Here is a 56085-nt window from a genome sequence, read left to right on the forward strand (position 1 = left end):
GCTCATGCACCCACAGCAGCGCGGCTGCCAGGGCCGAGATCGCCTTGTCCCAGAGGCCGGTCTGCTGCTCGGCCAGCCAGTCCTGCACATGCGGTTTCGGCTTGGGCGCGACGAAATATTCCCACGGCAGGGTGTAGCGGCCGCGGAAGTCGATGCCCTGCTGCGACAGCTCCAGCCCCAGAACCTGGCTCATGAAGCAGCTGCGGCGGTCATAGCAGGCGGCAATAGTGGGCTTGTCCGGATCGAGTTCGGCAATGCGGTCCATCAGGTCCGCGGTGGTCATCTTGCGGATCGGGATGTTGACGGCACCGGGCAGGTGGCCCGCCTCAAAATCGCCGGGATAGCGGGTGTCGACGATTTGCAGATCCTCTGTGGTCAGCAGCGCCTCAAAATCAGCGGTGCTGAGCAGCACGTCCTTGCCCGGGTATTCGGGAATGGCGCGCAGGTCGGAGAGGGACTGCACGTCCTTGTCGGAGAAGTCGCGGCCCTCGACGATCCATTTCTCGATGCCGCCCGCGATGAAGCTGCAGTCGATGCCCATCGCAGCCAGCTTGGCGCAAGTTTCCGAGGAGCGGTTGCCGTTGTGGCAGAACAGAACGACCTTCTGGCCCGGCTGCACCGGGCGGGTTTCCAGGAAGTCCGGGAAGCGGATATGGGTGGCGCCGGGCAGGGTGCCCATGGCGTTCTCGCCGGTTTCGCGGATGTCGTAGAACAGGGTGGAACCGTCCTCCAGCGCCGCTGCCGCGTCTGTCGTGCTCATCGCCAGCGGATGGTCCTCCTGTTTGGAGAAGCTGGTTTCCTTGAGCGACGCGTCCTTAATGCTGGTGCCGTCAAACTGCGCCGGCCGGGTCAACGTGGCCTGCAGTCTTGCCAGCTCGGCCTGCGCATGCGAGGAATACTGCCAGTAGTTCCCAGCCGCCAGTGCCATGGCCGCCAGGACCAGCACGGAGATCAGCTTGACCGGGTAGCGGCGCGGCGGGTTGCCCGGCTTGGGGGTAAAACCCAGTTTTGCCGCAATGACAGCGCCGAGACCGGAAACCATGGCAATACCCACGGCCAGCACCTGCGATAATGACGAAACCGAACCAATGACGAGTTCTGGAGATGGAATGGCCAGCGCTGCGACCGGGAGGACCGCAAAAAGCGGCGTGAGCACAAAGAGTTGTGCTGAGCGGCGGAGAGACCGGGCGGTCCTGGTGAGCAATAGCGATTTCTTCACGGTGGTTCCTGTCGAGCCAACTGAGTGTTTGTCTTAAATTATGGCGAATTCGCCTAAAAGATTACGAAAACCTTACAGAAGGGTTAACATAGACCCCGGAGAATAAAAGAACCGCAAAATTTTTCAGAGAATTGCAAGTGCGTTAACATTGTATTCTCAACTCTCTGCCATGTAACGAAAAGACGCGGCTTGTGAGCTGTGCCTGCCGAAGTCAGTCAGGAGGCTAGACTCGTGAAACTGTTTGAGTGCACCGTTGGTATCATTGATTTTTTCCGGCAGCGGCGAAGGCCGTCTGTCACCGGTGCCCTGCTGGCTGCCTGGTTTGCGGCAGTGTTTCCCGGAGCCGTTACGGCCGGAACAGAACTGGTTTTCGGAACTTATGCGGCGGATAAACCAACCGCAACGGTCAAACAGTACCAGCCGTTCCTCTCCTTCTTGTCCGGACGGATGAGCGAGGAGATGGGCGAGCCGGTGACGATCCGCCTTAAGATCGCCAAGGAATACGGTGAAGGCATCCGCCAGCTGGCCCGCGGCGAGGTGGATTTCGCCCGTTTCGGCCCGGCGTCCTACGTCCATGTTATGAAAGAAAACCCGGACATCCGGATCATCGCAATGGAATCCAAAAACGGCCAGAAGCGGTTCAAGGGGGTCATTGTTGTTCATGCCGACAGCAGCGTGCAGTCGGTTGAGGATCTGGCAGGGCTGAGCTTTGCCTTCGGGGATGAGCTGTCGACAATCGGACGCTACCTGGCGCAGGAATATCTGCTGGATGCCGGCATCAGCAGCGCGGACCTGCTGGAGTTTTCTTATCTCGGCCGCCACGACCTGGTGGGCGAAGCGGTGGGCGCCGGGCGCTATACCGCTGGCGCGCTGAAGGAAAGCACCTACAAGAAACTGGTTGCCAAGGGGGTGCCGATCCGGGTGCTGGCGTCCTTTGACAATGTCACCAAACCCTGGCTGGCTTCTGCAGACATGCCGCAGGACGTGCTGGATGCGATGCGCAAGGTGATGCTGTCCTCCGAACACGAGGAGATTGTGCGCAGGATTTCAAGGAACGGCTTCCTGCTGGGGGAAGACCAGGATTATGACATCATCCGCCGGGCGATGGAGCGCAGCCTGGCCTTCTGAGGCGCCGCGTAACACCATGAAACGTTCAAGCATCCTGTTCCAGATTGTGCTGTCGCTTCTGCTGGCGGCCTCTGCGGTCGGTTTCGCGGTTGGCGATCTGGCGCAGCGCCAGGAAGTGCAGCGGCTGGAGGAACAGCTGGCCGAGCAGGCCGACCTGACGGTGTCGCTGCTCAGCGGGCTGATGCTGGAATCGATCATCGTCGAAGATGTGCCGGTGCTGGAAACCGGCCTGATTGAGGCGGTGACGCGCAAGCCGCAGATCGTGTCGATCAAGATCCGCACCCCGGCGGGAAAACTGCTGGCGTCGGCGCAGGCGCCGGAGGCGCAGCCGGACAGCGGCCGGGTGATGTATGAGCGGCCTATCGAACTGGAGGGCGCGGTGTTCGGCACCATGGTGGTGGAGTGGTCGACCCGCGACGGCGAGGTGATGGTGGCCGCCAAGGTGCGCCAGATCATTATCTGGACGGTGGTGCCGGTGCTGGCGCTGTCGTTGCTGGTGCTGTTGCTTGTGCATGTGCTGGCGCTGCGTCCGCTGCAGATGATCCACAAGCGGATGTCGGATGCGATCGCCGGGCTGCGCAGCCCGGCGCAACGGCTGCCCTGGTATGCCTCGCGTGAATTCCGGGCGCTGGATTTTTCGGTCGGGGTGCTCGAGGAAACCTTTGCCGAGCGCGATGAGCGCGAGTTTGCGATGGAGCAGGCGCGGGAGACAGCGGATATCGCCAACCGGGCGAAGTCGGAGTTCCTCGCCAATATGAGCCACGAGATCCGCACCCCGATGAACGGGGTGATCGGCATGGCGGAGCTGCTGCAGGACACCGAACTGGATGACGACCAGAAGATGTATGCGGAAACTATCGCCAAATCCGGCTCGGCGCTGCTGACCATCATCAACGACATCCTGAACTTCTCCAAGATCGAGGCCGGCAAGGTCGAGTTCAGCATCGCCCCGTTCAATCTCCAGACTGCGGTTGAAGACGTGGTGACGCTGCTGTCGCCAAAAGCGGCGGAGAAGGGGGTCGAGATCACCATGCGCTATGACCCGGCCCTGCCGGAAGTGTTCGAGGGCGATGCCGGCCGGATCCGCCAGGTGATCACCAATGTGGCCGGCAACGCAGTCAAGTTTACCCGCGAGGGGTATGTCTATATCGAAGTGACCGGAGAGCGTCTGGACGCCGGCAGCCATCTTCTTCGGCTGCGGGTGCGCGATACCGGGGTCGGTATCGCAAAGGACCGGGTCGGCAAGATCTTCCGCGCCTTCGAACAGGCCGACAATGCTGCCACCCGCAACTTTGAGGGCACGGGCCTGGGGCTGGCGATCACGTCGCGGCTGCTGTCCCTGATGGGCGGATCCGTGCAGGTGGAGTCGGAGCCGGGCAATGGTTCGGTCTTCACCATAGAAATTCCGCTGCAGGCGGGCGGGCCGGTGGCGTCGCAGTCGGCTGGCGGCCGGCATAATTTCGACGGGATGAACGGGCTGCTGGTGGACGACCTGGAGCTGAACCGCGTGATCCTGTCGGAGCGGCTGAGCTCCTGGGGGGTGTCCTGCACCCTGGCGGCCTCGGCGCATGAGGGGCTGGAGATCCTGGCGGATGCGCAGCTGGACGGCCGCAAATTCGACTTTCTCATCCTCGACTTCCAGATGCCGGTTATGGACGGGCGCACCTTGGCCGGGCGCGTCCGGGCGATGCCCGGCTTCGAAACCGTGCCGCTGATCATCCTGTCGTCGGTGGAGCAGGCGCTGAGCCGGGCGGATTGCGAGGCGATCGGCGTTTGCGAATTCGCGCTCAAGCCGGTGCGGGCGGCCCAGCTGCGGCAGGTGCTTGGCCGGGTGCTGAGCCAGCCTGGATCAACGGCAGTGTCCGGGGATCGTGGCGAGGACAGCCCCCGTTCGCCGGACCGGCTGATGCACGTGCTTCTGGCCGAGGACAACCGCACCAACCAGCTGGTGGTCACCAAGATGCTGAAGGACGCGCCGCTGGAAATCAGCATCGCCAAGAATGGGCTTGAGGCGGTGGCACAGTTCCAGTCGGCCCGGCCGGATATCGTGCTGATGGACATGATGATGCCGGAGATGGACGGCATAGAGGCCACTGCCGAAATGCGCCGCATCGAGGCAGAGAGCGGCAGCCCTAAAACACCGATCGTGGCGCTGACTGCCAACGCGCTGCAAACCCACCGTGAGAAATGCCTTCAGGCCGGGATGGATGATTTCCTGAGCAAGCCGATCAACAAGAAAGCGCTGACCGAGGCGATCAGCAAGTGGACGGGTTCCGCGGATCTGCAGCGCACCGGCAGCTGACGGGTGTGCTCTGGCCCGGCAGCCCGCGCCCGCGGGCGGCGGTCAGCCGCCGCGCCGCTGGACCAGCAGCCCGGTCAGGCTGGAGGCGGCAAACAGCGCCGCTGCCAGGCAGACAATGCTGGGGCCTGCGGGTGTATCCAGTGCAAAGGCCAGCTGCAGGCCGCCAACGGCCGCGAGCATGCCCAGCAGCGCTGCGATTACGGCCATCCGCTCCGGGGTGGCGGCAAAGGGGCGGGCGGCAGCGGCCGGGATCAGCAGCATTGCAGCAATCAGCAGCACCCCCACCACCTTGATCGCCACTGCCACCACCAGCGCCAGCGCCACGGTCAGCACCATCTGCTCGCGCCGGGGATCGATGCCTGCGGCATGCGCCAGGTCCGGGTTCAGGGTGGCGGTCAGCAGTGCTGACCAGCGCCACCACAGCAGGGCCAGCACCAAAGCCGCACCGCCCCAGATCACCGCCAAATCCGCCCGGCCCACCGCCAGGATGTCACCGAACAGATAGGCCATCAGGTCGATCCGCACCCCCTGCAGAAAGGAAACCGCAACCAGGCCGAAGGCGAGCGAGGAATGCGCCAGCACCCCCAGGAGCGTGTCCATGGCATAGCCGCGCCCTGCAAGAGCCGATACCGTGGTGGCCATCGTCAGCGCGGTGGCCAGAACGCCGGCAAAGACCGAGACATCAAAGCTGAGCGCCAGCGCCACACCGAGGATCGAGGCATGCGCAGTGGCGTCACCGAAATAGGCCATCCGGCGCCAGACCACGAAACAGCCCAAAGGCGCGGCAGCCAGCGCCACGCCGATGCCCGCCAGCGCGGCCCGGATCAGGAAATCGTCAAGCAGGGTCATTCTGCGGCCTCGTGATGGTGCCCGGTCCCGTGATTGCGGGCGCAGTCGTGGTCGTGGCTGTGGTTGTGTTCATGCCGGTAAAGCGCCAGAGCGCCTTGCGTGCCGGTGCCGAACAGCGCCCGGTATTCCGGGGCAGAGGCGACGTGTTCCGGCGCGCCTTCGCAGCAGACATGGCCGTTGAGGCAGATCACCCGGTCGGAGGCCGCCATAACCACATGCAGCTCGTGGCTGACCATCAGCACCGCGCAGCCCAGCTCCTGGCGCACCTTCTCGATGCGCTGATAAAAGGCGGCAGAGCCGGGCTGATCGAGGCCTTGGGTGGCTTCGTCCAGGATCAGCAGCTGCGGATTGCACAGAAGGGCGCGGGCCAGCAGCACCCGCTGGAACTGGCCGCCGGACAGGCTGGACATCTGCCGCGCCGCCAGATCGCCGGCGCCGGCCTGCTCCAGCGCCTCAGCGGCGCGGGTGTCTGGCACCCGCTCTGGCAGGCTGAGGAAACGGCGCACCGTCAGCGGCAGGGTGGGATCGATGTGCAGCTTCTGCGGCACATAGCCGATCCGCAGCCCCGGCGCCCGGGTAACCGTTCCGCGCGCGGGCTTCTGCGCGCCGATCACGCTGCGCAACAGGGTGGATTTGCCAGAGCCGTTGGGGCCGACCACTGTGACAATCTCGCCGGGGGCGATCGACAGGCTGACGCCGGACAAAACCGTGTTGCCGCCGTGCGCCACAGTAAGGCCGTCCATGGAAATCAGGCTGGTCATGCGGCGGGCTTTCCCTGGCATTTGGGACACAGGCCCTCGGCCTCGATCACCGCGCGCTCTATCATGAAACCGGCGTCGCGGGCGGCCTGGCCAAGCTGGCCCTGGGTGGGTTCGCGCTGCGCCTCCGCCACGGCGTCGCAGGCGCGGCAGATCAGGAAGACCGGCGCGTGGCTCTCGCCCGGATGGGTGCAGGCGATAAAGGCATTGAGCCGCTCGATCTTATGCGCAAAGCCGTTTTTCACCAGGAAATCCAGGGCCCGGTAGGCGACTGGCGGCTGCGAGCCGAGACCCTCCTCGCGCAGGCGGTCGAGGATCTCATAGGCCCCCAGCGCGCGGTGCTCCTGCAGGAGGATTTCCAGCACCCGGCGCCGGACGGGGGTGAATTGCAGGCCTTCTGCCCGGCACTGGGCGTCCACGGCGGCGATGCCGTCCTGAATGCAGCTGCTGTGGTCGTGCGGGGCAAAGCCGATGGAGTCCATGTGCGGGGTCCTTCTGCGCGGCGGCGGATTTGCCTCTTGATATGTTATGTTATGACGTTTATCAAGCGGCGTGATGTTATAAGATTACATGGAGCGTGTCATGCGGAAAACGGGAATGTGGGCAGGCAGCGCAGCGGCGGCTTTGCTGGCAGGCGGTGCCTGGGCGGAGGTGCCGCGAGTGGCGGCGGATATCGCACCGGTGCACGGTCTTGTGGCACGGGTGATGCAGGGGCTGGGCGCGCCGTCGCTGGTGGTGCCGCCGGGTGCGTCGCCGCATGGCTATGCGATGCGCCCGTCGGAGGCGCGGGCGCTGGATCAGGCGGATCTGGTGTTCTGGCTGGGCGCGCCGCTGACCCCCTGGCTGGCAGGCCCGTTGGAGGAGCTGGCGGGCGGCGCGCACCGGATCGAGCTGCTGGAAACCGAGGGAACCACGGTGCTGCCGTTCCGCGAGGGGGCCCGGTTTGAGGCACATGCGCATGAAGATGAACACGGCGGTCACGAGGATCATGATGATCACGGCGGCCATGAAGATCATGCGGATCATGACGGCCACGGTCATGATGAGGCGGCTGAAGCCCACGATGACCATGCGGACCACGATGGCCATGAAGGGCATGATCATGACGAGCATGCGGAGGAAAAAGGCCATGATGATCACGGCGATGCTCATGCCGGCCACGATCACGATGGCGCTGATCCGCACGCCTGGCTGCTGCCCGCCAATGCCCAGGCCTGGCTGGACGTGATTGCTGCAGAATTGGCGGAGCATGACCCGGACAACGCGGCGGCCTACCGGGCCAATGCGGAGGCGGGCAAGCAGGAAATCGCGGAAACTGTGGCCAGCGTCTCGGCAGCGCTGGAGCCGTTCCGGGCCAAGCCGTTCATCGTGTTCCATGATGCCTATCAGTATTTCGAGCAGGGCTTCGGGCTGAGTGCTGCCGGGGCGATCTCGCTAAGCGATGCGGTGAAGCCCAGCCCGGCGCGGATTGCCGAGGTGCGGGATGTGGTGGCCGATCTGAATGTGGCCTGCGTGTTTTCGGAGCCGCAGTTCAATCCCGGCCTGGTTGCCACCGTTCTGGAAGGCACCGGCGCGGGCACTGCGGTGCTGGATCCGCTGGGTGCCAAGCTGGAACCGGGAGCGGGCTTTTATCCGGCGTTGCTGCAGGACATCGGCGCGGCGATTGCCGGCTGCTGATCAATCCGGGCGGGCCATTTGGCCCGCCTTTTTCATCTGTCGCTAATCAGATGAGTCAGGGTGGCACCGGTTTCATAATAGGTGCTGCGCAGGCCTGCAAAAGGCAGGCTGTGGCCCTGGGCAGGCGGCACCGGCAGGCAAGTGCTGTCACCGGTCAGCAGCGCCTCGGCCATGGCGGCGCCAAACAGGGTTCCGGGGCCGATGCCGCGGCCGGAGTAGCCGAAACAGGCATAGCCGCCTTGCAGGTCCAGGATCTTGGGCAGGTGTTCCGTGGTCATGGCGATGCGGCCGTGCCAGTGGCTGTGCAGTCTCGCATCTTTCAGCTCCGGGTACAGTGCTGCCAGCTTGCGGGGCAGCCAGCTGCGGTGCAGGGCGCTGCCGAAATGGTTGAGCGCGCCCATGCCGCCGATCACCAGCCGCCCGGCCTGATCCAGCCGCCATGACGACATTATCAGGGCGGTGTCCCAGCAGCCTTCTTTGTTTGGCAGGATCCTTTCCAGCAGGGCGACGGGCAGCGGATTGGTGGCGGCCTGGAAGTAATGCACCGGGATCACTTGCGGTGCGGTGTAGCCGGCGATGTCCCGGGTATAGGCGTTGGTGGCCATGATCAGATGCCTGGCGCGGATACTGCCCTTGGCAGTGGTGACATGCCAGATGCTGCCTTCGCGGGTGATGGAGGCGGCGGCGGAATAGCTGTGAAGCGCGGCACCGGCCGCAGCGGCGGCGCGGGCAAGGCCGCGCACATAGGCCAGCGGCTGGATGGTGCCTGCACGCGGATCGAACAGGGCGCCATGCACGGCTTCTGATCCGGTGCGCCGGATGGCTTCTGTGCGGGAGAGCAGTTTCACTGGTGCGCCAATGGCGGTCAGTTGGGTGTGGCGGCGCTGCAGGTCGTCCAATCCGCCGGGCGCATGGGCACAGTGCAGGGTGCCGCTGCGCTCCGGTTCGCACTGGATGGCGTGTTTTTTGATCAGCGCAAACACCATTTCCGGTGCGCCTGCCAGCAGGTCTGACAGGCGGCTTCCAGTTTCCGTGCCCAATTTGGCGTTGATGTCCTCGGGCGGCAGCCAGAGGCCGGCGTTGGCCAGCCCCACGTTGCGGCCGGAGCCGCCGCTGCCGATCTCCTCCGCCTCTATGAGGCGGACCGAGGCGCCCAGTTCGGCGGCCTTCAGCGCCGCAGCGCAGCCGGTGTAGCCGCCGCCGATCACAACAAGATCGGCCTCTGCCTCCCCGGAGAATTCCGGGAAGGCTGGGTTTTCCTGGCAGGTGTGGTGCCAGAGGCAGGACGCCAGATCAGATGTCAAACTTGATCCCCTGAGCAAGCGGCAGCTCGCGTGAGTAGTTCACGGTGTTGGTCTGCCGGCGCATGTACCCTTTCCAGGCGTCGGAGCCGCTTTCGCGGCCGCCGCCCGTCTCCTTCTCGCCCCCGAAAGCACCGCCGATTTCAGCGCCGGAGGGGCCGATGTTCACGTTGGCAATACCGCAGTCGGAGCCCGCTGCCGAGAGGAAATATTCACATTCGCGCACGTCGGTAGAGAAGATACAGGACGACAGGCCTTGGGGCACTTCGTTCTGCATATCAATGGCTTGGTCCAGATCGGAGTATTTCACCGCATAGAGGATCGGCGCGAAGGTTTCGGTGTGCATGATGGCGGTCTGACCGGGCATCTCGGCGATGGCCGGATGCACATAGGCGGCGTCTGCGTGGCTGTCCGCCAGCGCCCGGGCCCCGCCATGAACGGTGCCGCCCTCGGATTGCGCGGTCTCCAGCGCCCGCAGCATGGCGTCCATCGCGTGGCGGTCGATCAGCGGGCCAACCAGGGTGCCTTCGGCCAGCGGGTCGCCGATGGGGAGGCCCTCGTAAGCTTTGATCAGGCGCGGGATCAGCGCGTCATAAATGTCCTCATGCACGATCAGGCGGCGCAGGGAGGTGCAGCGCTGGCCGGCGGTGCCGACGGCGGAGAAGACGATGGCGCGCAGGGCCATTTCCAGATCGGCGGAGGGGGCCACGATCATCGCGTTGTTGCCGCCCAGCTCCAGAATGGTGCGGCCCAGGCGTTTTGACATGTCGGCAGATACCGCCTTGCCCATCGGCACGGATCCGGTGGCGGAAATGATGGCGACGTCCTTGGAGGCGGTCAGTGCCTCGCCCAAGTCACGCTCGCCGATCAGAACCTGGATGAGGCCCTCGGGGGCGTCCTCGCCGAATGCTGCCATGGCGCGCTCGCAGATCTTCTGAACTGCCAGCGCAGTGAGCGGGGTTTTCTCCGACGGTTTCCAGATCACCGGATCGCCGCAGACCAGCGCCAGCGCCGCGTTCCAGCACCAGGGCGCGACGGGGAAGTTGAAGGCGGTGATGATGCCGCAGGTGCCCATCGGGTGCCAGCTCTCGCGCATGGCGTGGCCGGGGCGTTCGGAGGCAATGGTGAGACCGTAAAGCTGGCGCGACAGGCCCACCGCAAAGTCGCAGATGTCGATCATCTCCTGCACTTCGCCTAAGCCCTCCTGGTAGATCTTGCCGCATTCCAGGGTGACGAGGCGGCCCAGGTTTTCCTTTTCGCGGCGCAGTTCCTCACCCAGCAGGCGCACCAGTTCGCCGCGGCGCGGGGCAGGCACCAGGCGCCAGGATTTGAAGGCGGATTTGGCCGCGGCGATCTGCGCGTCGGCTTCCGCCGCGGTGTGGGTTTTCAGGCGGGCAATTTCGCTGCCGTCTACGGGCGTAGTTACAGAGAGGCTGCCGCCGGTCAGTTCGGCCTGAGTGAGGCCGGCTGCGGCGAGAATATCGGAATGGGGCATATTGGCGTCCTTTTGATGCGAGGGCGGGTCATGAGCAAAACTTTAGGGTGGATTGTGGAAATGCCCCGCCGGGCGTCGGTTTGATATAAAAATTGCACTGTCGGGTGCGGATTGCTATTGAAACTAAATCCTGAAGATATGAGCAAAGATCATATGATTGCCCCGCGCCGCTTTCTGCCCTCAATCCCGTCTCTGCTGGCGCTGGAAGCTGTGGACCGGCTGGGCAGCGCCTCTGCCGCGGCAGAAGATCTGTCGCTGACGCAAAGCGCCATCAGCCGCCAGTTGAAGCAGCTGGAGGAGCAGATGGGCGTGGATCTGATTGCCCGCGACCAGATGCGGATGCAGCTGACGACGGCGGGCGCGGGATTTGCCAAGGAAGCACGCGCGATCCTGACCCGGCTGGCGCAGGCCTCGGTCAAGCTGCGGGCGAACCCGGATGGCGGCAGTTTCACCCTGTCGATCCTGCCGTCCTTTGGCCTGCATTGGCTGGCGCCGCGGCTGAAGGGGTTTGCGGCGTCGCATCCCGGCATCACGGTGAATTTGCACACCCACAATCTGCCGTTCAGTTTTGATACCGGCACGGCGCAAGCGGCGATCCATTACGGCATCCGGGACTGGCCGGGGGTGGAATATTTGCCCTTGATGCCGAAACATGTGCTGCCGGTCTGCGCGCCGGGGCTGATGGCGGGGCCGGTAGGCAGACCGGCGGAGCTTTTGAACTATCCGCTCTTGCATCTGGAGACGCATCCGGACTGCTGGGAGCAGTGGTTTCACTTGCATGACGTGCCGGCGGCCAAGCTTCGGGGGATGCTGTTTGACCAGTCCTCAGCCATGACGCAGGGGGCGGTGCATGGGCTGGGGGTGGCGTTGCTGCCGGATTTCCTGGCGGAGAACGAGATTGCGCAAGGCAGGCTGGCGCTGGCGACGGAGGGCGGCGCGGTGAGCCTGGGTGAGTATTTTCTGGTGTGGCCCGCAGATCAGACGGAGGAGTATCCGCTGATCAAGTTCCGCGAGTGGCTGTTGTTGCAGCTGGAGGAGACCTGACATGCGGCTGCCGAGTCTGACCCATCTGCGCTGCTTTGAGAGCGCTGCACGGCATCAAAGCTTCACCGCTGCGGGGGAGGAGCTGGGGCTGACGCAAAGTGCGGTCAGCAAGAAGGTAAAGGAGCTGGAGGCGGATCTGGGGTTCGATCTGTTCCAGCGGGCGGGCCGGGGCGTGGTGCTAACGCCGGCCGGACAGGGGCTTGCGGCTGATTTGGAGCTGGATCTGGCGGGGCTGCGGGCGACCTTGCAAAAGGCGGCGGCGGCCGGGGCCGGGCGGTCGGCCCTGCGCATTGCAGTGCTGCCGGCATTTGCCAACCTCTGGCTGATCCCGCGGCTGCCGGATTTCTTTGAGCGTCACCCGGAGGTGGAGCTGAGCTTCTCCACCCGGCTGGAGCCGTTTGATTTTGCCCGCGAGAATTTCGACCTGGCGGTGCATTACGGGCTGGATAACTGGCCCGGCACGCATATGGCCCCCCTGTTCGGCGAGGAAATGGTGCCAGTCTGCGCGCCGGGGTTTCATGCCACGCACCATCTGGAGCAGACGGGCAGTCTGGCGCAGGCGCCGTTGTTGCATCTGGAAAGCCGGGCGGGCTCCTGGGCGGAGTGGTTTGAGCGCGCAGGCCTTGCGGGGGCGCCGCGGCAGGACGGGCGCTACTTCGACCAGCATTCGATGGTGATCGCGGCGGCCTTGGCGGGCCTGGGTGCGGCAATCGTGCCTTATGACATGGTGGCGCGCGAGATCGCGGCGGGGGATTTGCTGCGGATCCCGGGACCGGCGCTGGCGTCGCGCAAGCGCTATTACCTGGTGCGCCCCCATGGAGTTGTGCCGGAGGCGGTGCGGAAGCTGGAAGCCTGGATGCGCAAGCAGTTGAAGGCCGGGCTGGATTGACATGTTCCGCCCGGCGGCACCGCCGGGCCGAGTCCGTCCCGTCCCTCCGCCGGGGCGGGTGCAGCCCTTGGCGATAGATGCCAATCCGGAATGTGTTGTGTCGCAAAGCGCTGGTTTTCCGAAGCGCGGCTTTCGTTTCATGCTGGCGGAGTCATTCATCCAGCAGGGAGCCTTCGTCATGGCCCAATTCCGCCGCGCCGCCCGTCTTGACCCGATTGAGGTCTCGGAAATCCTGACCATCGGTGCCAAGGCGGCAAAGATGAAGCGGCAGGGCGCGCCGGTGATCATCCTGGGCGCGGGGGAGCCGGACTTTGACACGCCGGACCACGTCAAGGACGCTGCCGCCGCCGCGATGCGGGCGGGGGAGACCAAATACACTCCTTTGGGTGGCACGCTGGCGCTGCGGCAGGCGGTACAGGCAAAGTTTAAGCGCGACAACGGGCTGGACTATGCGCTGGATGAAATCATTGCAGGCACCGGCGCCAAGGAAATCCTGTTCGATGCCTTCATGGCCAGCCTCAACCCCGGTGATGAGGTGATCGTGCCAACACCCTATTGGACCTCCTATTCCGACATCATTCGCATCGCTGGCGGGGAGCCGGTGCTGGTGCCTTGCGGTGATGATACCGGCTTCCGGCTGACGGCGGAGAAGCTGGCGGCGGCGATCACCCCGCGCACCCGCTGGCTGCTGCTGAACTCACCCTCGAACCCGGCAGGCGCGGGCTACAGCGCCGCGGATTACCGGCCGTTGCTGGAGGTGCTGCTGCGGCACCCGGATGTCTGGCTGATGGCCGATGATATGTATGAGCACATCACCTATGGCGGCTTTGAGTTTGCCACGCCCGCGCAGGTGGAGCCGCGGCTGAAGGACCGGGTGCTGACGGTGAACGGCGTCTCCAAGGCCTATGCGATGACCGGCTGGCGGCTGGGCTATGCCGGCGGGCCGAAGGCGCTGATTGATGCGATGAAGGTGGTGCAGTCGCAATCGACCTCGCATCCGTCCTCAATCTCGCAGGCGGCAGCGGCGGCGGCGCTGAACGGCCCGCAGGAGGTGCTGGCAGAGCGGCGGGCCAGTTTCCAGGCGCGGCGCGATCTGGTGGTGGAGGCGCTGAACGCCATGGAGGGGATCAGCTGCCCGGTGCCGGAAGGGGCGTTTTACACTTTTGCCAATTGCGCAGGGCTTTTGGGCAAGCGCGCGCCCGGGGGCGCGGTGCTGGAGACAGATGCGGATTTCTGCGCCTATCTGCTGGATCACCACCATGTGGCGGTGGTGCCGGGCCGCGCCTTTGGCATCTCACCTTATTTCCGGATTTCCTATGCCACGTCTGAGGCCGAGTTGCGCGCGGCGCTGAGCCGGATTGGCCAAGCGGTGGCAGCGCTCAGCTAGGCTTCGGCCATGGCGGGCTGGCGGCGGCTGCGCGCGTTGGACCAGGCCTGCACCAGTTGGCGTTGAAGCGCGGCAGCAGCAAGGCCAAGGGCGATACCGCCGAAGATTGCCAGCGCATCGTTCAGCGGGCTGCGGCCCTCCAGTCCGATCATCGGCATCAGCAGTTCCGGCACAAAGCGGTGCAGCAGGTAGATGGGGAAGGCCGCCTGCGCCAGCCGCATCACAGGGCGGGCGGCGAACCGCGGCACCGGCAGGCGGGTAACGAACAGCAGCCCGGCAATCAGTGCCAGAAGCCACATGTATTTAATCCAGCCGCCGTACCAGTTACCGCCGAGATAGGCCGCCGACGGCATGATCACGCAGGCCGCCCCCAGAACCAGCAGCCGCTGCTGCAGCGTGCCGGCGGCGGTGATACACCAGCCAAGGGCAAACAGGTAGAAGACCCACGGCACGGTGAACTGCGCCCGGCCGCCAATCTGCCAGATTTCCGGCGCGGCCAGGCGGATGGCAACGGCAAATGCCAGAAAGCAGAGCCCGGTGCGGAAGGCGCCCTGCTGCACCAGCCAGCGCCGGACGGGCGGCAGCGCAAACGGCAGCGCCGCCAGCAGGGTCATCTGCAGATAGGCCTCGATGAACCAGTAGAGATAGGGCAGCATCAAATGGGTCTCGGGGGTGGTCAGGGCAAAATTCCCCGCCAGGAAGACCGAGGCCCAGGGCACCTGCTCCCACGCCGCGGCGTAGCCCGCCAGGATCAGGTAATAGGGGATCAGCACCGCCGCCACCGGTTTGAAAAAGCTGCGCATGCTGCCGGATTTCAGCGCGTCCCAGCGGAAGCCTGCAACGCTCATCCCCATCAGGATCACCATTGCTGCGGCACCACCGTAGACCGGCCAGAACGTCTGGTGCGCGGTGACCACTGCCAGGATGGCGATCACACGGGCCACCAGATCGAAGGGCAGGCTGGCCGAGGCTGCCGGGGCGGCCTGTTCCAGATCCTTGACCGGCATGTCTTCCCAGCCGGCGGGGGCACCGCCCAGAGCCTCATCCAGCGCCAGCGACAGCTCCACATGGCGCAGCGAGTCGCCGCCGAGCGAGGCGAAACTGTCGTTGCGCCCCACGGTCTGCGGCGCAAAAGCAGCCTGATAGGCGGCCAGCACGCCCTTGGCCGGTTGCGGCTTGGCGCATTGTGCCTTGAGTGCCGGATAGTCGATTTTGCCGTTGGCGCGCCGCGGCAGAGAGGTACGCGGCATGACCGTGAAATGCTGCTGGCCGACGCCGGTCAGCTTGGCGGCCAGCGCGGCGATACCGTCCTGCGGCCCGCAGATGGCAATGGAGATGCGGGCGTCATCGCCCCAAACTGCGGCCTCATGCCCCTGGGCGGCAAGGGCGCGCTCAATGGCGTCGTGGCCGATGCGCAGGCCCGCGATCTTGGACATCCGCGACAGCCGCCCGGTGATGTGATAGAGGCCGCTGGCATCGCGCCGGGCCCGGTCGCCGGTGGCCAGTTCCTTCAGCTCCGCCCCTTTGGCCAGATCGGTGCTGTCTTCGGCATAGCCCATCATTACGTTCGGGCCCTGGTAGATCAGCTCGCCCTCGCCTTCGGGCGCGGTGATCTCCCTGCCGCCCGCATCGCGCAGCAGCAGTTGGCCGCCGGGAATGGCGCGCCCGGCGGCGCCGGGGGCCTCCAAGGCCTGTTCCGGCGGCAGGTAGCTGATCCGGGCGGTGGCCTCTGTCTGGCCGTACATGACAAAGAACCGGCCGGCGCGGGCCTGCATCCGGGCGGCCCATGTGCGGACCTGATCCGGTTCCATGGCGCCGCCGGCAACGGTGAGTGTTTTGATGTTTTCGGGCAGCGCGCGGGACAGGCCTGCGCTGTCCAGCAGCCGGAAGTGATGCGGCACGCCAGCTAGGCTGGTGGCGCCGGAGGCCGCCAGCGCAGAAGCGAAACCGGCTTCCAGCACAGACCCTGGGGCAAGCCAGAGGCTGGCGCCGGCGGCCAGATGCGAATGCAGCACCGACAAGCCATAGGAATAATGCAGCGGCAGGATCAGCGCGGCGCGGTCCTGGGGGCGAATCTCCAGATACTCCGCAATGGCGCAGGCGTTGCTGTCCACGGCCGTGCCGGACAAGCGCACGCCGCGGCCGTGGCCGGTGCTGCCGGAGGTTTGCAGCAGCAGGGTCAGGTCCGGATGCACCGTGGCGGGATCGTGGGAATGCGACAGCAGCTGCCAGCTGCCGCCTGCGCGCCGGAAGCTGGCGGCGGGGCGAAAGCGTTCCTCCAGCCGTTCGGCGGTTGCCTCATCCCCGGCCGGCAGCGGCATCACTGCGTGACCTGCGGACAACGCGCCAAGATAGGCGGTGATGGCTTGCGGATCGGCTGCGGCCTCGACTGCGATCAGACGCCGGTCCAGCGGCAGCTGACGGGCAAACTGTTCGGCGGCATCCGCCAGCGCGTCATAGGATAACGTGGTTCCGTCCGCCGCGATCAGGCAGGGACGGGCGCCGAATGCGTGCAAATTGGCCAGCTCAAAAAACATCCGCAACTCCTTCGAGCGCGGCGGTTATTATAATTTACTAATTTTGTCAATTATTGCCGGACGATCCGTTTCTCGCTGTTTTGCGCTGCACAGGACAGCTGAAAGCCCGGCAGCCGCGCGCAGAGAAACACCGCCAAAGCCTGTTCTGGCGGCCTGCCGCCGGCCTCCCGAGTCACTGGCCGGCTTCTGTCAGCAGCGACCACAGGCTGGCGGCCACCGGCCCAGGCGCCTGGTCGCGCCGGCGCAGGGCGCAAAGCTCCGATCGGCGCGGCGGGAAGCCCTCCACCTGCAGCGGCACCAGTGTTCCAGCGTCGAGGTCGCCGCGGATCAGATGGTCCGGCATGCCGCCCCAGCCCTGCCCGGCGAGGATCACCTGCCGTTTGGCGGCGAAGTCGGAGACGGTCCACTTGCGCCCGCCGGGCAGCAGGTCGCGGCTTTGGCTGCTGTCCGGGCCGCCGGTGCCGGCCACCACGATCTGCGGCAGTGCCTGCATCTCCTGCCGGGCGCGTGCACCAGGCCCCAGCTGTTCGGCAAGCCCGCGAGCGGCGACAGGGCGGATTGTCACTTCGGTGATTTTGCGGGCCTCCACCTCCTCCAGCGGGACGCCGTCCAGGGTGGCGATGGCAATGCCGGCAGTGCCCTCCATCAGCCGGGCAATCGGGCCGCCCATCATTTCAGTGGTGAGACGGATGTGGGTGGCGGGATAGGCCGCGCCGGTGCGTTCCAGCACCGGCAGCAGAATGCCCAGCGGCAGCGTTGCGCTGACCGCCAGGCACAGCTCTGCCTCTTCCCGCGCCCGCAGCCGGGCGGCGGTGGCCTGCAGCTCGCGCATCTGGGCGAGAACGCGGGTGGCTTCACTGTAGAACACCTCTCCCTCCGCAGTCAGCCGCGGCCGGTATGCGTCCCGCGAGAACAGTGTCAGCTCCAGCTCCTCCTCCAGCAGGCGGATGGCATGGCTGACGGCGCTTTGCGATTTGTGCAGCCGTTCGGCGGCTTGCCGGAAGGTGCCGGTCAGGACGATGGCCTCAAAGGCGAGGAGCTGATCGTGTTTCATAATGATGTATTTTTTCGATCATGTTGCTGAGAATTCAATATTATCAATAGATGATGATGCGGGGTAGCAAAAGCCATCATGTCAACAGGAGAACTGATCATGAAGCTTTACTACAAATCCGGTGCCTGCCCGCTGGCCAGCCATATCGCCCTGTATGAAACCGGCGCCGCCTTTGAGATTGAGGCCGTCGATACGGACAAGGGGCGCACCGAAAGCGGCCGCGACTTTGCCGCGATCAACCCCAACGGCTATGTGCCGGCGCTGGAGCTGGAGGACGGCGCGGTGCTGACCGAAGGCGCGGCGATCCTGCAGTTTATCGCTGACTCGTTCCCGGAGGCCGGACTGGCACCGGCGGCGGGCACCCTTGCGCGCGCCCGCCTGCATGAGGCGCTGAACTGGATTTCGGCAGAAATGCACAAAGCCTTCGGGCCGTTGTTCCGCGCAGGCAGCACGGAAACGGAACAGGCCGCTGCCAAGCTGGCCGTGGCCGCACGGTTCGACCGGGCCGAAGCGATGCTGTCGGACGGGCGCGACTGGCTGGTGGACGGGCGGTTCTCGGTTGCGGATGCTTATTTCTTTGCCGTTGCCAACTGGGCCAATTTCACCGGCATCGGGTTGGACCGCTGGCCCGCCATTGCGGCACTGGTGACGCGGGTTGCCGCGCGTCCGGCGGCGCAGAAAGCGATGAAGGCGGAAGGGCTGATCCAGTGACCGGCGCCGATCATGCCCAGGTGGTTGCGCTGATGGACGCCTATTTCGAGGGGCTCTACCAGGCGGACAGCACCATGCTGCGCCGCGTCTTTCATCCAAACCTTTCGTATGTTTGTGCGACGGAGGGGGATGAACTGTACCTGGATCTTGAAACCTACATGGCGCGAGTGGACGGGCGCGAGCCGCCTGCCAGACGCGGCGACCCGCGCGACGAGGCGCTGCTGGAGATCGCCTTTGGCAGCCCCCGCATCGCCCGCGTCACCGCGCGGATGAGCATGATGGGGCGCGATTACCTCGATTTCCTGACCCTGGTGCGCCATTCCGGCGAATGGCGGATCGTCACCAAGGCCTTCACCTATCTGCCGCGGAAGGACTGAGCCATGCCCTATGTGAACATCAAGGTGACCCGAGAAGGCGGCCCGGACGGCACCGGTCCCTCGGCCGAAGAAAAGGCGCAGCTGATCGACGGCGTGTCCCGCCTGCTGCAGGAGGTTCTGGGCAAGAACCCGGCGACGACCTTTGTGGTGATCGACGAAGTGCCGCTGGAGGACTGGGGCATCGGCGGCCTGCCGGTGGAGCAGTACCGGGCGCACAGTTAGGCACCGTTTGGCGGTGCTTTACGGGCAGGCGGCGGCACGGGGCCGCTGCCTGCCTATTTGGCGATTTCATCCATGGCGCGGCCGACGGTGAAGCCATGCAGCATGGTCGACAGCAGGATGGTCAGCCCGATCAGCGACCACAGCTCCGGCTCATTCACGAATTCGATGTGGGCACCGGCATAACACAGGTAGTAGATAGAGCCGATGCCGCGCACCCCGAAGACGGAAACCACTAGCCGGTCGCGGCGGGTGATGCGCGATCCGGCCAGCGACAGCCAGCCGGCCAGCGGGCGGATCACCACGATCAGCAGCACCGCGATCAGCACCAGGGCCGGCGACAGGTCGCCTAAAATGACCGGCAGCACATTGCCGAGCGCCACCAGCAGCAGTGCCGTCAGGGCGTGTTCAATGGTCTCGCAGAAATCATGCAGGCGGCGGTGGAAACGGTGCTCGTTCTCGATCCGGCGCAGGGTCAGCCCCATCGCTGCCACAGCGATGAAGCCGTAGCCCTCAACCAGTTCGGTGGAGCCGTAGCACAGCAGCACGCCGGCCAGCGCGACCACGCCAGATCCGGTGTTGGCCAGCGCCGCATGTGCGGGATAGACGAACAGCACCTGTCCCAGCACCCAGCCGCCGCAGATACCCATCGCCGCGCCCGCCGCGATCCGGTAAACAACGTCGATAGCCAGCCAATCCAGCAGCCAGCCCTGCGGGTCGAGCCCTTGCAGGGCCACGATCAGGCCCAGGTAGACAAAGGGAAACGCCAGCCCGTCGTTCAGCGCCGCCTCGGTTGTCAGGGTAAAGCGCACCGGGTGCTCGTCGCCCTCCATCGGCGGGCCGACTTGCACGTCGCCTGCAAGAACGGGATCGGTCGGGGCCAGCACGGCGCCCAGCAGGACAGCCCCGGCTGCGGTCATGCCGCCGACCCCCCATCCCAGCAAGGCGACCGCGGCGATGGTCAGCGGCATGCCGATCAGCAGCAGCCGCAGGGTTGCGCCCCACTGCTTCCAGGGCCGCAGGCTGTCGATCCGCAGGCCGGCCGCAAACAGCGCTACGATCACCGTCAGCTCGCTGACCACCTCCCAGGGTTTCGGGTGCAGGCGCGGGTCCGGGGCGGCGGGGCTTTCCGGCACCAGCCAGTAAGCCGCCATTCCCAACAGGATCAGCAGCGGCGGTGCTGCCGGCTCCCGTGTGGAAACCAGCCGCGGTATCCAATGGGCCAGTATGATCACCCCGCCCGCAGCAGCCAGCATGACGTGATAAGGGGCAAACTCAAAAAAATGCGAAAGATCCATGGGGGCAAGTGTACCGGATTTTCATTCGGGCGCAGCGTTAATGCCTCGCAACGCCGGAAATATCCGGCGGCTGCCGGTCTGTGCGCGCAGGACTGCGCCGTGCCGGATTTAGCGGTCCTTGCTCAGGCGCCAGCGGATATCCCTGGCGCGTTCCACGAGGTCTGCAATCGCGGACTCGTTGTCTGCGCCTTCGGCAGAGTCGATTTTTGCCGCGTCGTCCGACCAGCTGGCAATATCGGCGGTCGCTGCCTCGATCTCTGTCGTGGCGGACTCCTTGTGGGCTGGGGCGGTGCGGGCCATCTCGCCCTGGCGTTCGGCCAGCAGCCCGCAGAGTTCTGCGTGAATCTCTTCCAGTCTCTCAACTTTCAGTGCCATCTTGTCCTCGCTTTCTGTGGTTCCGGAACGCCCGCCCCCGCGTAGCGGCGACAGGGCGGAGCCTGGTGCTGCCTGGCCGTTTCGGCCTTGGCTGCGTCAGGCCTCAGGTACTCAACGCAGACGGGGCGGCTTGGGTTGCAACATATCAGGCCCGGCGGCCGTTAGGTCCGCCGGGCCTGGGTCGTTGTGCTGGCTGCCGGAGCAGCCGGCCGGTCAGCCGGTTCTGGTGAAATCAATCACCCAATGGGTGCCGACGTCCGGCTCCTTTACATCGTCCCGCATAGCCGCGTTCAGCATCTTCAGCCCGACCAGGACCGGATTGGAATCCGAGGCCCAGACCGCCGCTTCGCGCGGGGTCAGCTGAAGCAGGGTGACCTTGGGATCGTCGCGCCCCTTCTCAAACCAGGCGGCAACCGGCGGACTCCAGAGCCGGTCGAGAGTCGCGCTGCTTTCGCTGACGGCAATCGGCCCCTTGACGGAGGCGTGGTAATCGCCCTTTTGCGACTGGTAGACAAAGGTTGCCTCGCCGCCGAGACCAATTGCACCAGCCAGATCCGTGTCCGCAGAAGTGATAAACCAGATCGCGCCGCTGTCCGGGTCGGCGAAATGGGTCATCGGCTGCGGGTGCTGGCGGCTTCCGTCAACCGAAAGCATTCCGGCGCGGGTGTCCTCCAGCCGTTTCCACAGCTGGGCGGCGGCGTCTTCTTGACTGTCGGGTCTGCGGGCCATTTCAGAGAGCGCCCAGAATGCGGTCGACGGTCTGGCGGACTTCATCTTTGGTCTTGCCCAGGCGCTGCTGCAGCAAGCCTTCCAGCTGCTCGCGTTCGCCCTTGGTCTGTTCCAATTCGTCGTCGGTCAGCTCTCCGTAAGATTCGCGCAGGCGGCCTTTGAGTTCGGTCCACTTGCCGGTGATGCGGTCGTCGTCCATGTCGTGTCCTCCGTGGTGTCTGCGAATTTGCGCCGCAGTGCGGCGTCATATAGAGAACGCCTCAGCGGCTGCAGAGTTCCTTAATTTGCTGAGTAAAGTGCCGGGCGCTGCGCTGGCGGCAAACCATACCAGGCAAGGCGGCAACCGCACCATTGGTCATCCAGGTGCGGTCGCCGGCAGGGCGGTCGGGGCCAAGCTGGTGAAGGACGCTGACACCGACATTGCCTGTCAGCAGCATGCCCGGCCAGCGCGCTGCCAGCATGGTCTGTTGCAGCAGCCTGCTGGCGGCCTCCGGTTCGCCGGCCGTGACGGCACAGCGCTGCGCCAGGGGGTGCCGCGGGCTATTGCCCGGCGGCTTCCAGCCGTGCGCTGGCCTTGCTGTGCAGGCGGTCCATCTCCTCGCGCAGGGCGGCTTCGGCCTTGGCGGCCAGCGCGTCGCGGTGCGCGCCCAGCAGCTCGTCCTCGCGGCGGGTGGCGGGCAGCAGCGCGCCGATCAGGGCGCCAAGGCCAAGCGCGATCGCACCGGCCGCCAGCGGGTTGTCGTCATAGAAGCTGCGGCCGCGCGCCGCCGCCCGGGCGGCCTGGGCCTCGACCTTTTCCTGCGCCTGCAGCGCGGCGGTGCGCGCCGCCAGCACCCGTTTGCGGGCCGCATCGGGCAGCGCCTCCAGGCCTGCGTTCAGGGTCTCGCGCATCTTGCTGGTGCGGAAGTTTTCGTCACTCATCCCGGTCATCTCCTTCTTGATGGCGGCGTCTGCCGCCGCAACGCGGGCGTCAAACCCGCCCATGGCGGCCGCGGGCGGCACCGCCGCGGGGGCGGGTGCTGCGCGGGGCGGGCGGCGGCCGGTGCCGGTGAACATCAGCGCCAGCCCGGCGCCGGCCAGGACCAGCCCGGCCGGGTTGCGCCGCGCGGCGGCCATCGCCTGGCGGCCCAGTTCGCCGCCATAGCCGTTGGCGGCGGCGGCAATCTGCTGCGCCGCGGCCTGCGGCGCCACCGCGCCGGTCAGCCCGGACAGCGACGCGGCAAGGCGGCGGCGGTCGGCTTCGACCTGCTGTTCGAGGGTGTCAGTGCTGGGCATCAGCGGCCTCCTTGATCGTGGCGGCATCTTGTTTGACGTTGCGCAGCGTGCGCCCGGGCAGCAGCGCGCCGCTGCTGAGCCGCGCCCGGCCCGCAAGCACCAGCGCCAGCGCCGCCGCCAGCAGCGCGCCGCCAACGATCAGCGCCGCCAGCCCGGGGGCAAGGCCCGCGGCGGCGATCCAGGCAACCAGCGCCGCCGCCAGCACATGCACCCCGGCCAGCGCCAGCAGCGCAGCCCCGGCAATCAGCGCCAGCCCGGTGCCGGCGCGGGCGGCGTTCTCTTTCAGCTCCGCCTTGGCCAGGGCGGCCTCGCTGCGCAGCAGCGCGGCGAAACGGCGAAGCGTCTCGGTGAACAGTTCGGGGGCCTGGCGCAGATCAGGATCCGGCATCGGGCGCCTCCGGATGGATCGGCGCGGCAGCGGCGGCGCCAGGCTGCGGCGAAACGGGCTGCGGCGAAACGGGCTGCGGTGCGGCAGGCTGCGGCGTTACGGGCTGCGGCGCGCTCGCCTTGAGAAAGCGGGTGGCGGCAAAGCCAGCCAGCGCGGCGGCGCTCAGGAACAGCAGCGGATTGCGGCGGGCAAAGGCGCTCACCTCCTGCACGGTTTCCTCCAGATCGAGGCTGCGCACCTGGCGGGCGGCGTCCTCCAGATGGCCGGCCACGGCCTGGGCCGCCTGCGCCTGCATGCTGCCGGGATCAAAGGCCTGCGCCGCGGCCTCAGCGGCCTCGGCGGTGGCTTGAACCTCCCCGGCGGCCTGCGCCTGCGCGGCCCCGGCGCCTGCGCGGAGTTTTTCCTCCACGGCACCTTTGGCCTGGCGCCCCAGACCGGCGGCCTGGCTGCGCGCCTGCTGTTCCAGATCGGACGTATCGGTCATGTCATCTGCCTTTCTGCTGTCGGGCTGTCACAGGGGGAACGTGCGGGGGCGGCCGCAAGTTCCCTGATGAAGCAAAAACGGCCCGGCTGCTGGAGCCGGGCCGGGCGGTGTCAGGAACACACGGTTCAGATGCTCGCGGCAGAGGACCGCGGGCCGGCGATCAGCCAGGCGATGAATCCCAGCACCGGCAGGACGAGGATGACCAGCACCCAGATGATCTTCGCAACAGTTGAGGCCCCGGACCCCAGGACCTGAATAATTGCGTAGATGTCGGCAGCCAGAACCAGCAGGCCAATCAGACCATATTCCATAATATTCTCCCTTTGCCTAAGCGGTATGCATGAGTAACGCGCGCTGCCTGGCTTTGGTTCCCGTAGTCGGACAAATACTTGATTTTTGTTGTTTTTACCCGTCTTTCGGCAAGGTCTGAACGCGGCAAAGCCGCGCTGCGGGCGCGGCTTTGCGAACTGCGGAAGGTGCCTGGGAGCGCGGATCAGTTTTCCTTGTCGGCGTCTTCTTCGGCTTGCACGCTGCCTTCTTCGGCTGCATCTTCTTCCGGGCTTTGGACATCAACGGTAGGGACGGTCACGGTCACTTCTTTGGTGCCTGTTTCAATATCGCCCACGTCGGCATCGAATTCAGGCAGCTGACCGCCCTCGACGCTGACATCGACGTCCGGCATGCGGGTTTCTTCGGTCTGATCAATGTCGATCATGAAAATTGCAAATGCCAGCACAACAACAGCGGCAATGACGGCGATAATAATGGAAGGCTTCATAACACGTTCCTCTTGGGTTGCATTGGCTGGTCAACGCACGGCAAAGCGAGCGGGTTCCCGTTTTTTTTATCCGGGCTGCGATAAAGGCTGACGAAGCCGGGTTTCCGCATCCGTATGAACACAAAAAGAAAAAGCCCCCGCAGGAATCCAGCGGGGGCGAAGTCGGCGGACCGGAAGGGGACGGGTCCAGAAGCAGCGGCAGGCTGCTATCCCAGTTAAGACGCCTGACTTGCAAAAAGGTTCCGGGAGTTTTGGTGTTTTTTCGGCCGCCGTTTGAGCATCAGAAAGGAAGCCCTGAGGCGAAGACCGCTGCCTCGCGTTCTCTTTCTGCGTCTGCCAGTTCCAGTTTTCCGGATCGGGGTGTTATCTGCCTGTTGAGTGACTGGAACACCTGCAGGCGGGGGCAGCCGGGCCGCCCGCAATCCCGCGTGCGGCACCTGCAGGGTGTACGCCGTGCGGGTTGAGATCTTCGCTTCTTGATGGAGCGCATGAAACCGGGGCTGTGCCCGCAAATCGCTTCTGTTTTCTGCAAAAAAGTTCCAGCTATGGAAGTTTTTCTGGAACCTTTACGAATTGGCCGCGTTTGCAACCGGCAACGATCCGGATTCTGCCGCCTGGCGGCAAACGGATACGGCGTGCTTGCCAGGATGTTCTGACAGAACGGATGGGGCGGCATACTGATACATCGCGGGTTTCCGCCGGCGCTCCGGGAATGGGCCCTTACCTCGTGCCAGGACTGGAAAACCGGCGGTAGCCCGCGATGTCCTCAGGCCAGGCTCTAACCGGAGCCTGGCCTGGAATTTTCAGCCTGTAATGCGGGTTATGTTAAGTGAATGGCGCAAGAAGCCGCCGCAGACGGATGCCTGCGGCGCGGGTGCGGTCTGGTTTGGCGGGCGCTCAAGGGTCTGGCTTCCTGGCAGAACAGTCAGCCCTTCATCGGTTTACCCGCAACATAGGTCTGTGCGATTGAGCGGTCGTCACCCAGGGTCTGCAGGATGAACAGCTCCTCGAACAGGGTTTCCGCCCGCTGCATCCGCAGGTCCATCGCCGGGGTGGCGCGGGAATCGAGCACCACGATATCGGCCTCGGTTCCGGCGTCCAGCGTGCCGATCTTGTCCGCCAGCCCCAGCGCAACGGCATTGCCGCGGGTGATCCAGTGGAAAGCGCGCAAGGGGTGCAGTTTCTGGTTCTGCAGCTGCAGGACCTTGTAGCCCTCGTTCAGGGTCTGCAGCATCGAATAGCTGGTGCCCGCGCCGATGTCGGTGGCAATGGCGTTGGTAATGCCGCGCGCGCGCAGGCCTGCGTCGTCAAACAGCCCGCTGCCCAGGAACAGGTTGGAGGTCGGGCAGAACACAGGTTTCGCGCCTGTCTCCGCCAGCGCATCGATTTCCCGCGGCTTGAGGTGGATCGAGTGGCCCAGAAGCATCTTTTCCGTCAGCAGCCCATAGGACTGGTAGACGTCCAGATAGTCCCGGGCCTGCGGATAAAGCTCTGCTGTATAGGCGATCTCATCGTGGTTTTCCGACAGATGGGTCTGGACGTAGCAATCCGGGTGCTCCTTCACCAGCGCGCCGGCCATTTCCATCTGATCCGGGGTGGAGGTGATGGCAAACCGCGGGGTGATCGCGTACATGCCGCGGCCCTTGCCGTGGTATTTTTTAATCAGCGCCTTGGTGTCGTCATAGCCGCTTACGGGCGTGTCCAGCAGGCCCTCGGGCGCGTTGCGGTCCATCATCACCTTGCCGCCGATCATCCGCATGTTGCGGCGTGCGGCCTCGGAGAAATAGGCCTCGGCGGAGGTTTTGTGGACTGAGCAATAGGCAACGGCGGTGGTGGTGCCGTGGCTGGTCAGCAAGTCAAAGAAATGCCCCGCCATCTCAGCGCTGTGGCCGGCTTCGGCAAACCGGACCTCCTCAGGGAAGGTGTAGTTGTTCAGCCATTCCAGCAGCTGCGAGCCCCAGGAGGCGATCACCTGCACCTGCGGGAAATGCAGGTGGGTGTCGATGAAACCGGCCATCAGGATGTTCGGGCGGTGGTCGATCACCTGCGCCTCTGCCGCCTGCTGGGCCAGCGCATCATAACTGCCCTTGGCCAGGATCATGCCGTCCGCGACCAGCAGCGCGCCGTCTTCGATGAACTCATAGGCGCTGGTGTCCTCAGCCCCTTGCGGTTCGGCGGTAAAGCTCAGCACCCGGCCGCGCAGCAGCGTCTGTTTCGATGTCATGTCTTTGATGTCCTTGGTTCGCAGGCAGGGGGCGCGCGGCCCCCTGCCCCTTGTCGGGTTGGATTATTCGCCTGCCGGCAGATGCGGCACATGCGGTTTGATACCGTCGCCTTCAGCTTCTTCCTGCACATCCGCCTTGTGAAAGATCGGATAGATAAACAGGAAGCCGGCAGCGATCAGGTAGCCCATGGCAACACCGCTGAATTCGGGCCAATGCAGGCTGGCAGAGTGGATCACGCCGATCAGCGACATCACCGCCGCCGCCAGGGCAAAGCCGCCCGCATTGCGGAAATCGCCGTCGATCACGCTGGCCACGATGGCACCCCAGATCAGACCGGTCAGGATCGCACCCTGGCTGAGCGCCAGATGGCCTTCGTAATGCGCGCCTTGCTGCAGCAGTGCTGCGGTCAGTTCAGGATCGCCCAGCTGTGCCATACCGGTGGCGCCCAGTGCGCCCAATGCGCCGGCCAGTGCGCCCCATTTGATCACCAGGAAGGCAGAGACATGCGGCATCATCGCAATGGTCACCGCAGCGATATGGTCGGTCTTCACCGAATGCGCAGTATTGGTCACCAGGCTGAGCGCCACGAACACCAGCACCGGTGCGGCAGCGGCCACGGGGATCAGGGTGTTGAGGAACGCCAGGAGGCCAAAGAAGGCTGCAATCGGGATCACCAGGCCAACGCCGATGATATAGCCGGAGCGCGCGCCCATCCGCTTATACGCGGGGTGGCCGATATAGGCGGTTGTCGGGAATGGCGAGCCAAACACCGCACCGATCATGGTGCCGACCCCGTCGGTCACCTGGCACAGGGCCACCGGGTAGTGGTCGCCTGCCGCTTCGGCGCTTTCGACGTTGTTCATGGTTTCGATGAAGTTGTAGATCTGCACCGGAACCAGCACCAGGAACAGCTCGGGGTTGGCAAACAGATGCTGAATACCTGCAACCAGGTCGCCAAAGTAAGGAACCGGCAGGTAGACGCCGACGCCCTCAATCGAGACCGAGGCCTTGCCCATCGCCAGCGCCACAACGGTGCCGACGATTAGCGCCAAAAGGCCCGCCGGGATGTTGAACGGCAGCCGGTGGCGGCCCACCAGGCCCCACAGGATGATGATCATCGAGGCAAAGCCGATGAACGGATCCTCAAAGATCGTCGCCAGCGGCACGGTGCCGATGAACACCAGCGCGATGCCGCACAGGGTGCCGAGCATGCCGGCGCGCGGGGTCACCCGTTTCAGCCAGGGGCCGACGATGGCGCCAAGGCCGGCGACGATGCCGCCCATGAAGCCCGCGCCGATACCCACCTGCCAGGCCAGCATGGCGTCATTGGTCGACCAGTAGATCGGTCCGATCACGCCGAACAGATAGACGAACATCACCGGGGTCGAGATGCCATAGGGCAGCGCGGTCACGTCGCGCCCTTCTTTCTCGGCGGTGTGCTTGGCCAGCCAGGTGTAGACCGCGATACCGGCCAGGATCGCCACTGCGGCGCCGGGCACAATGCGGCCGAACACGATGTCCGCCGGCATGTTGAACACAAACTGACAGATGCCAGATAGCACGATCAGGTTGATCAGGTTGTCGGTGAACAGCGCCCAGAATGCACTGAAGTCATTCCGCGCGAACAGTTTGTACGTATAGCTCCGCCCTGTGGTCATGGCGGCCTCCTCCTATCAGAGGACGCAGTCCTTAACGGCTGTTTGCTCCAGCCGTGTCTCCCTCTGCGTCCGGTTGCTTGCCCGTTTGGGGCAATTCCTTGCTCCGTGCTGGAGCGGACGCGGCAGTTTCAGAGGTCAAATCAGCGATCACTTCCGCCGCCACGAAGGCCGCGATGACGCTGGGCCGCTTGTCGCGGCTGCCGCCTGCCCCGATGGGGCAGATGAGACGGTCGGTTCCCAGACCGTCGCAATTGTTCCGGCACCAGCGGCGGAACTTCTCCCGCTTGGTGGCCGATCCGATCAGGCCGACATAACCGGCATCGCCGCGCTGCAGGGCAGCGGAGGCAAGCAGGAAGTCGAGCGCGTGATCATGGGTGAGAACGACAAAGGCGCTGCCCGCCGGGGCGGTGGCAATGTCGATCTCGGGAATTGCGCTTTGGCGGATTTCCACATCCGCTTGTGCCAGGGCCAGCTCTTCGGCGCGCTGGTCAATCAGGATGCAGCGCACCGGCATATGCTGGAACAGATCTGCCAGCGCCCGGCCCACGTGGCCTGCGCCCATCACATAGACATGCGGCAGCGCCAGTTCCTCGGCCTGCTGGCGGGCAATGGCATCTTCGCGGTCGGCTTCGCGCATCTGCGCCAGCGACATCTCCACCCGGCCGCCGCAGCATTGGCCGATTTCCGGCCCCAGCGGCACGTCCAGCGTGTCGCTGATCACACCCTGCTTCAGCATCCGCCGGGCGTGGTCGATGGCGATATATTCCAGCTGGCCGCCGCCGATGGTCCCCCACAGGCCTTCCGCCGCTACAAACATGCAGGTGCCGGTTTCGCGCGGGGAGGATCCGCGAACGCGGGTCAGCGCGACCCGCACCACATGTTTGCGGCTGGCTAGAAAATCCTGGAGGGAGGGGCGGCGGGCCATGGCTCAGCCCTGCCCTTTGAGGGTTTCGATGGCCATCAGCACGCGCTCCGGCGTCGCCGGCGCATCCAGACGCGGGCAGACCTTGTAGTCCGCGGTGCTGGCGACAGCCATCGACAGTGCTTCGAACACCGAGATGCCCAGCATGAACGGCGGCTCACCCACGGCCTTGGACCGCTTGATGGTACGCTTCTTGTTCACCGACCATTGGGCCAGCTGCGTGTTGAAAATGCGCGGCCGGTCGGAGGCCAGCGGGATCTTGTAGGTCGAGGGCGCATGGGTGCGCAGGCGGCCTTCGCCGTCCCACCACAGTTCCTCTGTGGTCAGCCAGCCCATGCCCTGAATGAACGCGCCCTCCACCTGGCCCTTGTCCAGCACCGGGTTCAGTGAGCGACCCACATCATGCAGGATGTCGGTGCGCTCCACCCGGTACTCGCCGGTCAGCGTATCGACCGACACCTCGGAGCAGGCGGCGCCATAGGCGTAGTAGAAGAACGGCTGCCCCTTGCCCGCCGCGCGGTCCCAGTGGATTTCCGGTGTCTTGTAGAACCCCGCAGCCGACAGGTGGACGCGGGCCATATAGGCCTCTTTCACCAGCGTATCAAAGGGGATCTCTTCACTGCCAACGCGCACACGGTTGGGCAGGAATTCGATCTCCGCTTCGGACACTTCATATTTTTCAGCCGCGAATTTGGTCAGCCGGGCAATGATCTGCTCCGCCGCATCCAGCGCCGCCATGCCGTTCAGATCCGACCCGGACGAGGCCGCGGTGGCAGAGGTGTTCGGCACCTTCTCGGTGGTGGTCTTGGTGATCTTGATGCGCTCGAAATCGACCTGGAACGCATCGGCCACAACCTGCGCCACCTTGGTGTTGAGGCCCTGCCCCATCTCGGTGCCGCCGTGGTTCAGGTGGATTGAGCCGTCGTTGTAGACGTGGATCAGCGAACCCGCCTGATTGTACCAGGTCGCGGTGAAGGAGATGCCGAATTTCACCGGCGTGAGGGCGATGCCCTTCTTGATGATCTTCGATTCCTTGTTGAAGGCGACAATCTCTTCCCGGCGCTTGCGGTACTCAGAATTTTCCTCCAGCTCCCCGATCAGCCGGTCGAGGATATTGTCCTCCACCTTCTGGTGGTAAGGCGTCAGATCGCGGCCTTCCTCGCCATAGAAGTTGGCCTTGCGCACATCCAGCGGGTCCTTGCCGAGGGCATAGGCGATCTCCTCGATCATCCGCTCCGCCGCGACCACACCCTGCGGGCCGCCAAAGCCGCGGAAGGCAGTGTTGGAGACAGTATTGGTCTTCATGGGTCTGCTTTTCAGCAGCACGTTCGGGTAGAAATAGGCGTTATCCGCATGGAACAGCGCGCGGTCGGTGACCGGCCCCGACAGGTCCGAGGAATAGCCGCAGCGCGCGGCAAAGCCGCCCTCGACCGCCTGGATGCGGCCCGCGTCGTCAAAGGCCACGTCATAGTCGATCACAAAGTCATGACGCTTGCCGGTGGCGGTCATGTCCTGATCGCGGTCCGGGCGGATCTTGACGGGGCGGTTATGCTTCTTCGCAGCGATTGCAGCCACCGCGCAGAACAGGTTCATCTGGCTTTCCTTGCCGCCAAAGCCGCCGCCCATCCGGCGCACGTTGACAGTCACCGCGTTGTTCGCCACGCCCAGAACATGCGCCACCATATGCTGCGCTTCGCTCGGGTGCTGGGTGGAGCAATGCACGGTCACGTCTTCGTCCTCGCCGGGGATGGCAAAGGCGATATGGCCTTCCAGATACATGTGGTCCTGGCCGCCGACGGTCATCTGCGCCTTGATGCGGTGCGATGCGCCCTTGCGGCCCGCCTCCACATCGCCGCGCTCCAGCTTCAGCGGGTCGGTGATCATCGGATAGCCGGCTTCCTGCGCCTGGACGGGGTCCAGCGCGTGGGGGAGCACCTCATAGTCCACCTGTGCCAGCTCAGCCGCACGGCGCGCGGCGTCGCGGGTTTCGGCAATCACCGCAAACATCGGCTGGCCGTGGAATTCGACCTTCCCGGTCGGGAACACCGGCTCGTCATGCTTGCCGGTGGGGCTGATGTCGTTGACGCCGGGGATATCATCGGCAGTCAGAACATCCACCACGCCGGGTGCGGCGCGCACGGCAGACAGGTCAATACGTTTGATGTTGGCATGCGCCACGGTGGACACACCCAGATAGGCATGCAGCGTGCCATAGGGTTCGGCGATATCGTCGGTGTATTCGGCGCGGCCGGTCACATGCTTGATTGCACTGTCGTGCTGGCGGTCATGGTGTACGGCGCCGCTGATGGTCTGATGGTCTTTCATCGCAAATCCTCCTCAGGCGACGGCCAGCCGGACGGCACCGGCGGTTTCCGCGTCATGTTCCAGGTAAAAGCGGCGCAGCAAGTTGCTGGCCGTGAGCGCGCGGTATTCCGCAGAGGCGCGCCAGTCGCTCAAGGGGGTGAAGTCCTGCTTCACCGCTTCGGCGGCTGCGTCAAACGCGGCCTCGCCCCAGGGCTGGCCGACCAGTGCGGCCTCGGCACCAGCGGCGCGCTTGGGCGTTGCCGCCATGCCGCCGAATGCGATGCGGGCGTCAGTGATCGTGCCGTCCTTCACGGTCACGCTGACCCCGGCGGCGACCGAGGAGATATCCTCGTCCCGGCGCTTGGAGATCTTGTAGGCGGCGTCGATCTGTCCGTTCGAAGGCTGCGGAATGCGGATCGAGGCCACAAAGTCGCCCGGCTCCCGGTCCTGCTTGCCATAGTCGATAAAGAAGTCTTCCAGCGGCAGGGTGCGGGAGCCGCCTTTTTTCTGCAGCGTCACTTCGGCACCCAAGGAGATCAGCACCGGCGGCGTGTCCCCGATGGGCGAGCCGTTGGCGATATTGCCGCCAATGGTGCCCATGTTGCGCACCTGCCAGCCGGCGATGCGGTCCCAAAAGGGGCCAAGGTGCGGGAAGGCATCGCGGATCGCCGCTTCGCTCTCGGTATAGGTGACGCCGGCACCGATGGTCAGCGCATCATCGGTCAGCTCCACCGCCTTCAGATCCTCCAGGTGGGCAACAAACACCACCGGAGAGATCGGCTTCATGAACTTGGTTACCCACAGGCCCACATCGGTGGAGCCTGCCACGATGGTCGCCTTGGGGTTCTCGGCCAGCACCTCTGCCAGATCCGCTGCATCCAGCGGCAGGATCGCGCGGTCGTCCTCGGGGCCGGTCACGACGCGGGCCTCGGGCTGGATCGCTTTCAGTTTGGCGGTCAGGCTGTCGCGCTCGGTGGTCAGGTAGTCATTGGCCGGGGTGCCGTACTGATTCACCGCAAGTGCCGCCTTCACAATCGGCTCATAACCGGTGCAGCGGCACAGGTTGCCCTGCACGGCGGTTTCCACCTCGGCCTCGTTCGGCTGCGGGTTTTCCATCCACAGCGCATAAAGCGACATCACAAAGCCGGGGGTGCAGAAGCCGCACTGGCTGCCGTGGTATTCGACCATCGCCTGCTGTACCGGATGCAGACGGCCTTTGGGGCCGGACAGGTGTTCAACCGTCACCACATGGCAGCCGTTGAGCGACGCCAGGAAGCGGATGCAGGCGTTCACCGCCTCATACCGCAGCGCGCCGCCCTGCAGACGGCCCACCAGCACGGTGCAGGCGCCGCAGTCGCCCTCGGCGCAGCCTTCCTTAGTGCCGGTCAGGCGCTGCTCCAGCCGCAGGAAATCCAGCAGGGTGGTGGTCGCCTTCACGTCCTCCAGCACAATGTCCTTGCCGTTCAGAAGAAAGCGTATGCCGGTTTGATGTGCCATGGGGCCTCCCGAATGTCTGTGGGGCCGTGCTGGCCCGCTTATGTTATTTTTACCTTGTCTGACTGCCACGGTTAACGGCCGCAATCGCGAAAGGCTTTCAACACCTTGTTGAAAATGATTAAGCTAATAGATGCCGGAACCGGCGTATTTGCCGCCTGCCACCGCTTTGTGCAAGCCGCAGATGCGCCCCGTAAAGGTCTGTGAACCATGTCTTATCTGGAATCTCTGCGGGTCTTTACCCGAGTCGTTGAACTGGGCAGCATCACCTCTGGCGGGCGGGATCTGCGGCTGACCCCGGCAGTTGCCAGCAAACGGATCAAGGAGCTTGAAAAGCACCTTGGCGTCCGTCTGTTCAACCGCACCACGAGATCGCTGACACCAACCGAGGTCGGGCAGCTGTTTTATGCCGAGGCCAAGAAGGTTCTCGAATCGATTGAGGACGCCGAGGCGGTGGTCTCGCAGTTCTCTGAAGCGCCGCGTGGGGTAATCCGGGTGACCGCGCCGCTGGGCGTGGGCCGCCGCATCATCGCACCGCTGGTGCCGGGTTTCGTCGAGGACTACCCGGCCACCGAAATCCGCATGCGGATGTCGGACCGCAAGGTCGATATACTGGCCGACGGGCTGGATGTGGCGTTCTTTATCGGCACCCCGCATGACTCCACCCTGAAGATGCGCAAGATCGCAGATTGCACCCGTGTTCTGTGCGCCGCGCCGGACTATCTGGAGCGCCACGGCACCCCGCAGCTGCCGGAGGATCTGCTGACCGGCCACAATTGCCTGCTGCTGCGCTACCCGCGCTCACCCGAATATTACTGGACGCTGGTAACGCCGGAGGGGCCTCGCAAGCTGGAAGTGTCGGGAAAGTATGATGCCGACGACAGCGATGTGCTGACTGCGTGGGCTCTAGACGGGCGCGGCGTCGTCAACAAGCCGCGCTTTGACGTGGCCGCGCACCTGCGCAGCGGCGCGCTGGTGGAGGTTTTGCCGGACACCCCGCCAGAGCCGACGATTTTCGGCTGCCTTTACCCGCACCGGAAATTGCAGGATCCCAAGATCCGGCTGTTTGTCGATTACGCAGTGAAACATGGGCTGGCTGCCTTCCGGCGCAGCGACGCGGGCGGATAGGCGCCAAAGAAAAAGGCGGGCACCGCTGGCCCGCCTCTCAATAACGAGGGTTCTCGCGTTAGCAGCGGTGCGGATTTTCCTCGCAGTAAACCAGGTTGGCCGCAGCCCCGACAGCAGCACCTGTCACCAGGTTTGCGTCCAGCACAGCAGCACCAGCAGCGCCGGCGCCGGCGCCATAGACCAGCCGCTCGCCGGTGGTGTCACCGCAGGCCGCAAGTGTGGTGCAAAGTGCAAATCCGATGGCGATAGTTTTCCCAAACATCGTGTTACCTCCTTCAACGTCCAAATCCCGCAGTTTTGCCGCGGTCCCAAACGGCCAGTCCCCGGCTTGTGCTGCCGGGTGAAGGGTGCCCGAAAGGGATTGGCACTGTGGTTGAACAGGCCGGAAGGCCCCGGAGATCCGGCGCAAATGGGCGCACCCTGTGCCAGTATAACACACGGCAGGGCTGTTTGGTTCCATCGCCATGCTGCACGGGCGGTGCACGGATGGTGCCGGACGGAAAATGGCCCCGCCTTTGGGGGCGGGGCCATTGGTTAGGCGGGGTGCTTTTGCGTCAGTTCGCAGCCAGCGTCAGCGGCAGGTCCTTGGAGGCACTGCCGTACCAGCGGCGGATCAGGGCGCGCTCCTCGTCCTCCATGTAGGTCACATTGGCAGGCGGCATCGCATGGGTGGCACCGGCCTGGAGGTAGATTTCCTTGGCGTATTTCGCCACATCGGCCGGAGTTTCCAGCAGCACGTTCTTGGGCGCGCGGCGGATGCCGTCATAGTAGGGCTCCCGCGCGTGGCACATGGCGCAGCGGCCCGGCACCACATTCATCACGTCCTCGAAATGCTGATTGCTGGCAAACACTTGCTCGGACTTGTTCAGCTCCCGCGCCTCGGACTCTTCGTAGGTGTCCTGCTGCAGCGGCGCCTGGCTCAGGATCATGATCCCGATGAACAGGATGGCGGTCACCGGCCAGGTCCAGGTCGGGTTGCTGGTGCCCGCGTGGTTGCTGTTGAAGTAGTGGCGGATGGTCACGCCCATCAGGAACACCAGCGCCGCGATCAGCCAATTGTACTCGGTGGCAAAGGCCAGCGGGTAGTGGTTCGACAGCATCAGGAACACAACGGGCAGCGTCAGGTAGTTGTTGTGTGTCGACCGCAGCTTGGCGATCTTGCCATATTTAGCGTCCGGTGTGCGGCCTTCCTGCAGGTCCTTCACCACGATGCGCTGGTTCGGCATGATGATGAAAAAGACGTTTGCCGTCATGATGGTCGCCGTGAAGGCACCCAGGTGCAGCATCACCGCGCGGCCGGTGAAAATCTGGTTGTAGCCCCAGCCCATGGCGACCAGCAGCACAAACAGCAGCACCATCAGGAAGGTCGGCTTTTCCCCCAGCGGCGATTTGCACAGATAGTCGTAGACCAGCCAGCCGATGCTGAGCGATGCGCCGGAAATCAGGATGCCCTGCCACAGGGCCAGATCGGCCTTGGTCGAGTCGATCAGGTACAGCTCCCCGCCCGCCCAATAGACGATCATCAGCAGGCCAGCGCCGGACAGCCAGGTCGCGTAGCTTTCCCATTTGAACCAGATCAGATGCTCCGGCATGTTTTCCGGCGCCACCAGGTATTTCTGGATGTGATAAAAACCGCCGCCATGGACCTGCCATTCCTCGCCATGCGCGCCGACCGGCAGATGCGGAACTTTCCGCAGGCCAAGGTCCAGCGCGACGAAGTAGAAGGATGATCCGATCCAGGCAATGGCGGTGATGACGTGAAGCCAGCGGACCGCAAAGCCCAGCCAGTCCCACATGATCACAAGCTCTTCCATTGTTCTCTCCTCATAAGCTTTGATCCGAGACTAGAGCATGGTGTTATTTTCATGTATTAGGTAAAAAACCCAAGCTGTTTCAAAATAACACAAAGAATACGTGAATGGCCTATCTCGACAACATCCGCACCTTCGTCCGCGTCTATGAACTTGGCAATATGTCTGCCGCCGCGCGCGACATGCGGATTTCGGCGGCGGTGGCATCGTCGCGGATTTCGCAGCTGGAGGATCACCTGAATGTGCGGCTGTTCCAGCGCACCACCCGGCTGCTCAATCCCACAGAACAAGGCAACCTGTTCTATCATGGTGCTGTCAAGATACTGGAAGCGGTGGACGAGGCCGAGGCCGATATCAGCAGCGTGACGCAAACGCCGCGCGGCACCCTTTATGTGGCGGCCCCGCTGGGGTTGGGGCAGCGGCTGATTGCGCCGGCAGTGCCGAAGTTCAACGAAGCCTATCCGTTGATTTCGATCCGGCTGCGGCTGTCGGACCGCAAGCTGGATCTGGCAGCAGAGGGGTTGGATGCGGCGTTTTTCCTGGGCGTGCCGGAGGATTCAAACCTGCGTATCCGTAAAATCGCTGATTGCCCGCGGGTGCTGTGTGCGGCGCCAGAGTACATCAAGCGGCGCGGCCGGCCGAACAGCAGCGACGAGCTGAAGACCGAGGCGCATGACTGCCTGAACCTGCGTTACCCCGGCGCGCCGGAGTTCCAATGGCCGCTGCGCAGCCAGGACGGGGTCAAGCGGGTGACTGTCACCGGGCCGTTTGAGTCCGACCACGGCGACGTGCTGACCAGCTGGGCGCTGGACGGGCACGGGATCATCCTGAAGCCGGTGTTTGAGATTTCGGAACACCTGGCCTCCGGCCGGCTGGTGCCGGTGCTGGCAGAGGAGCCGCCGATCCCGATCCAGATGGCCTGCCTCTATGTCCACCGCCGCCACCAGGACCCCAAGGTGCGGCTGTTCATGGATTTCATGGTGGACCACATCCAGGCGTCCCTCCCCTCGGAATGAAAAAGCCCGCCCCGGTTTCCCGGGACGGGCACCGCCGGCAGATGCCAAGCGGGAGGAGAGCTATGTCAGGGAGTGCGGCTCAGCTGCCGCGGTAGGTGGAGTAGCCGTAGGGCGACAGCAGCAGCGGCACGTGGTAGTGGCTGTCAGCCTCGCTCATGCCAAAGCGCAGCGGCACCTCGTCCAGGAACAGCGGGTCGGCGCCGGCCTGGCCGGTGGCGCGCAAATAACCGCCTGCGTGGAACACCAGCTCATAAGTGCCGGTGGCGAATTCACCTGCGGGCAGGATCTGTTCATCGGTGCGCCCGTCGTCATTGGTGGTCAGGCTGCGCAGGTGAATGCGCTCCTTGCCTTCGATCCGGTAAAGGTCGATCTTCAGCCCTTCCGCCGGGCAGCCGCGGGCGGTGTCCAGCACATGGGTGGTCAGAAATCCGGCCATTCCAGCCTCCTCTCAATTCCGTTTCCCTAGGTATGCGTGGTTCAGGCCAACGCATACAGAAGGAAGAGTCAAAAAGTTCTTTCAAAAATATACTGAAAGCTGAACCGGATTATCTGTTCTATACATAATAAAAAGACAGGAGACCTGACGTGACGCGCTATCCTCGTGACTTGCGCGGATACGGTGCTGCCGCACCTGACCCGCAGTGGCCCAATGGGGCCAAGGCCGCCGTGCAATTTGTTCTGAACTATGAAGAAGGCGGCGAGAATTGCATCCTGCATGGGGATGCGGCCTCTGAGGCGTTTCTTTCCGATATTCCCGGTGCCGCGCAATGGCCCGGCCAGCGCCATTGGAATATGGAGTCGATCTATGAATACGGCAGCCGCGCCGGGTTCTGGCGGCTGCACCGGCTGTTCACCGGCGCGGGCATTCCGCTGACCATCTATGGCGTTGCCACCGCCCTGGCCCGCAACCCTGAGCAGGTGCAGGCGATGAAGGACGCGGACTGGGAGATCGCCAGCCACGGCCTGAAATGGGTTGAGCACAAGGACATGGCTGACGATGAGGAACGCGCCGCGATTGCCGAAGCGGTGCGCCTGCACGCCGAGGTGACCGGCGAGCGCCCGCGCGGCTGGTACACCGGGCGCTGCAGCGCCAATACGGTGCGGCTGGTGGCCGAGGAGGGCGGGTTTGATTACATCTCCGACACCTACGACGACGACCTGCCTTATTGGCTGGAAACCGGCGGACGTGATCAGCTGATCATCCCCTACACGCTGGAAGCCAACGACATGCGGTTTGCCAATTCGCCGGGCTGGATCACGGGCGAGCATTTCTTCCAGTATCTGAAGGATGCGTTTGACGTGATCTATGCCGAGGGTGAAGCAGGTGCTGCGAAGATGATGACCATCGGCCTGCATTGCCGGCTGGTCGGGCGCCCGGGCAAGATTGCGGGGCTCAAGCGCTTCATTGAGTACATCCAGGGGTTCGAGGGCGTCTGGTGCCCGCGCCGCATCGACATTGCCGAGCATTGGGCAGAGACCCATCCGCCGGTAAAGCGCGAGCGCCCGAGCCGGATGGAGCGCGAGGATTTTGTCGCCAAGTTCGGTTCGATCTTCGAGCATTCGCCCTGGATTGCCGACCGCGCTTTTGACCTGGAGCTGGGACCGGCGCATGATTGCGCCGCCGGTGTCCACAACGCGCTGTGCCGCATCTTCCGCACCGCCAGCGAGGACGAGCGCCTGGGCGTGCTGACTGCGCACCCGGATCTGGCGGGCAAACTGGCCGCCGCGGGCCGTCTGACAGCGGAGAGCACCTCGGAACAGTCCAGTGCCGGCCTCGATATGCTGACGGACGAGGAGCGTGAATCCTTCACCCGGCTCAACACCGAGTATGTGGAGAAGCACGGCTTCCCCTTCATCATTGCGGTGCGCGACCACAACAAGGCGTCGATCATGGAGGCGTTCCACCGCCGTATCCACAATGACCGGGCGACCGAGTTTGAGGAGGCCTGCCGCCAGGTTGAGCGCATTGCCCAGTTCCGCCTGCAGGACCTGCTGCCGTGAGCGGGCGGCTGACAGCGAAGCCGCTGACTGCGGCGGCTTTTGCACCCTATGGCGACGTGATTGAGGTCTCGGGCGCGCCGGACAAGATGATCAATCAGGGCATGTGCGGGCGCCACCACGACCGCGCGGCCATGGATTTCGGCCCGGACGGCCGGGCGGGCATCAGCTTGTTCGACGCCAAGGCCCGCCATCTGCCGCACAAGGTGGATATGGTGGAGCGCCACCCCGAGGGCAGCCAGGCCTTTGTGCCGGTCAGCGGTGTGCCGATGCTGGTGGTGGTGGCAGATGATGACGGCGGCCAGCCGGTCAATCTGCAGGCTTTCATCAGCCAGCCGGGCCAGTCCATCAACCTGCACCGCGGCACCTGGCACGGGGTGCTCGCACCCCTTGGCGCGCCCGGCCAGTACATCGTTGTCGACCGGATCGGCACCTCGCCCAATCTCGAAGAACACTGGTTCAAGGAGCCTTTTACTGTGGTCGCTGACTGACCGCACACCTCGAAGCCGCCAGCAAAAAAACAAGAAGCGGCAAGACCCCCATGACCAACAGGAGAATCCCTTCATGGCTGACACTTCAATCGGGACGCCAGCGCAGCTGCGCGACCCCAATTATACGCCGCCCCTGCACAAGGCGGTGCCGCTGGGTATTCAGCATGTGCTGGCGATGTTCGTCTCAAACGTGACACCTGCCATCATCGTGGCGGGGGCCGCTGGTTTCGGTTTCGGCTCCAACTCGCCGGATTTCCCGGAACTGCTCTATCTGATCCAGATGTCGATGCTGTTTGCGGGCATCGCTACGCTTCTGCAGACCATAACTCTTGGGCCCATCGGATCGGCGCTTCCGATTGTGCAGGGGACTTCCTTTGCGTTCCTGCCGATCATGATCCCGCTGGTTGCGGGCAAGGGTGTAGACGGGCTGGCGGCCCTTTTCACCGGCGTCATTGTCGGCGGTATCTTCCATGGCCTGCTCGGCACGGTGATCGGCAAGATCCGCTTTGCCCTGCCACCTCTGGTCACCGGATTGGTGGTCACGATGATCGGACTGGCGCTGGTCAAGGTCGGCATCCAGTATGCCGCGGGCGGGGTTCCGGCCATCGGCACGCCGGAATACGGCTCGCTCCTGAACTGGTCAGCGGCGCTGGTGGTGATTATTGTCACCCTCGGCCTCAAGTTCTTTACCAAGGGCATGCTGTCGGTCTCTGCCGTGCTGCTGGGCCTGATCGTGGGCTACATCTATGCGCTGATGACCGGCATGCTGACCTTTGAGGCTGTCACCGGTTCCTGGTCGCAGGCCGCGGGTTTTGCCCTGCCGCAGCCGTTCAAATACGGCTTTGAATTCTCCGCCGCTGCCATAATCGGCTTCTGCCTGATGAGCTTTGTCTCTGCGGTGGAAACCGTCGGCGATGTCTCTGGTGTGACCAAGGGCGGCGCGGGCCGCGAGGCCACCGAGGAGGAGATCGCAGGTGCAACCTATGCCGATGGTGTGGGCACTGCCGTGGCGGGCTTTTTCGGCGCCTTCCCCAACACCTCCTTCAGTCAGAACGTCGGCCTGATCGCGATGACCGGAGTGATGAGCCGCCATGTAGTAACCTGCGGCGCCATTTTCCTGATCGTCTGCGGGCTGATCCCCAAGGTGGGCGCGGTGATCCGCACGGTGCCGATTGAGGTGATGGGCGGCGGCGTGATCGTGATGTTCGGGATGGTGGTTGCGGCCGGTGTGTCGATGCTGTCGGACGTGGATTGGAACCGCCGCAACATGGTGATCTTTGCAATCTCGCTGTCCATCGGCCTCGGCCTGCAGCTGGAACCCGGCGCGTTGCAGCATATGCCCGATACCGCGCGCATCCTGCTGACCAGCGGCCTGCTGCCGGCAGCGCTGATTGCCATCGTGCTGAACCTGGTGCTGCCGCAGGAACTGGCAGGTGAGGCCACCGAAGAAGTCTCAGGCGGGATGAGCGGCCACGGCAAGGGTTCACTGCCGCAGGAGGATCACGCCTGAAGCGCAGCGCGTCAGGTAAACTAAATCGAAGAACCGGTCCGTTGCGGGCCGGTTCTTTTCGTTACTCAGCCGGCCAGCCCGTGCAGCATTGCCAGTCCCGGCAGCCAGCCGGTGAAGATCCCGCACAAAAGCGTTGCTGAGGCAGTCAGCCGGGGGTTGCCGCGTTTGAGGGCAAGATTCAGGAAATACAGGAACCAGAGCCCGGACCAAGCGGCCCAGCAACCGGCCAGCCAGACGTCGAACAAACCGTCCGCTTGCGCCAGCACCCGCACCACCATGGGCGCTGCAGTCAGCGCGACAAAGCCGCTGAACCACCCCAGCCCTTCGCCGCTGGAGGCAAAGGTCCGGTTATAGGCGACCCACAGGTAGGTGGTACCGAACAGCAGTGTCATGCCCGCATCCAGCAGGTCCGCCGGCTGCCGCGCCGCCAGCGCGATCAGCAGCACGGTGGCGAAGAACACCAGTGCTGCAACAGCGTTGATCAGGATAATCTCGCGGTCCTCGATCCGGCCCATCTGCCAGAGGCCGTTCAGGCACAGCACCACGCCGACCACCAGCAGGCTCAATCCCAGAAACATTTGTTCAGTCCCTCAACGAAAAACAGGAGAGAGGTACACCTCTCTCCTGCCTCTCCGCTATGCGGATATTTGCAGAATGTGTTTCTGGCTAGGGCTTAGAAATCGACCTCGATGGCGATGCCTTTTTCGACAGAAACTTCCACCACAGAGGCCGCAACGGCCAGATCCTGCAGGCCGACGCCAGTGCCGTCGAACAGGGTGATCTGGCCGTCCGAGGTGCGGCCCGGGTTGGTGCCGTTGATCACTGCGCCAATCTGGGCCACATCGGATTCCTGGATCAGGCCCTGGGCCACCGCGTGCTGCGCCTCACCGATGGAGATGGATTGCGCCACCTCGTCGGTGAACACGTCCGCGGCGACCAGCAGTTGCGGATCTACCTCCTGCTTGCCCTTGGTGTCTGTGCCCATGCAGGCGATATGGGTGCCGGGGCTGACCTGATCCGCCTTCAGGATCGCATCGAAGGACGAGGTGATCGAGATAATCACATCCGCCTCGCGCATGCCGTCCAGTTCGACTGCTTCAAAGGGCAGACCCGCCTCATCCGCAACTTCCTGCAGGTTCGGCAGCATCTCCGGGTGCAGGTTCCAGCCGATCACCTTCTCGAAGCTGCGTTGCTCCAAGGCGGCCCGCAGCTGAAACTTCGCCTGATGGCCAGCGCCGATCATGCCGATCACCTTGGCGTCCTTACGGGCCAGATGCTTGATCGACACCGAAGACGCCGCGGCGGTGCGCAGTGCGGTCAGCAGGTTGCCGCCCACCATCGCCTTCACCTTGCCGGTGTCGGGGTCGAACAGGAAAACGGTAGACTGGTGGTTGATCAGCCCGCGTTTTTCCAGGTTGTTCGGCCAATAGCCGCCGGCCTTGAGGCCCAGGGTCAGGCCCGCGCGGTCAAAGCCGCCCTTGAAGCCGTAAAGCGCATCCTCGTGGCCGATTGCCTCGCGCACCACGGGGAAGTTGTAGGCATCGCCTGCGGCCATGGCGGCAAAGACCTTCTCGACCGCATCGAACGAGGCTTCGCGGGTCACCAGGTCCGCAATCGCCTTTTCCGGAACGATATACATGTCTGTTTCTCCTCAACAAAAAAGCCGGCGGAGGGCGGCATGCGCACCTCCGCCAGTTCGGGGATGGTTCGGTTAGTAGGCCTTGCCGCGGGCCGAGACGGGCCAGAGGGTTTCGACCTTGCCGTTCCGCACACCGACGTACCAGTCATGCACGTTGGCGGTCGGGTCGCAGTGGCCCGGCACCAGACGCAGCTTGTCGCCCACCTTCAGCGCGCCGTCAGGGTCGGACACCACACCGTGCTCGTCGGAGCATTTGATGTATTCCACATCGTCGCGGCCAAAGATGAAGGGCAGGCCGCTGTCGACCGATTGCGCCTTGAGGCCGGCGTCCACGATGGCCTTGTCGGCCTTGGCGTGGCTCATCACCTGGGTGTAAAGGAAGAAGGCATTTTCCCACTCGCCCTGATCGATCCGTTTGCCGTCCTTGTCCAGGATACGGCCGTAATCCGCGTCCATGAATGCGTAGGAGCCGCACTGCAGTTCGTTGTACACGCCAGAGTTCGATTCAAAGTAGTAGGAGCCGGTGCCGCCGCCGGAAACCAGCTCGCATTCAATGCCTTCCTTCTTCAGGCCTTCGACCGCATCGGCAACCTGCGCGATGGCGATGTCCAGCTTGGCCTTGCGGTCCTCGTAGCTGTCCATGTGCTGCATCGCGCCCTGATAGGCCTGGATGCCGGAAAACTTGAGGTTCTCTGATGCGTTCACCGCCTTGGCGATCTCGACAACCGCTTCGGTGGTGGTTACGCCGCAGCGGCCCGCGCCGCAATCAATCTCGACAAAAACTTCCAGTTCGGTGCCGTGCTTCTGGGCCGCCGCCGACAGGTCGCCCACGTTGTCCAGATCGTCAACGCAGACGATGGTGCGGGCGCCCAGCTTGGGCAGGCGGGCCAGACGGTCGATCTTCTGCGGGTCGCGCACCTGGTTGGACACCAGGATGTCCTTGATGCCGCCGCGGGCAAAGACTTCAGCCTCGGACACCTTCTGGCAGCAGACGCCGACGGCACCGCCCAAGGTCTCCTGCAGCTTGGCCACATCCACCGACTTGTGCATTTTGCCGTGCACCCGGTGGCGCATGCCGTGCGCCTTGGCATAGTCGCCCATCTTCTTGATGTTGCGCTCCAGCGCGTCCAGGTCGAGGACCAGCGCAGGGGTCTGGATGTCAGCCTCGTCCATGCCCGGGATCGCCGGGACGTCATAGCCGACTTCAAGCTCTTCGAATTTGGTCTGTGCGTTCATTTTGATATTCCCCAGTTTAGCTGTTCATCCAGGGCAGCTTGTCGAGGTCGACATTGCCGCCGGTGACGATCAGGCCCACGCGTTTGCCCGCGAAGGCGTCCTTGTTTTTCAGAATGGTGGCGAGCGGCACCGCGCTGGACGGCTCCATCACGATGCGCAAGTGCTTCCAGATCAGCTTCATCGCCTCGATGATCTCCACGTCGGACGCGGTGTAGATCTCGCTGACGTGGTTGCTGACGAAATGCCAGGTCAGATCCTTCAGCGGCACCAGCAGCCCGTCGGCGATGGTCTTGGGCGCATCATCAGCGATGATGTAACCTGCCTTGAAGCTGCGGTAGGCGTCGTCGGCCTGCTCCGGCTCCGCCGCGATCACCTGGGTTTCGGGCGCCAGCGTCGACAGCGTCAGGCAGGTGCCCGAGATCATGCCGCCGCCGCCGATGGGGGCCACAACCATGTCGAGGCCGTCGGTCTGCTCCACGAATTCCTTGGCGCAGGTGCCCTGCCCCGCAATCACGCGGTGGTCATTGTAGGGATGCACAAAGTCGCCGCCGGTCTCCGCCTGCACCTTGGCAAAGGTCTCTTCGCGCGAGCTGGTCGAGGGCTCGCATTCGGTGATCTTGCCGCCGTAGCGGCGCACGGTGTCCTTCTTGGCCTGCGGCGCGGTGCGCGGCATGACCACGTTGCACGGGATGCCGCGCAGCATCGCCGCATAAGACAGGCAGGAGGCATGGTTGCCGGAGGAATGCGTCGCCACGCCCTTATCGGCCTGCGCCTCATCCAGCCCGAAAACCGCGTTGCTGGCGCCGCGCACCTTGAAGGCGCCCGGCTCCTGGAAGTTCTCGCATTTGAAGAACAGCTCCGCCCCGGTCAGTTCATTCAGATAGGCTGAGGTGCGCACCGGCGTGCGGCGGATATGGGGCTGGATGCGCTCATGCGCAGCCAGCATGTCCTCATAGGTTGGGATATACATAGCGGTATCCTTCATCAGGCGGCGGCCTTGGCGCGACCGGCGGTGTTGCCGCGGTAGTAGTCCTGTGCCGCTGCCACGCCGGAACCCAGCTGGATGTCCAGGCCCAGGTCGGCCATCACCATTTCGGCGGTCGCAATGCCTGACAGCGCCATCACATCGGTCAGGCTGCCCAGGTGGCCGATGCGGAACACCTTGCCCGCGACCTCGCCCAGGCCGGTGCCAAAGGCGACGCCGTATTTCTCGGCTGCCAGGCTCACGAATTTATTGGCGTCAAACCCGTCCGGCGTGCGGATGGCGCTGACGCTGTCGGAATAGACATCCGGCGACACGGCGCACAGCTCCAGCCCCCAGGCGCGGACCGCAGCGCGGACGCCCTCGGCAATCCGGTGGTGGCGGGCAAAGACGTTCTCCAGCCCTTCATCCAGCAGCATACCACAAGCCATGTTCAGACCGTTCAGAAGGCCGACGGAGGGCGTGTAGGGATAGGCGCTGTTGGCATAGCCATTGGCCATGTCCTTGATGTCAAAGAAGGTCCGCGGCAGGGTCGCGGTCTCCGCCGCCTTCATCGCCTTGGGCGAGAAACCGACGATGGCCAGGCCCGGCGGCAGCATGAAACCCTTTTGCGAACCGGTGACGGCGATATCGACGCCCCATTCATCCATCCGGAAGTCCATCGAGGCGATGGAGGACACGCCATCGACAAACAGCAGCGCCGGGTGGCCTGCGGCGTCCAGCGCGCGGCGGACGGCGGCGATGTCGGACTTCACGCCGGTTGCGGTCTCGTTGTGGGTCGCCAGAACTGCCTTGATCTGGTGCGATGTGTCGGCGGTCAGGATTTCCTCGTAGCGGTCCGCCGGCAGGCCCTCCCCCCAGGGGGTCTCAACCACTTGAACGTCCAAGCCATGGCGCTGGCACATGTCGATCCAGCGGTGGCTGAACATGCCGTTGCGCGCGGCCAGAATCTTGTCGCCTGCGTTCAAGGTGTTGGTGATCGCGGTTTCCCAGCCGCCGGTGCCGGTCGACGGAAACACAAAGATCTCGGCGGTTTCGCTTTTCAGAACCTTTTTCACACCGGCCAGCGCCGGATGCAGGATCTGACCGAACAACGGCGAGCGGTGGTCCAGCGTCGGCATGTCCACCGCCTTGCGCAGTACTTCGGGCATATTGGTCGGACCGGGGATGAAAACCGGATTTTGAAAGCTCATGTCGTGCCCTCCTGTGGCGATTTCCTTCACTTTAAGGGGAAGCAGTCAGCAGGGGAACTTTTTTGAAAAAAGCTTTCAAAAATCAGCAAGACAGCGATTTTTTCATAATTTCAGATACTTTAGTTTTTTCACTGTACAGAAGTGATTTTCAGTTTTATCCATAAGCAGCTGCTTGAATTGCCAAGAAAGACCTGAAATTGTCTCAGACGCCGCGCCGCAAGGGCCGCCCCAAAAGCTTTGATTCCGCCAGCCAGCCGGCCACGATCCAGTCGCTTGACCGGGCGCTGGATGTGCTCGATGCGCTGGCCGGCGCCAGCGGTATGACGTTGACGGAACTCTCCACCGCGCTGGATCAGTCGGCGGCCACCATGTACCGGGTGCTGGCCACGCTGGAGGCGCGCCAGATTGTCGAGATGGAGCCGCTGTCGCAGACTTGGCACATCGGCGCGATGGCCTTCCGTCTCGGCTCTGCCTTCCTGCGCCGCTCCAGCGTGATAGAACGCGCCCGGCCGGTAATGCGGGAGTTGATGGAAGCGACGGGCGAGACTTCCAACCTCGGCATCGAACGGGGCGGCGACGTGATGTTCGTGAGCCAGGTGGAAACCCATGAATCGATCCGGGCCTTCTTCCCGCCCGGCACCACCTCACCGATGCATGCTTCCGGTATTGGCAAGGCGCTGCTCAGCTGTTTCGGCGAGGATCAGCTGGCCCGTTTCCTGCGCGGGCGCACGCTGGAGCGGTTCACGGAGAAAACCCTGACCTCCGCAGACGCTTTGCGCGCCGACCTTGTGCAAATCCGCAGCCGCGGCTGGTCATTCGACGATGAGGAAAAGGCGCCGGGCATGCGCTGCGTCGCGGCGCCGGTTTTCGGCATGCAGGGCGAAGTGCAGGCGGGGATTTCCATTTCCGGCCCCACCGCACGGATGCCCGACGGGGGCATCAATGGAATCGGCGCCCTGGTCAAGGACGCCGCGCAGAAACTGTCTTATGGATTGGGCGCGCCTGCAGCGGGGGACACCCCGCCCGGCTGACAGCCGGGCAGCGTCCGGGCACATATCAGGGCCGGGCGCTCCCCTGCCTCTCAGCGCAGCGGTGCCAGCGGCATGTGGCGGTTGACGTCCTTATAGAGCAGATAGCGGAACTTGCCCGGGCCGCCCGCATAGCAGGCCTGCGGGCAGAAGGCGCGCAGCCACATGTAATCGCCGGCCTCAACCTCGACCCAGTCCTGGTTCAGCCGGTAGACCGCCTTGCCCTCCAGCACATAAAGCCCGTGTTCCATCACATGGGTTTCGGCAAAGGGGATCACCGCGCCGGGTTCAAAGGTGACGATTGTCACATGCATGTCGTGGCGCAGGTCATTGGGGTCGACGAACCGGGTGGTTGCCCATTTGCCCTCGGTTCCCGGCATCGGGGTCGGATCGACGTGCTTGTCGCTGGTGACAAAAGCCTGCGGCGCGTCCAGTCCTGCAACCGGCTGATAGGCCTTGCGGATCCAGTGGAAACGCACCGGCGCATCGCCGTTGTTGCGCAGGCTCCAGCTGGCCTGCGGGGGCAGGAAGGCATAACCGCCCTCCTCTACCTCATGCGGGGTTCCGTCGATGGTCAGGGTCATGGCGCCCTGCACCACGAACAGCACTGCTTCGGTGCCTGGCTCAGTCTCCGGATGGTCGCTGCCGCCGCCGGGCTGCACCTCAGCGATATACTGCGAAAAGGTTTCGGCAAAGCCGGACAGGGGCCGTGACAGCACCCAGAACCGCGCCTTGTCCCAGAACGGCAGCAGGCTCGCCACGATATCGCTCATTGTGCCTTTGGGGATCACCGCATAGGCCTCGGTAAACATGGCGCGGTCGGTCAGCAGCTGGGTCTGCGGCGGCAGCCCGCCTTCGGGCGCATAGTAGGATCGATTGGTCATGGGCTGCCTTTCCTGCTGAAGTGCTGCCCCATTGATACCCGCCTGCCCGGCGCAATCGAACTTATTTCCGTATCAAGATTACCTGAAGGATTATTTCGGAAATTTTGAAGGCGGGCAGAACCTGTTTAGCCGCCGCCGATATCCTCCGGCGCGATGGAAACGGTTTTCACAATGGCAAAGCAGCCTGCCCCGGCTTCCAGCCCCAGCGCCTGCGCCGACCGGCGGGTCACACGCGCCAGCACCCGGCCCGCAGGTGTTTGCAGCGACACCATGGCCCCCGGGCCGCCGCCGGTGCGCAGGTGCTCTACCGTGCCTGGCAGGATATTGAGCGCCGACAGCCCTTCGGGGCGCTGGCGCGACAGGATCACCTCATGCGCCGAAATCCGCACCCGGACCAAGCTGCCGGGCGCTTTGGCGATCTGCGGCAGGAACAGCGGCACGCCGCCTGCATCCAGCTCCGTCAGCCCATCACTGTGATGCCGGGCAACCCGCGCCTGCAGCAATGCCCCAGCCGCACGGACGCCCGCGGGCAGGACTGCTGGATCGCCCAGAACCTCCGCCGCGGTGCCTTGCCGCAGCACCCTGCCGTCCTGCAGCACTACCACGGTGGTCGCCAGCCGCGCCACCTCCGCGGCGGAATGGCTGACGTAGAGCATCGGAATGCCGATCTCGTCGCGCAGCCGTTCGAAATAGGGCAGAATTTCCGCCTTGCGGGCCTCATCCAGCGCCGACAGCGGTTCATCCGCCAGGATCATCCGCGGCGCGGCCAGCAACGCCCGGCCAATGGCAACCCGCTGCTTTTCACCGCCTGACAGCCGCCCGGGACGCCGATGCAGCAGCGGGCCGATGCCCAACAGCTCCACCACCTGATCCAGGCTTTCGCGCTTTGCATGCCGCGGTGCGAACCACTGCCCGAAAGCCAGGTTCTGCCGTACCGTCAGATGCGGAAACAGCCGTCCTTCCTGAAAGACATAGCCCATGCGGCGCTTGTGCGGCGGCAGCCATTGCCCCCGGCTGGTGTCGCACAGCACCTCACCCTCCAGTGCCACCTGGCCCTGATCCGGCCGAAGCAGCCCGGCCACCGCTTGGATGACGGTCGTCTTGCCGGTGCCGGAGCGGCCAAACAGCACGGTGACGCCCGGCGGTGCCTCGAATTGCACGTCCAATCCGAACCCCGGCAGCGCGTGTTGCAGCGACACGGTCAGCATCAGCGCCCTTCCGCCCGGTCAGCCGCCCGGCGCGCCAGCAGTTCTGACAGCAGCAGAGCGGTCAGGGCGATTGCAATCGACACCAGCGTCAGCCGCAGTGCCGCGGTCTCCCCGCCGGGCACCTGCAGGAACGTATAGATCGCGGAGGGCAGCGTCTGGGTTTGCCCGGGGATGCTGGAGACAAAGGTGATGGTGGCGCCGAACTCGCCCATAGCCTTGGCAAAGCCCAGCACCGCACCGGCGATCAGCCCGGGCAGGATCATCGGCAGCGTGATCGTGGCAAAACACATCAGGCGGGAGGCGCCCAGTGTGGCGGCGGCCTGCTCCAGCTTGGGGTCCACAGCCTCCACCGAGAGGCGGATGGCCCGGACCATCAGCGGAAAGGCCATGATGGCCGCGGCCAGCGCCGCCCCGGTCCAGCGGAAGGCAAAGACGATGCCGATTTCTTGCAACGCCCCGCCAGCCGGCCCCTTGGTGCCGAATACCATCAGCAGCAGGTAGCCGGTCACCACCGGCGGCAGGATCAGCGGCAGGTGCACCAGGCTGTTCACGATCTGCTTGCCGGGAAACTGCCAGCGCGCCAGCGCGTATGCCACAAAGACCGCCAGCGGCAGCGACGCCAGGGTTGCCCAGATTGAGACACGCAGCGACAGCAGTACCGCCTGCCACTCCTCGGGTCCCAGCCATGCGGTCTCAGCATTCACTTCCCCGGCACTCCGAACCCGTGATTCAGGAATATGGTGCGGGCCTCCGGGCTGCTAAGAAACTCCAGAAAGGCGCGGGCCTCAGCAGCATCGCCGCCGGACACAGCGGCAGCGGGGTAGATCACCCGCGGATGGCTGTCCTCCGGGAAGGCCGCAATCACTGTGACGCCATCGCTCGCCCCGGCATCGGTGGCATAGACCACCCCCATCGGCGCCTCGCCGGAGGCGACCAGCGCCAGCGCCGCGCGCACATTGGCGGTTTGAGCCACTTTCGGTGCGACTGCCTGCCACTGTCCCAGCGCCGTCAGGGCAGCCCGGCCATAGATGCCCGCAGGCACCGCATCCACCAGCGCCATGGCAAGGCGGCCCTCGTCCAGCAGCCCGGCCAGATCGGCGGTTTCCGGATCCAGCGGAGGCACCCCGCGGCCATGCGCGACCAGCACCAGGCGGTTTGCCAGCAGGTCCAGGCGGGATGCGGCGTCGATCAGGCCCTCCTTCTGCAGGACATCCATCCAGCCGGGATTGGCTGAAATGAACACATCCGCCGGGGCGCCCAGCTGGATCTGCCGGGCCAGCGCGGGCGAGCCTGCATAGGAGAGCGTGACGTCCCTGCCGGAGACGGCTTCGTAGGATGCGGCAGCCTCGTCCAGTGCGGTCTTGGTGCTGGCAGCGGCAAACACGGTTATTCCGGCCGGGGCCTGAGACAGTGACTGGCCGGACAGGCCCAGAGTGAACGCCCCAGCGGCCAAAAGGCTCCGCCAGAAAACCGGCGAAGCCAATGAATTCACAAATGAAGCCAAGTTTGCGCTCATGTCCCCTAAGGGACTACCCCTGCCGGCCGGTGCGGGCAAACGGTATTTCTTGCGCGGCACTCAGGGGTTTGCTGTCCCGGACGCAGCACCAAGGACGCCGGCAGGTCAGAACAGATCGACGACGCCTGCACCTGCGGCCGCCGGGGCCGGGGCGGGTGCCGGACGTGCGGCGGCCCTCTGTTCCAACTCACCCAGCCTGCGGTCGTCTTTGACATGGGTCTGCTGCGCCGCGCCGGTACAGGGGTGGAAGCGGACCCGCCGCGCCGAAGTGCCGCCGACACTGGAGGAGATGCAGGGGATCCCCTCATCCCGCAGGAAACGCTGGACAAAGTCGGCATTGGCGGCCCCGATATCTGACAGGTTGGCTGACATTTTGGCGCCGCCGAACACCTTGGCTTTCAGGTTGGAACGGGCGGCGCCCTTCTTGAGAATGCCGTTGATCAGCAGTTCCATCGCGTGGATCCCGTAGCGGGCGTTGGCGGCACCGCCCTCGCGGGCGTTGGCCAGCAGAAAATGGTTCATTCCGCCCACACCATTTTCCGGGTCGTAAATGCAGGCGGCGATGCAAGAGCCCAGAACCGTGGAAAACATGGTCTTCTGATCCGTGCTCACCCGGTATTCCCCTTGCAGAACCGTTACGGATTTTGAGTTGGCGAAAACAGTTGTCAAAGTCAGGTTCCTTCCTGCAGTTCGGTCAGGCCTTGCTGGCCTGGAGTAGAGTGCTGGCCATGCGGGCCAGGGACACCTGTTGCTGGGCAGCGCCGATCTCCCAGGCCACCCGGGGCATGCCGTAGACAACCGAGGATTTCTCATCCTGGGCAAAAGTCGTGGCACCGGCCTTGCGCAGCTCCAGAAGACCGCGGGCACCGTCCTGGCCCATTCCGGTCAGGATGCTGGCAACAATGTTCTTTCCATGTGGCACGGCAGAGGTGAACAGAGCGTCAACAGAAGGCGTGTGACCGGAAATATCCGGGCCTTCTTTCATCCGCAGCCGCAGCGGCTTGCGGCTGGTCAGCCCCATGTGGCGGCGCTGCCCGGCCGCGATATAGACATACCCCGGTTCCAGGCTGGTGCCGTCTTCGGCGGCCCGGACCCGGGCCGGACAGATGCGGTCCAGGAGTGACACCAGGCCGCTGCCGAAGTTCTTGCCGGTATGCTGCACGATCAGGGTTGGCGGGCAGTCGAAGGGAAAGCCGACCAGCACGCTGCGCAGGGCCTCCACCCCGCCGGTGGAAGAGCCGATCAGGATCAGCTTCTTGTTGCTGCCTGCAGAGGCGGGCCGGGCCTGCGATGCGCTTGCCGCCGCCCCGGGGCTGCGGCGCGGCGCATTGATCATCATGTCGAAGTACTGGGCAAACTGACTGGGGTGATCGGACTTTGTCAGCTCGAAGATGCCGGCGCCAACATCCAGCAGCGGCGAGGATTTGCGGGCCGGTGTGGCGGCTTGGGTGTCCATGACAGAGACCCAGCGGGTATCCATGGCGGAGAAAAGCGCCATCATCATTTCGAATTCGGGCAGCTTGGTAAACCCGTCTTCCACAAAGGCAAAGACCGGCTGTGCAGCCTCTGCCTGATTGTAGGCCATCATCAGGTTGTTGGCCAACAGCACCTTCATGCCGGGATAGGCGGATTCCATGTAGCCTTGCAGTGTGCGGGCAAAGGTGCGGTCTGTTGTAATGATCAATAAGTTTCGCGAAGACAATGGGTTCCCCAGTCAAATTGCAGTGCCTTTGGGAAATGCGGGCACAGGTTGCCATAGTCTGAAGGCGCCGCAGATTCCGCCGCGGCGCCTCCGGTGAATATTCAGAAGTCCTGCCAGAGATCGCGTGCCGCGTTGCCGCTTGCGGCTGCGGCAGCGGGGGCCGGGCTTGCTTCGATCTGCCAGTCGTCCGCGCCATGCGCCGAGGGCGTCGGCTTGGCGGCCGGCTCAGGTGCTGCGGCCGGGACCGGGCGGGCGGATACGGTGCCGCCCGTGACTCGGAAATGCGCCACCAGCTCAGCCAGCTTGCCCGCGTCGGTGTTCAGCATGTGGCCGGCCGCGGTGGCCTCCTCGACCATTGCCGCGTTCTGCTGGGTCACCTGATCGAGCTGGGTGACGCCGGTGTTGATCTCGTTGAGGCCGGTGGACTGCTCTGCCGCGCCTTCGGCAATGCCGGAGACCAGCTGCGAGATATGGGTCACCTGCTCGACGATGCTCTGCAGCGCCTCGCCGGCCTTACCGACCAAGTCGACGCCGCGCTCCACTTGCTTGGAGCTGTCGGAAATCAGAGTCTTGATCTCCATCGCCGCATCCGAGGAGCGCTGCGCCAGGGCGCGCACTTCGCTCGCGACCACCGCAAATCCCTTGCCGGCCTCACCCGCCCGCGCCGCCTCGACGCCTGCGTTCAGTGCCAAGAGGTTGGTCTGAAAGGCAATGTCGTCGATCACGCTGATGATCTGGCTGATGTGGTTCGACGACTGCTCGATTTCGGTCATCGCCGCCACCGCGCTCTGCACCACCTGACGGTTGTTCTCCGCTTCGGTGCGGGCCTCCGCCATGGTGGACTCAACGCTGCGGGCGCCGTCGGCGGCGGATTTCACGCTCGCCGTCAGTTCATCCAGCGCCGCGGCGGTCTGTTCCAGCGTCGCGGCCTGGCTTTCAGTGCGGTGCGACAGATCGTCGGAGGCCTGGCTGATTTCGGCCGCACCGTTACGGATACTGCCGGAGGCCTCGATCACCTGTTGCACGGTGCCGCTAAGGTTGCTGACGGTGCTGTTGAAATTCTGCCGCAGCTGCTCGTATTCCGCCGGGAAGACAGAGGTGATCGGCTGCGAGAAATCGCCGTCCGCGAGCTGCACCAATCCGTTGCTCAGGCTTTCGACCACCTGCTGCTGCTGGCGCTGCATTTCGGCGCGCTCCTCCTCAGCAGCGCGGGCCAGCTTCAGGTCGTCCTGCATGGAGACCAGCGTCTTGCCGATCTTGCCGATCTCATCGCCGCGGCGGGCGGCCGCGATCTCGACGTCCAGCTCGCCGGAGGACACAGCCTCCATGTCGGTACAGATCTGGTCGATCGGCCTGGTCACCGAACGGGCAAACAGCCAGCCGAAGACCGACATGCCGCCGGCACAGATCACAGAGGCCAGAAGCAGCATATTGCGCTTTGCAACGGCCGGCGCTGTGAGTTCGGTCCAATCCTGTTCGGCAATGATCACCCAATTGCCGAATTCCAGCGGCAGCGGTTCCGAATAGGCCAGAACCTTTTGGCCGCTGAGGCCGGTTACCCCGTGATGAACATGGGCTTCGCCATCAAAGGCAGTTTGCACCTGCTGCGACTCCGGCAGCTGCGACAGCACTTCAAACCCGCCTTCGAACCGGGAGCCGGTCCGTGCCAGCATGTCTTCGCCTGCCAGGTAGACCTGGGTGGTTTCGCCCATGCCTTGCTCATTGTTGACGATGGTGCCCAGCAAATCCACCGGGATCTGCACCACCAGCACACCAACAGTAAGATTGGCGTCGTTCACAACAGGAGAGGCCGCAAAAGCCGCGGCCGCACCGCCGGAGGGCGCATAGGGTTGCATGTCGGCAAAGAACACTTCGCCGCGGCTGCCTTCCAGCGCGCTGCGGTAGACATCTGCCAGGCCGGACTCTTTGAACGGCCCGGTCATCACATTGGTTCCGAAGTCGTTTTCCTTGAAGACTGAGTAGACGATGTCGCCAGCCAGGTTGATCAGGAAGGCATCATAATAGCCCTTGCTCTCGATCAGGGTCTTGTAGGCCGGATGAAAGGTCTCGTGATGCATGTGATAGGGCGACTCGCCCTCGCCGCGCAGCAGCAGGTGCTTCTCTCCCAGCGGGTTCGGATTGTCGTCGATATACGCCTGGCGCAGGATCTGGCCCGGATTCCCGTCCAGATCATTCCAGGTCATGGTCAGCCATTCGATGGCGGTAGACGTGGACGGCACCGCGGATAGGGTCTGCACATCCGCCCGGATACCGGTCATCAGTGTCTGCACAGAATACTTCCGGTCCGCCACCATTGAGCGGAACTGGTCCTCTGCATTTTCTTCGGCACTGCGCTGGAAACTGATTGTGCTGATGGTGACGAGAATCGCCGTCACAAGCACACCGAATCCAACAACAAACAGCGGCAACTTGTGTGCCAGCTTGAGCGATTTGAACGCTTTCATTCCGTCCTCCTAAGAGCGATGCGGTCTAGGCCACCGCAAAAGTGATGCCAGTCAGCTTGCAGCGCATATGTTAATTTGCCGCTTACGCGGCGTGCGGCCTGGCCCCTTCCGGTGCAGAATTCTGCCGGAATCTGCCGCGGTCGGGCGTCACTTTCTGAAAGTCCGGTTAAAATGCATCCGCAGGCTGTGCACGGCACCGGAAAGACGCCTGCTGCTGCGCCGTCAGGTGATTCTGCCGGCCCGGAAACACTGCTAAAAATTGACGGTATTTCCGCAGAGGATTTGCTGCGGGCCTCCTTATGAATCCCTGTCTGTGCGTTCAGTTCGGCAATCAAATGTTAAGGCCCGCCGCCTAAGAATTGGCTCATCGAACTCGAATTGATCGCCGATAACGGGGGGTGCGAATCGCCGAAAATGACTACGGAAACGCAAAAGCACATCTTGAACCTGCCGAACGCCTTCGCGGAGCTGGATCCGCTGATCGCCTTCCTGCAAGGCGCCCGCGCCCAGGCAGTTGAAGTTGACTGCCGCGGCGTTGCGCTGATGCCGTCGCGCTGCCTGCAGCTCCTGCTCAGCGCAGAGCAGCAGTGGCGGTCCGAGGGGGTAGGCTTCTCAGTCACCAATATCACCGAAACCTGCCGCAAGTCCCTGACGCTTCTGGGGCTGGAGCCCAACCGTTTTGAAGACGAGGAAACAGCATGAAGACCAAAGTTCTGGCAATCGACGATTCCCGCACAATCAGGAATCTGCTGGCCGCAACCCTGGAAGAAGCCGGTTTTGAATACCACTGCGCGGTTGACGGCCGCGAGGGCGTGGACATGTACCCGGACGTGGCGCCGGACGTGGTGATCACCGACATCAACATGCCCAATCTCGACGGCTTTGGCGTGATTGAGGAACTGCGCGGCAACGGCATCAACTCCAAAGTGCCGATCCTGGTGCTGACCACCGAAAGCGCACCGGAGCTGAAGGCCCGGGCCCGCGGCGCCGGCGCCACCGGCTGGATCACCAAACCGTTTGACGACGCGTCGCTGATCTTTGCCCTCAAGCGCGTAACCGGAGCCGCGGCCTAAGATGTCGGGGTCGATTCAGGATACCTTCTTTGAGGAGTGCGAAGAGCTCCTTGAAGCAACGGATGAGGGGCTGACCGCCATCGAAGGAGGCGATCAGGACCCTGAGGTAGTCAACGCAATCTTCCGGGCCGTGCACTCGATCAAGGGCGGCGCCGGAGCCTTTGGCCTCGATGATCTGGTGGCTTTTGCCCACCGGTTCGAGACCGTGTTTGACGAGGTGCGCTCAAACCGGCTGGATCTGGATGAGAAGCTGGTTCAGCTCTTGCTGCGCGCCAGCGATCATCTGTCCGCGCTGGTCGAAGCCGCCCGCGACGGCGGCCAGATCGAC

56 protein-coding genes (1 of these 56 only partly in view) are annotated in these 56085 nt (G+C 64.2%); 18 read left to right on the top strand and 38 right to left on the bottom strand.

Annotation, left to right across the window (positions count from 1 at the left end; translation table 11 throughout):
* The coding region (locus tag AC5STB_RS20750; protein ID WP_495444861.1) for a rhodanese-like domain-containing protein at positions 1-1042 on the bottom strand (1042 nt) is incomplete at its 3' end.
* Between the two features lie 408 nt (positions 1043-1450).
* Here AC5STB_RS20750 and AC5STB_RS20755 point away from each other — a divergent pair.
* Together AC5STB_RS20755 and AC5STB_RS20760 are read left to right on the top strand one after the other, a co-directional pair.
* Positions 1451-2347: a PhnD/SsuA/transferrin family substrate-binding protein gene (locus AC5STB_RS20755; RefSeq protein WP_495444766.1), complete on the top strand. Its 897-nt coding sequence runs from the start codon at positions 1451-1453 to the stop codon at positions 2345-2347.
* 16 nt (positions 2348-2363) lie between these two features.
* Positions 2364-4649, top strand: a complete 2286-nt coding sequence (locus tag AC5STB_RS20760; protein ID WP_495444767.1) for a response regulator — start codon at positions 2364-2366, stop codon at positions 4647-4649.
* Between the two features lie 42 nt (positions 4650-4691).
* Here AC5STB_RS20760 and AC5STB_RS20765 read toward each other — a convergent pair whose 3' ends face one another.
* The 3 genes from AC5STB_RS20765 to AC5STB_RS20775 are packed head-to-tail and all read right to left on the bottom strand — an operon-like array spanning position 4692 to position 6738.
* Entirely contained in the window at positions 4692-5498 is an 807-nt protein-coding gene (locus AC5STB_RS20765) for a metal ABC transporter permease (protein ID WP_495444768.1), read from the bottom strand.
* The gene (locus AC5STB_RS20770; RefSeq protein ID WP_495444769.1) at positions 5495-6259 is read right to left on the bottom strand and encodes an ATP-binding cassette domain-containing protein; all 765 of its coding nucleotides are present in this window, start codon (positions 6257-6259) and stop codon (positions 5495-5497) included. The genes AC5STB_RS20765 and AC5STB_RS20770 overlap by 4 nt, the downstream gene beginning before the upstream one ends.
* Entirely contained in the window at positions 6256-6738 is a 483-nt protein-coding gene (locus tag AC5STB_RS20775; protein ID WP_495444770.1) for a Fur family transcriptional regulator, read from the bottom strand. The genes AC5STB_RS20770 and AC5STB_RS20775 overlap by 4 nt, the downstream gene beginning before the upstream one ends.
* Positions 6739-6838: 100 nt before the next feature.
* On the opposite strand from AC5STB_RS20775, the gene AC5STB_RS20780 reads away from it, so the two are divergent.
* Positions 6839-7933: a zinc ABC transporter substrate-binding protein gene (locus tag AC5STB_RS20780; protein ID WP_495444771.1), complete on the top strand. Its 1095-nt coding sequence runs from the start codon at positions 6839-6841 to the stop codon at positions 7931-7933.
* A 32-nt stretch (positions 7934-7965) separates the two neighbouring features.
* Here the strand turns inward: AC5STB_RS20780 and AC5STB_RS20785 are convergent, their stop codons facing one another.
* Together AC5STB_RS20785 and amaB are read right to left on the bottom strand one after the other, a co-directional pair.
* The gene (locus AC5STB_RS20785) at positions 7966-9237 is read right to left on the bottom strand and encodes an NAD(P)/FAD-dependent oxidoreductase (RefSeq protein WP_495444772.1); all 1272 of its coding nucleotides are present in this window, start codon (positions 9235-9237) and stop codon (positions 7966-7968) included.
* A complete protein-coding gene (amaB, locus tag AC5STB_RS20790; protein WP_495444773.1) occupies positions 9227-10729 on the bottom strand; it encodes an L-piperidine-6-carboxylate dehydrogenase in 1503 nt (500 codons plus the stop codon). The genes AC5STB_RS20785 and amaB overlap by 11 nt, the downstream gene beginning before the upstream one ends.
* 138 nt (positions 10730-10867) lie before the next feature.
* On the opposite strand from amaB, the gene AC5STB_RS20795 reads away from it, so the two are divergent.
* The 3 genes from AC5STB_RS20795 (at position 10868) to AC5STB_RS20805 (ending at position 14049) form a co-directional block, all read left to right on the top strand.
* Positions 10868-11773: a LysR substrate-binding domain-containing protein gene (locus tag AC5STB_RS20795; protein WP_495444774.1), complete on the top strand. Its 906-nt coding sequence runs from the start codon at positions 10868-10870 to the stop codon at positions 11771-11773.
* Position 11774: 1 nt separating this feature from the next.
* Positions 11775-12662 carry a LysR substrate-binding domain-containing protein gene (locus AC5STB_RS20800; RefSeq protein WP_495444775.1) on the top strand — a complete coding sequence of 296 codons (888 nt, stop codon included), beginning with the start codon at positions 11775-11777 and terminating at the stop codon, positions 12660-12662.
* A gap of 178 nt (positions 12663-12840) precedes the next feature.
* Positions 12841-14049 (top strand): pyridoxal phosphate-dependent aminotransferase, encoded by a 1209-nt coding sequence (locus AC5STB_RS20805; RefSeq protein WP_495444776.1) that lies wholly within the window; start codon positions 12841-12843, stop codon positions 14047-14049.
* Here the strand turns inward: AC5STB_RS20805 and AC5STB_RS20810 are convergent.
* Positions 14046-16586, bottom strand: a complete 2541-nt coding sequence (locus AC5STB_RS20810) for an AMP-binding protein (RefSeq protein ID WP_495444777.1) — start codon at positions 16584-16586, stop codon at positions 14046-14048. The two genes, AC5STB_RS20805 and AC5STB_RS20810, sit on opposite strands and share 4 nt — an antisense overlap.
* A 172-nt stretch (positions 16587-16758) precedes the next feature.
* Positions 16759-17640, bottom strand: coding sequence for a LysR family transcriptional regulator (locus AC5STB_RS20815; protein ID WP_495444778.1), 882 nt, complete (start codon positions 17638-17640; stop codon positions 16759-16761).
* A gap of 99 nt (positions 17641-17739) precedes the next feature.
* Here AC5STB_RS20815 and gstA point away from each other — a divergent pair, with 99 nt between their 5' ends.
* Genes gstA through AC5STB_RS20830 form a run of 3 tightly spaced genes read left to right on the top strand, consistent with a single transcriptional unit; the run spans position 17740 to position 18950 of the window.
* Positions 17740-18351, top strand: coding sequence for a glutathione transferase GstA (gene gstA, locus AC5STB_RS20820; RefSeq protein WP_495444779.1), 612 nt, complete (start codon positions 17740-17742; stop codon positions 18349-18351).
* Positions 18348-18728 (top strand): nuclear transport factor 2 family protein, encoded by a 381-nt coding sequence (locus tag AC5STB_RS20825; RefSeq protein ID WP_495444780.1) that lies wholly within the window; start codon positions 18348-18350, stop codon positions 18726-18728. The genes gstA and AC5STB_RS20825 overlap by 4 nt, the downstream gene beginning before the upstream one ends.
* A gap of 3 nt (positions 18729-18731) precedes the next feature.
* The gene (locus AC5STB_RS20830) at positions 18732-18950 is read left to right on the top strand and encodes a tautomerase family protein (protein WP_495444781.1); all 219 of its coding nucleotides are present in this window, start codon (positions 18732-18734) and stop codon (positions 18948-18950) included.
* 53 nt (positions 18951-19003) lie between these two features.
* On the opposite strand, the gene AC5STB_RS20835 is transcribed toward AC5STB_RS20830, so the two are convergent.
* From AC5STB_RS20835 to xdhA, 15 genes are all read right to left on the bottom strand, one after another.
* Complete coding sequence (locus AC5STB_RS20835) at positions 19004-20245, bottom strand: cation:proton antiporter (RefSeq protein WP_495444782.1); 1242 nt, start codon at positions 20243-20245, stop codon at positions 19004-19006.
* Between the two features lie 108 nt (positions 20246-20353).
* Entirely contained in the window at positions 20354-20620 is a 267-nt protein-coding gene (locus AC5STB_RS20840) for a hypothetical protein (RefSeq protein WP_495444783.1), read from the bottom strand.
* 213 nt (positions 20621-20833) lie between these two features.
* Positions 20834-21349, bottom strand: coding sequence for a pyridoxamine 5'-phosphate oxidase family protein (locus AC5STB_RS20845; RefSeq protein WP_495444784.1), 516 nt, complete (start codon positions 21347-21349; stop codon positions 20834-20836).
* A gap of 1 nt (position 21350) precedes the next feature.
* A complete protein-coding gene (locus AC5STB_RS20850; protein WP_495444785.1) occupies positions 21351-21548 on the bottom strand; it encodes a CsbD family protein in 198 nt (65 codons plus the stop codon).
* 61 nt (positions 21549-21609) lie between these two features.
* A complete protein-coding gene (locus AC5STB_RS20855; RefSeq protein WP_495444786.1) occupies positions 21610-21810 on the bottom strand; it encodes a hypothetical protein in 201 nt (66 codons plus the stop codon).
* Between the two features lie 79 nt (positions 21811-21889).
* Positions 21890-22624, bottom strand: coding sequence for a hypothetical protein (locus tag AC5STB_RS20860; protein ID WP_495444787.1), 735 nt, complete (start codon positions 22622-22624; stop codon positions 21890-21892).
* A complete protein-coding gene (locus AC5STB_RS20865) occupies positions 22611-23012 on the bottom strand; it encodes a phage holin family protein (protein WP_495444039.1) in 402 nt (133 codons plus the stop codon). Before AC5STB_RS20865 ends, AC5STB_RS20860 begins: the two co-directional genes overlap by 14 nt.
* The gene (locus tag AC5STB_RS20870) at positions 22999-23496 is read right to left on the bottom strand and encodes a hypothetical protein (RefSeq protein WP_495444038.1); all 498 of its coding nucleotides are present in this window, start codon (positions 23494-23496) and stop codon (positions 22999-23001) included. The genes AC5STB_RS20865 and AC5STB_RS20870 overlap by 14 nt, the downstream gene beginning before the upstream one ends.
* 125 nt (positions 23497-23621) lie before the next feature.
* On the bottom strand, positions 23622-23807 hold the full coding sequence (locus AC5STB_RS20875) for a PLDc N-terminal domain-containing protein (RefSeq protein WP_495444788.1): 186 nt from the start codon (positions 23805-23807) through the stop codon (positions 23622-23624).
* Positions 23808-23989: 182 nt separating this feature from the next.
* The gene (locus tag AC5STB_RS20880; RefSeq protein ID WP_495444789.1) at positions 23990-24274 is read right to left on the bottom strand and encodes a hypothetical protein; all 285 of its coding nucleotides are present in this window, start codon (positions 24272-24274) and stop codon (positions 23990-23992) included.
* A 925-nt stretch (positions 24275-25199) separates the two neighbouring features.
* A complete protein-coding gene (guaD, locus tag AC5STB_RS20885) occupies positions 25200-26498 on the bottom strand; it encodes a guanine deaminase (protein ID WP_495444790.1) in 1299 nt (432 codons plus the stop codon).
* Positions 26499-26561: 63 nt separating this feature from the next.
* Positions 26562-28157, bottom strand: coding sequence for a SulP family inorganic anion transporter (locus tag AC5STB_RS20890; RefSeq protein WP_495444791.1), 1596 nt, complete (start codon positions 28155-28157; stop codon positions 26562-26564).
* A 31-nt stretch (positions 28158-28188) separates the two neighbouring features.
* Positions 28189-29082, bottom strand: a complete 894-nt coding sequence (gene xdhC / locus AC5STB_RS20895) for a xanthine dehydrogenase accessory protein XdhC (RefSeq protein WP_495444792.1) — start codon at positions 29080-29082, stop codon at positions 28189-28191.
* Positions 29083-29085: 3 nt separating this feature from the next.
* Positions 29086-31404: a xanthine dehydrogenase molybdopterin binding subunit gene (xdhB, locus tag AC5STB_RS20900; RefSeq protein WP_495444793.1), complete on the bottom strand. Its 2319-nt coding sequence runs from the start codon at positions 31402-31404 to the stop codon at positions 29086-29088.
* Between the two features lie 12 nt (positions 31405-31416).
* On the bottom strand, positions 31417-32880 hold the full coding sequence (xdhA, locus tag AC5STB_RS20905) for a xanthine dehydrogenase small subunit (RefSeq protein WP_495444794.1): 1464 nt from the start codon (positions 32878-32880) through the stop codon (positions 31417-31419).
* Between the two features lie 207 nt (positions 32881-33087).
* Here xdhA and AC5STB_RS20910 point away from each other — a divergent pair, with 207 nt between their 5' ends.
* Positions 33088-34005 carry a LysR family transcriptional regulator gene (locus tag AC5STB_RS20910; RefSeq protein ID WP_495444795.1) on the top strand — a complete coding sequence of 306 codons (918 nt, stop codon included), beginning with the start codon at positions 33088-33090 and terminating at the stop codon, positions 34003-34005.
* Between the two features lie 58 nt (positions 34006-34063).
* Here AC5STB_RS20910 and AC5STB_RS20915 read toward each other — a convergent pair whose 3' ends face one another.
* Together AC5STB_RS20915 and AC5STB_RS20920 are read right to left on the bottom strand one after the other, a co-directional pair.
* Positions 34064-34267, bottom strand: coding sequence for a hypothetical protein (locus AC5STB_RS20915; RefSeq protein WP_291730169.1), 204 nt, complete (start codon positions 34265-34267; stop codon positions 34064-34066).
* A gap of 292 nt (positions 34268-34559) precedes the next feature.
* Positions 34560-35819 (bottom strand): urate hydroxylase PuuD, encoded by a 1260-nt coding sequence (locus AC5STB_RS20920; protein WP_495444796.1) that lies wholly within the window; start codon positions 35817-35819, stop codon positions 34560-34562.
* Positions 35820-35923: 104 nt separating this feature from the next.
* Here AC5STB_RS20920 and AC5STB_RS20925 point away from each other — a divergent pair, with 104 nt between their 5' ends.
* Complete coding sequence (locus AC5STB_RS20925) at positions 35924-36832, top strand: LysR family transcriptional regulator (RefSeq protein WP_495444797.1); 909 nt, start codon at positions 35924-35926, stop codon at positions 36830-36832.
* A gap of 79 nt (positions 36833-36911) precedes the next feature.
* On the opposite strand, the gene uraH is transcribed toward AC5STB_RS20925, so the two are convergent.
* Positions 36912-37268 (bottom strand): hydroxyisourate hydrolase, encoded by a 357-nt coding sequence (gene uraH, locus AC5STB_RS20930; protein ID WP_027233834.1) that lies wholly within the window; start codon positions 37266-37268, stop codon positions 36912-36914.
* 149 nt (positions 37269-37417) lie between these two features.
* On the opposite strand from uraH, the gene puuE reads away from it, so the two are divergent.
* The 3 genes from puuE to AC5STB_RS20945 all read left to right on the top strand — a co-directional run bounded on the left by puuE (position 37418) and on the right by AC5STB_RS20945 (position 40831).
* The gene (puuE, locus tag AC5STB_RS20935; RefSeq protein WP_495444798.1) at positions 37418-38833 is read left to right on the top strand and encodes an allantoinase PuuE; all 1416 of its coding nucleotides are present in this window, start codon (positions 37418-37420) and stop codon (positions 38831-38833) included.
* Positions 38830-39321 carry an ureidoglycolate lyase gene (locus tag AC5STB_RS20940; protein ID WP_495444799.1) on the top strand — a complete coding sequence of 164 codons (492 nt, stop codon included), beginning with the start codon at positions 38830-38832 and terminating at the stop codon, positions 39319-39321. The genes puuE and AC5STB_RS20940 overlap by 4 nt, the downstream gene beginning before the upstream one ends.
* Before the next feature lie 73 nt (positions 39322-39394).
* Positions 39395-40831 (top strand): nucleobase:cation symporter-2 family protein, encoded by a 1437-nt coding sequence (locus AC5STB_RS20945; RefSeq protein WP_495444800.1) that lies wholly within the window; start codon positions 39395-39397, stop codon positions 40829-40831.
* A 65-nt stretch (positions 40832-40896) separates the two neighbouring features.
* Here AC5STB_RS20945 and AC5STB_RS20950 read toward each other — a convergent pair whose 3' ends face one another.
* From AC5STB_RS20950 to bhcA, 5 genes are all read right to left on the bottom strand, one after another.
* The gene (locus AC5STB_RS20950; protein ID WP_495444801.1) at positions 40897-41409 is read right to left on the bottom strand and encodes an AmiS/UreI family transporter; all 513 of its coding nucleotides are present in this window, start codon (positions 41407-41409) and stop codon (positions 40897-40899) included.
* Between the two features lie 95 nt (positions 41410-41504).
* Complete coding sequence (gene bhcD / locus AC5STB_RS20955) at positions 41505-42470, bottom strand: iminosuccinate reductase BhcD (protein WP_495444802.1); 966 nt, start codon at positions 42468-42470, stop codon at positions 41505-41507.
* A 72-nt stretch (positions 42471-42542) separates the two neighbouring features.
* Positions 42543-43706 (bottom strand): 3-hydroxy-D-aspartate aldolase BhcC, encoded by a 1164-nt coding sequence (gene bhcC / locus AC5STB_RS20960; protein ID WP_495444803.1) that lies wholly within the window; start codon positions 43704-43706, stop codon positions 42543-42545.
* 16 nt (positions 43707-43722) lie between these two features.
* A complete protein-coding gene (gene bhcB, locus AC5STB_RS20965) occupies positions 43723-44691 on the bottom strand; it encodes a beta-hydroxyaspartate dehydratase BhcB (protein ID WP_495444804.1) in 969 nt (322 codons plus the stop codon).
* Complete coding sequence (bhcA, locus tag AC5STB_RS20970) at positions 44691-45881, bottom strand: L-aspartate--glyoxylate aminotransferase BhcA (protein ID WP_495444805.1); 1191 nt, start codon at positions 45879-45881, stop codon at positions 44691-44693. Before bhcA ends, bhcB begins: the two co-directional genes overlap by 1 nt.
* A 197-nt stretch (positions 45882-46078) precedes the next feature.
* Here bhcA and bhcR point away from each other — a divergent pair, with 197 nt between their 5' ends.
* Positions 46079-46912 carry an HTH-type transcriptional regulator BhcR gene (gene bhcR, locus AC5STB_RS20975; protein ID WP_495444806.1) on the top strand — a complete coding sequence of 278 codons (834 nt, stop codon included), beginning with the start codon at positions 46079-46081 and terminating at the stop codon, positions 46910-46912.
* Between the two features lie 50 nt (positions 46913-46962).
* Here the strand turns inward: bhcR and AC5STB_RS20980 are convergent, their stop codons facing one another.
* From AC5STB_RS20980 to AC5STB_RS21010, 7 genes are all read right to left on the bottom strand, one after another.
* Positions 46963-47793 (bottom strand): bifunctional allantoicase/(S)-ureidoglycine aminohydrolase, encoded by an 831-nt coding sequence (locus AC5STB_RS20980; protein WP_495444807.1) that lies wholly within the window; start codon positions 47791-47793, stop codon positions 46963-46965.
* A 125-nt stretch (positions 47794-47918) separates the two neighbouring features.
* The gene (modC, locus tag AC5STB_RS20985; RefSeq protein WP_495444808.1) at positions 47919-49001 is read right to left on the bottom strand and encodes a molybdenum ABC transporter ATP-binding protein; all 1083 of its coding nucleotides are present in this window, start codon (positions 48999-49001) and stop codon (positions 47919-47921) included.
* A complete protein-coding gene (gene modB / locus AC5STB_RS20990; protein ID WP_495444809.1) occupies positions 49001-49705 on the bottom strand; it encodes a molybdate ABC transporter permease subunit in 705 nt (234 codons plus the stop codon). The genes modC and modB overlap by 1 nt, the downstream gene beginning before the upstream one ends.
* Entirely contained in the window at positions 49702-50517 is an 816-nt protein-coding gene (gene modA / locus AC5STB_RS20995) for a molybdate ABC transporter substrate-binding protein (RefSeq protein WP_495444810.1), read from the bottom strand. Before modA ends, modB begins: the two co-directional genes overlap by 4 nt.
* 105 nt (positions 50518-50622) lie before the next feature.
* Positions 50623-51186, bottom strand: a complete 564-nt coding sequence (locus tag AC5STB_RS21000; RefSeq protein WP_495444811.1) for a chemotaxis protein CheD — start codon at positions 51184-51186, stop codon at positions 50623-50625.
* 25 nt (positions 51187-51211) lie between these two features.
* Complete coding sequence (locus AC5STB_RS21005) at positions 51212-52153, bottom strand: CheB methylesterase domain-containing protein (RefSeq protein ID WP_495444862.1); 942 nt, start codon at positions 52151-52153, stop codon at positions 51212-51214.
* A 167-nt stretch (positions 52154-52320) separates the two neighbouring features.
* The gene (locus tag AC5STB_RS21010; RefSeq protein WP_495444812.1) at positions 52321-54684 is read right to left on the bottom strand and encodes a methyl-accepting chemotaxis protein; all 2364 of its coding nucleotides are present in this window, start codon (positions 54682-54684) and stop codon (positions 52321-52323) included.
* 414 nt (positions 54685-55098) lie between these two features.
* Here AC5STB_RS21010 and AC5STB_RS21015 point away from each other — a divergent pair, with 414 nt between their 5' ends.
* The 3 genes in view from AC5STB_RS21015 to AC5STB_RS21025 are tightly spaced (at most 1 nt apart) and all read left to right on the top strand, a layout consistent with a single transcriptional unit that may run on beyond the window.
* Positions 55099-55386 (top strand): STAS domain-containing protein, encoded by a 288-nt coding sequence (locus tag AC5STB_RS21015; RefSeq protein ID WP_495444813.1) that lies wholly within the window; start codon positions 55099-55101, stop codon positions 55384-55386.
* Positions 55383-55757 (top strand): response regulator, encoded by a 375-nt coding sequence (locus AC5STB_RS21020; RefSeq protein ID WP_495444814.1) that lies wholly within the window; start codon positions 55383-55385, stop codon positions 55755-55757. Before AC5STB_RS21015 ends, AC5STB_RS21020 begins: the two co-directional genes overlap by 4 nt.
* A 1-nt stretch (position 55758) precedes the next feature.
* A protein-coding gene (locus AC5STB_RS21025) for a chemotaxis protein CheA (RefSeq protein ID WP_495444815.1) crosses the window boundary here: on the top strand, positions 55759-56085 show its start. The gene runs 1842 nt beyond the window's last position; only the first 327 of its 2169 coding nucleotides appear in the window; the start codon lies at positions 55759-55761; the stop codon falls past the right edge of the window.

This window comes from Leisingera sp. CC-HEC093 (assembly GCF_059429195.1).

Coding starts and splice junctions, on each gene's coding strand:
- AC5STB_RS20890 (WP_495444791.1), bottom strand. CDS start 28,157: ATGACCACAGGGCGGAGCTATACGTACAAACTGTTCGCGCGGAATGAC.
- bhcA (WP_495444805.1), bottom strand. CDS start 45,881: ATGAGCTTTCAAAATCCGGTTTTCATCCCCGGTCCGACCAATATGCCC.
- AC5STB_RS20760 (WP_495444767.1), top strand. CDS start 2,364: ATGAAACGTTCAAGCATCCTGTTCCAGATTGTGCTGTCGCTTCTGCTG.
- modC (WP_495444808.1), bottom strand. CDS start 49,001: ATGCTGACCGTGTCGCTGCAACACGCGCTGCCGGGGTTCGGATTGGAC.
- AC5STB_RS20945 (WP_495444800.1), top strand. CDS start 39,395: ATGGCTGACACTTCAATCGGGACGCCAGCGCAGCTGCGCGACCCCAAT.
- AC5STB_RS20880 (WP_495444789.1), bottom strand. CDS start 24,274: ATGAAGCCTTCCATTATTATCGCCGTCATTGCCGCTGTTGTTGTGCTG.
- AC5STB_RS20925 (WP_495444797.1), top strand. CDS start 35,924: ATGGCCTATCTCGACAACATCCGCACCTTCGTCCGCGTCTATGAACTT.
- AC5STB_RS20780 (WP_495444771.1), top strand. CDS start 6,839: ATGCGGAAAACGGGAATGTGGGCAGGCAGCGCAGCGGCGGCTTTGCTG.
- AC5STB_RS20845 (WP_495444784.1), bottom strand. CDS start 21,349: ATGGCCCGCAGACCCGACAGTCAAGAAGACGCCGCCGCCCAGCTGTGG.
- AC5STB_RS20920 (WP_495444796.1), bottom strand. CDS start 35,819: ATGGAAGAGCTTGTGATCATGTGGGACTGGCTGGGCTTTGCGGTCCGC.
- AC5STB_RS21015 (WP_495444813.1), top strand. CDS start 55,099: ATGACTACGGAAACGCAAAAGCACATCTTGAACCTGCCGAACGCCTTC.
- xdhA (WP_495444794.1), bottom strand. CDS start 32,880: ATGGCACATCAAACCGGCATACGCTTTCTTCTGAACGGCAAGGACATT.
- xdhC (WP_495444792.1), bottom strand. CDS start 29,082: ATGGCCCGCCGCCCCTCCCTCCAGGATTTTCTAGCCAGCCGCAAACAT.
- modA (WP_495444810.1), bottom strand. CDS start 50,517: ATGAGCGCAAACTTGGCTTCATTTGTGAATTCATTGGCTTCGCCGGTT.
- AC5STB_RS21020 (WP_495444814.1), top strand. CDS start 55,383: ATGAAGACCAAAGTTCTGGCAATCGACGATTCCCGCACAATCAGGAAT.
- AC5STB_RS20870 (WP_495444038.1), bottom strand. CDS start 23,496: ATGACCGATACGTCCGATCTGGAACAGCAGGCGCGCAGCCAGGCCGCC.
- AC5STB_RS20765 (WP_495444768.1), bottom strand. CDS start 5,498: ATGACCCTGCTTGACGATTTCCTGATCCGGGCCGCGCTGGCGGGCATC.
- AC5STB_RS20840 (WP_495444783.1), bottom strand. CDS start 20,620: ATGGCACTGAAAGTTGAGAGACTGGAAGAGATTCACGCAGAACTCTGC.
- AC5STB_RS20865 (WP_495444039.1), bottom strand. CDS start 23,012: ATGCCGGATCCTGATCTGCGCCAGGCCCCCGAACTGTTCACCGAGACG.
- uraH (WP_027233834.1), bottom strand. CDS start 37,268: ATGGCCGGATTTCTGACCACCCATGTGCTGGACACCGCCCGCGGCTGC.
- AC5STB_RS20915 (WP_291730169.1), bottom strand. CDS start 34,267: ATGTTTGGGAAAACTATCGCCATCGGATTTGCACTTTGCACCACACTT.
- AC5STB_RS20810 (WP_495444777.1), bottom strand. CDS start 16,586: ATGTTTTTTGAGCTGGCCAATTTGCACGCATTCGGCGCCCGTCCCTGC.
- AC5STB_RS20805 (WP_495444776.1), top strand. CDS start 12,841: ATGGCCCAATTCCGCCGCGCCGCCCGTCTTGACCCGATTGAGGTCTCG.
- xdhB (WP_495444793.1), bottom strand. CDS start 31,404: ATGAAAGACCATCAGACCATCAGCGGCGCCGTACACCATGACCGCCAG.
- AC5STB_RS20860 (WP_495444787.1), bottom strand. CDS start 22,624: ATGCCCAGCACTGACACCCTCGAACAGCAGGTCGAAGCCGACCGCCGC.
- AC5STB_RS20910 (WP_495444795.1), top strand. CDS start 33,088: ATGTCTTATCTGGAATCTCTGCGGGTCTTTACCCGAGTCGTTGAACTG.
- AC5STB_RS20795 (WP_495444774.1), top strand. CDS start 10,868: ATGAGCAAAGATCATATGATTGCCCCGCGCCGCTTTCTGCCCTCAATC.
- AC5STB_RS20830 (WP_495444781.1), top strand. CDS start 18,732: ATGCCCTATGTGAACATCAAGGTGACCCGAGAAGGCGGCCCGGACGGC.
- bhcB (WP_495444804.1), bottom strand. CDS start 44,691: ATGAAGGATACCGCTATGTATATCCCAACCTATGAGGACATGCTGGCT.
- AC5STB_RS20815 (WP_495444778.1), bottom strand. CDS start 17,640: ATGAAACACGATCAGCTCCTCGCCTTTGAGGCCATCGTCCTGACCGGC.
- AC5STB_RS20950 (WP_495444801.1), bottom strand. CDS start 41,409: ATGTTTCTGGGATTGAGCCTGCTGGTGGTCGGCGTGGTGCTGTGCCTG.
- AC5STB_RS20775 (WP_495444770.1), bottom strand. CDS start 6,738: ATGGACTCCATCGGCTTTGCCCCGCACGACCACAGCAGCTGCATTCAG.
- bhcC (WP_495444803.1), bottom strand. CDS start 43,706: ATGAACGCACAGACCAAATTCGAAGAGCTTGAAGTCGGCTATGACGTC.
- gstA (WP_495444779.1), top strand. CDS start 17,740: ATGAAGCTTTACTACAAATCCGGTGCCTGCCCGCTGGCCAGCCATATC.
- AC5STB_RS20835 (WP_495444782.1), bottom strand. CDS start 20,245: ATGGATCTTTCGCATTTTTTTGAGTTTGCCCCTTATCACGTCATGCTG.
- guaD (WP_495444790.1), bottom strand. CDS start 26,498: ATGACATCGAAACAGACGCTGCTGCGCGGCCGGGTGCTGAGCTTTACC.
- AC5STB_RS20855 (WP_495444786.1), bottom strand. CDS start 21,810: ATGCTGGCAGCGCGCTGGCCGGGCATGCTGCTGACAGGCAATGTCGGT.
- bhcD (WP_495444802.1), bottom strand. CDS start 42,470: ATGTATATCGTTCCGGAAAAGGCGATTGCGGACCTGGTGACCCGCGAA.
- AC5STB_RS20770 (WP_495444769.1), bottom strand. CDS start 6,259: ATGACCAGCCTGATTTCCATGGACGGCCTTACTGTGGCGCACGGCGGC.
- amaB (WP_495444773.1), bottom strand. CDS start 10,729: ATGCCCCATTCCGATATTCTCGCCGCAGCCGGCCTCACTCAGGCCGAA.
- AC5STB_RS20980 (WP_495444807.1), bottom strand. CDS start 47,793: ATGACCAATCGATCCTACTATGCGCCCGAAGGCGGGCTGCCGCCGCAG.
- AC5STB_RS20850 (WP_495444785.1), bottom strand. CDS start 21,548: ATGGACGACGACCGCATCACCGGCAAGTGGACCGAACTCAAAGGCCGC.
- AC5STB_RS20875 (WP_495444788.1), bottom strand. CDS start 23,807: ATGGAATATGGTCTGATTGGCCTGCTGGTTCTGGCTGCCGACATCTAC.
- AC5STB_RS20800 (WP_495444775.1), top strand. CDS start 11,775: ATGCGGCTGCCGAGTCTGACCCATCTGCGCTGCTTTGAGAGCGCTGCA.
- AC5STB_RS21010 (WP_495444812.1), bottom strand. CDS start 54,684: ATGAAAGCGTTCAAATCGCTCAAGCTGGCACACAAGTTGCCGCTGTTT.
- AC5STB_RS21005 (WP_495444862.1), bottom strand. CDS start 52,153: ATGGAATCCGCCTATCCCGGCATGAAGGTGCTGTTGGCCAACAACCTG.